Annotated in this window: 55 protein-coding genes (2 of these 55 cut by a window edge); 28 read left to right on the forward strand and 27 right to left on the reverse strand. The window is 59.9% G+C overall.

The features are described from left to right. The 8 genes from BN3544_RS07375 to BN3544_RS07410 all read right to left on the reverse strand — a co-directional run. Positions 1-490: the 5' portion of an enoyl-CoA hydratase gene (locus BN3544_RS07375; RefSeq protein WP_019430776.1), read on the reverse strand. 275 nt of this gene lie to the left of the window's left edge; 490 of the gene's 765 nt are visible here — the first part of the coding sequence; its start codon is at positions 488-490; the stop codon falls past the left edge of the window. Positions 491-538: 48 nt separating this feature from the next. Then, a complete protein-coding gene (locus BN3544_RS07380) occupies positions 539-982 on the reverse strand; it encodes a DUF2147 domain-containing protein (protein WP_026036796.1) in 444 nt (147 codons plus the stop codon). Positions 983-1011: 29 nt separating this feature from the next. Beyond that, positions 1012-2823, reverse strand: coding sequence for an acyl-CoA dehydrogenase C-terminal domain-containing protein (locus tag BN3544_RS07385; RefSeq protein ID WP_019430778.1), 1812 nt, complete (start codon positions 2821-2823; stop codon positions 1012-1014). Between the two features lie 43 nt (positions 2824-2866). Beyond that, positions 2867-3616 carry a TetR/AcrR family transcriptional regulator gene (locus BN3544_RS07390; protein WP_019430779.1) on the reverse strand — a complete coding sequence of 250 codons (750 nt, stop codon included), beginning with the start codon at positions 3614-3616 and terminating at the stop codon, positions 2867-2869. Positions 3617-3978: 362 nt separating this feature from the next. Then, on the reverse strand, positions 3979-4842 hold the full coding sequence (locus BN3544_RS07395) for a fumarylacetoacetate hydrolase family protein (protein WP_019430781.1): 864 nt from the start codon (positions 4840-4842) through the stop codon (positions 3979-3981). 23 nt (positions 4843-4865) lie between these two features. After that, a complete protein-coding gene (locus BN3544_RS07400; protein ID WP_019430782.1) occupies positions 4866-5624 on the reverse strand; it encodes an SDR family NAD(P)-dependent oxidoreductase in 759 nt (252 codons plus the stop codon). Positions 5625-5641: 17 nt separating this feature from the next. Further along, complete coding sequence (locus BN3544_RS07405) at positions 5642-6391, reverse strand: SDR family oxidoreductase (protein ID WP_019430783.1); 750 nt, start codon at positions 6389-6391, stop codon at positions 5642-5644. Continuing rightward, positions 6388-7503 carry a mandelate racemase/muconate lactonizing enzyme family protein gene (locus BN3544_RS07410; protein WP_019430784.1) on the reverse strand — a complete coding sequence of 372 codons (1116 nt, stop codon included), beginning with the start codon at positions 7501-7503 and terminating at the stop codon, positions 6388-6390. Before BN3544_RS07410 ends, BN3544_RS07405 begins: the two co-directional genes overlap by 4 nt. A gap of 197 nt (positions 7504-7700) precedes the next feature. Between BN3544_RS07410 and BN3544_RS07415 the strand changes: the two genes are divergently transcribed. The 8 genes from BN3544_RS07415 (at position 7701) to manD (ending at position 17075) form a co-directional block, all read left to right on the forward strand. Then, positions 7701-8423: a FadR/GntR family transcriptional regulator gene (locus BN3544_RS07415; protein ID WP_019430785.1), complete on the forward strand. Its 723-nt coding sequence runs from the start codon at positions 7701-7703 to the stop codon at positions 8421-8423. A 52-nt stretch (positions 8424-8475) separates the two neighbouring features. Next, entirely contained in the window at positions 8476-9465 is a 990-nt protein-coding gene (locus BN3544_RS07420) for a sialic acid TRAP transporter substrate-binding protein SiaP (RefSeq protein ID WP_019430786.1), read from the forward strand. 87 nt (positions 9466-9552) lie between these two features. Continuing rightward, positions 9553-10128 carry a TRAP transporter small permease gene (locus tag BN3544_RS07425; RefSeq protein ID WP_019430787.1) on the forward strand — a complete coding sequence of 192 codons (576 nt, stop codon included), beginning with the start codon at positions 9553-9555 and terminating at the stop codon, positions 10126-10128. Positions 10129-10153: 25 nt separating this feature from the next. Then, positions 10154-11548, forward strand: a complete 1395-nt coding sequence (locus BN3544_RS07430; RefSeq protein WP_026036797.1) for a TRAP transporter large permease — start codon at positions 10154-10156, stop codon at positions 11546-11548. A 45-nt stretch (positions 11549-11593) separates the two neighbouring features. After that, positions 11594-13123, forward strand: coding sequence for a UxaA family hydrolase (locus BN3544_RS07435; RefSeq protein ID WP_019430789.1), 1530 nt, complete (start codon positions 11594-11596; stop codon positions 13121-13123). A 130-nt stretch (positions 13124-13253) separates the two neighbouring features. Further along, positions 13254-14315, forward strand: a complete 1062-nt coding sequence (locus tag BN3544_RS07440) for a malate/lactate/ureidoglycolate dehydrogenase (protein ID WP_019430790.1) — start codon at positions 13254-13256, stop codon at positions 14313-14315. A 126-nt stretch (positions 14316-14441) separates the two neighbouring features. After that, the gene (locus BN3544_RS07445; protein WP_019430791.1) at positions 14442-15860 is read left to right on the forward strand and encodes a mannitol dehydrogenase family protein; all 1419 of its coding nucleotides are present in this window, start codon (positions 14442-14444) and stop codon (positions 15858-15860) included. 3 nt (positions 15861-15863) lie between these two features. Next, positions 15864-17075, forward strand: coding sequence for a D-mannonate dehydratase ManD (manD, locus tag BN3544_RS07450; RefSeq protein WP_019430792.1), 1212 nt, complete (start codon positions 15864-15866; stop codon positions 17073-17075). Positions 17076-17290: 215 nt separating this feature from the next. On the opposite strand, the gene BN3544_RS07455 is transcribed toward manD, so the two are convergent. From BN3544_RS07455 to BN3544_RS07465, 3 genes are all read right to left on the reverse strand, one after another. Beyond that, positions 17291-18475 (reverse strand): ATP-binding protein, encoded by a 1185-nt coding sequence (locus BN3544_RS07455; RefSeq protein WP_019430793.1) that lies wholly within the window; start codon positions 18473-18475, stop codon positions 17291-17293. Between the two features lie 546 nt (positions 18476-19021). Continuing rightward, entirely contained in the window at positions 19022-19435 is a 414-nt protein-coding gene (locus BN3544_RS07460; RefSeq protein WP_019430794.1) for a dihydroneopterin aldolase, read from the reverse strand. Continuing rightward, positions 19432-19920, reverse strand: coding sequence for a low molecular weight protein-tyrosine-phosphatase (locus BN3544_RS07465; RefSeq protein ID WP_019430795.1), 489 nt, complete (start codon positions 19918-19920; stop codon positions 19432-19434). The genes BN3544_RS07460 and BN3544_RS07465 overlap by 4 nt, the downstream gene beginning before the upstream one ends. A 189-nt stretch (positions 19921-20109) precedes the next feature. Between BN3544_RS07465 and BN3544_RS14435 the strand changes: the two genes are divergently transcribed. Beyond that, the gene (locus BN3544_RS14435) at positions 20110-20397 is read left to right on the forward strand and encodes a TIGR03643 family protein (RefSeq protein ID WP_255356245.1); all 288 of its coding nucleotides are present in this window, start codon (positions 20110-20112) and stop codon (positions 20395-20397) included. A gap of 12 nt (positions 20398-20409) precedes the next feature. On the opposite strand, the gene slmA is transcribed toward BN3544_RS14435, so the two are convergent. The 4 genes from slmA to rfbB form a co-directional block, all read right to left on the reverse strand. Next, positions 20410-21033, reverse strand: a complete 624-nt coding sequence (slmA, locus tag BN3544_RS07475; protein ID WP_019430797.1) for a nucleoid occlusion factor SlmA — start codon at positions 21031-21033, stop codon at positions 20410-20412. A gap of 47 nt (positions 21034-21080) precedes the next feature. Next, positions 21081-21992: an acetylglutamate kinase gene (gene argB / locus BN3544_RS07480; RefSeq protein WP_019430798.1), complete on the reverse strand. Its 912-nt coding sequence runs from the start codon at positions 21990-21992 to the stop codon at positions 21081-21083. 69 nt (positions 21993-22061) lie between these two features. Beyond that, positions 22062-22952, reverse strand: a complete 891-nt coding sequence (rfbD, locus tag BN3544_RS07485; protein WP_019430799.1) for a dTDP-4-dehydrorhamnose reductase — start codon at positions 22950-22952, stop codon at positions 22062-22064. Next, positions 22949-24049 carry a dTDP-glucose 4,6-dehydratase gene (gene rfbB / locus BN3544_RS07490; RefSeq protein WP_019430800.1) on the reverse strand — a complete coding sequence of 367 codons (1101 nt, stop codon included), beginning with the start codon at positions 24047-24049 and terminating at the stop codon, positions 22949-22951. Before rfbB ends, rfbD begins: the two co-directional genes overlap by 4 nt. Positions 24050-24158: 109 nt before the next feature. Between rfbB and BN3544_RS07495 the strand changes: the two genes are divergently transcribed. Both BN3544_RS07495 and BN3544_RS07500 read left to right on the forward strand, forming a co-directional pair. Continuing rightward, entirely contained in the window at positions 24159-24701 is a 543-nt protein-coding gene (locus tag BN3544_RS07495) for a phasin family protein (protein ID WP_019430801.1), read from the forward strand. Between the two features lie 22 nt (positions 24702-24723). Next, the gene (locus BN3544_RS07500) at positions 24724-25389 is read left to right on the forward strand and encodes a TetR/AcrR family transcriptional regulator (protein WP_019430802.1); all 666 of its coding nucleotides are present in this window, start codon (positions 24724-24726) and stop codon (positions 25387-25389) included. A 16-nt stretch (positions 25390-25405) separates the two neighbouring features. Here BN3544_RS07500 and BN3544_RS07505 read toward each other — a convergent pair whose 3' ends face one another. Beyond that, complete coding sequence (locus tag BN3544_RS07505) at positions 25406-26173, reverse strand: type III pantothenate kinase (RefSeq protein ID WP_019430803.1); 768 nt, start codon at positions 26171-26173, stop codon at positions 25406-25408. Positions 26174-26194: 21 nt separating this feature from the next. On the opposite strand from BN3544_RS07505, the gene BN3544_RS07510 reads away from it, so the two are divergent. Next, positions 26195-27640, forward strand: a complete 1446-nt coding sequence (locus BN3544_RS07510; protein ID WP_155820554.1) for an amidase — start codon at positions 26195-26197, stop codon at positions 27638-27640. A 188-nt stretch (positions 27641-27828) separates the two neighbouring features. On the opposite strand, the gene BN3544_RS07515 is transcribed toward BN3544_RS07510, so the two are convergent. Together BN3544_RS07515 and BN3544_RS07520 are read right to left on the reverse strand one after the other, a co-directional pair. Next, entirely contained in the window at positions 27829-29151 is a 1323-nt protein-coding gene (locus BN3544_RS07515; RefSeq protein WP_019430805.1) for an acetylornithine deacetylase/succinyl-diaminopimelate desuccinylase family protein, read from the reverse strand. A gap of 12 nt (positions 29152-29163) precedes the next feature. After that, on the reverse strand, positions 29164-29598 hold the full coding sequence (locus BN3544_RS07520; RefSeq protein WP_019430806.1) for a rhodanese-like domain-containing protein: 435 nt from the start codon (positions 29596-29598) through the stop codon (positions 29164-29166). 159 nt (positions 29599-29757) lie between these two features. Here BN3544_RS07520 and icmF point away from each other — a divergent pair, with 159 nt between their 5' ends. From icmF to gshB, 5 genes are all read left to right on the forward strand, one after another. Beyond that, entirely contained in the window at positions 29758-33048 is a 3291-nt protein-coding gene (gene icmF / locus BN3544_RS07525; RefSeq protein ID WP_019430807.1) for a fused isobutyryl-CoA mutase/GTPase IcmF, read from the forward strand. Positions 33049-33204: 156 nt separating this feature from the next. Next, positions 33205-33441, forward strand: coding sequence for an antitoxin (locus BN3544_RS07530; RefSeq protein WP_019430808.1), 237 nt, complete (start codon positions 33205-33207; stop codon positions 33439-33441). Beyond that, positions 33438-33848, forward strand: coding sequence for a type II toxin-antitoxin system VapC family toxin (locus BN3544_RS07535; protein ID WP_019430809.1), 411 nt, complete (start codon positions 33438-33440; stop codon positions 33846-33848). Before BN3544_RS07530 ends, BN3544_RS07535 begins: the two co-directional genes overlap by 4 nt. 68 nt (positions 33849-33916) lie before the next feature. Then, on the forward strand, positions 33917-35413 hold the full coding sequence (locus BN3544_RS07540; protein ID WP_019430810.1) for an AMP nucleosidase: 1497 nt from the start codon (positions 33917-33919) through the stop codon (positions 35411-35413). 73 nt (positions 35414-35486) lie between these two features. Next, positions 35487-36428, forward strand: a complete 942-nt coding sequence (gene gshB / locus BN3544_RS07545; protein WP_026036800.1) for a glutathione synthase — start codon at positions 35487-35489, stop codon at positions 36426-36428. 31 nt (positions 36429-36459) lie between these two features. Here gshB and BN3544_RS07550 read toward each other — a convergent pair whose 3' ends face one another. The 4 genes from BN3544_RS07550 to BN3544_RS07565 all read right to left on the reverse strand — a co-directional run bounded on the left by BN3544_RS07550 (position 36460) and on the right by BN3544_RS07565 (position 40254). Continuing rightward, on the reverse strand, positions 36460-37230 hold the full coding sequence (locus BN3544_RS07550) for a class II glutamine amidotransferase (protein ID WP_019430812.1): 771 nt from the start codon (positions 37228-37230) through the stop codon (positions 36460-36462). Between the two features lie 89 nt (positions 37231-37319). Beyond that, on the reverse strand, positions 37320-37595 hold the full coding sequence (locus BN3544_RS07555; RefSeq protein ID WP_019430814.1) for a cysteine-rich CWC family protein: 276 nt from the start codon (positions 37593-37595) through the stop codon (positions 37320-37322). 72 nt (positions 37596-37667) lie between these two features. Then, positions 37668-37901 carry a hypothetical protein gene (locus BN3544_RS07560; RefSeq protein ID WP_050999115.1) on the reverse strand — a complete coding sequence of 78 codons (234 nt, stop codon included), beginning with the start codon at positions 37899-37901 and terminating at the stop codon, positions 37668-37670. Between the two features lie 121 nt (positions 37902-38022). Next, the gene (locus BN3544_RS07565; RefSeq protein WP_026036802.1) at positions 38023-40254 is read right to left on the reverse strand and encodes a malate synthase G; all 2232 of its coding nucleotides are present in this window, start codon (positions 40252-40254) and stop codon (positions 38023-38025) included. A gap of 208 nt (positions 40255-40462) precedes the next feature. Between BN3544_RS07565 and BN3544_RS07570 the strand changes: the two genes are divergently transcribed. Next, positions 40463-41392 (forward strand): hydroxymethylglutaryl-CoA lyase, encoded by a 930-nt coding sequence (locus tag BN3544_RS07570; protein ID WP_019430817.1) that lies wholly within the window; start codon positions 40463-40465, stop codon positions 41390-41392. A 71-nt stretch (positions 41393-41463) separates the two neighbouring features. Continuing rightward, positions 41464-42390: a LysR family transcriptional regulator gene (locus tag BN3544_RS07575; protein ID WP_019430818.1), complete on the forward strand. Its 927-nt coding sequence runs from the start codon at positions 41464-41466 to the stop codon at positions 42388-42390. Between the two features lie 105 nt (positions 42391-42495). On the opposite strand, the gene BN3544_RS07580 is transcribed toward BN3544_RS07575, so the two are convergent. Continuing rightward, positions 42496-42870 (reverse strand): PsiF family protein, encoded by a 375-nt coding sequence (locus tag BN3544_RS07580; protein WP_019430819.1) that lies wholly within the window; start codon positions 42868-42870, stop codon positions 42496-42498. Positions 42871-43058: 188 nt separating this feature from the next. Here BN3544_RS07580 and argS point away from each other — a divergent pair, with 188 nt between their 5' ends. The 9 genes from argS (at position 43059) to BN3544_RS07625 (ending at position 51936) form a co-directional block, all read left to right on the forward strand. Continuing rightward, on the forward strand, positions 43059-44756 hold the full coding sequence (gene argS, locus BN3544_RS07585; RefSeq protein ID WP_019430820.1) for an arginine--tRNA ligase: 1698 nt from the start codon (positions 43059-43061) through the stop codon (positions 44754-44756). Positions 44757-44770: 14 nt separating this feature from the next. Continuing rightward, positions 44771-45448: an SPOR domain-containing protein gene (locus BN3544_RS07590; RefSeq protein ID WP_019430821.1), complete on the forward strand. Its 678-nt coding sequence runs from the start codon at positions 44771-44773 to the stop codon at positions 45446-45448. A gap of 37 nt (positions 45449-45485) precedes the next feature. Next, the gene (locus BN3544_RS07595; protein ID WP_019430822.1) at positions 45486-46160 is read left to right on the forward strand and encodes a thiol:disulfide interchange protein DsbA/DsbL; all 675 of its coding nucleotides are present in this window, start codon (positions 45486-45488) and stop codon (positions 46158-46160) included. A 140-nt stretch (positions 46161-46300) separates the two neighbouring features. Next, positions 46301-46930, forward strand: a complete 630-nt coding sequence (gene lptA / locus BN3544_RS07600) for a lipopolysaccharide transport periplasmic protein LptA (protein WP_019430823.1) — start codon at positions 46301-46303, stop codon at positions 46928-46930. Beyond that, on the forward strand, positions 46927-47685 hold the full coding sequence (gene lptB, locus BN3544_RS07605) for an LPS export ABC transporter ATP-binding protein (protein ID WP_019430824.1): 759 nt from the start codon (positions 46927-46929) through the stop codon (positions 47683-47685). Before lptA ends, lptB begins: the two co-directional genes overlap by 4 nt. Positions 47686-47722: 37 nt before the next feature. Then, the gene (locus tag BN3544_RS07610; RefSeq protein WP_019430825.1) at positions 47723-49264 is read left to right on the forward strand and encodes an RNA polymerase factor sigma-54; all 1542 of its coding nucleotides are present in this window, start codon (positions 47723-47725) and stop codon (positions 49262-49264) included. 10 nt (positions 49265-49274) lie between these two features. Continuing rightward, positions 49275-50615, forward strand: coding sequence for a THUMP domain-containing class I SAM-dependent RNA methyltransferase (locus BN3544_RS07615; RefSeq protein WP_026036803.1), 1341 nt, complete (start codon positions 49275-49277; stop codon positions 50613-50615). Then, positions 50612-51103 carry a PIN domain-containing protein gene (locus BN3544_RS07620; protein ID WP_081499403.1) on the forward strand — a complete coding sequence of 164 codons (492 nt, stop codon included), beginning with the start codon at positions 50612-50614 and terminating at the stop codon, positions 51101-51103. Before BN3544_RS07615 ends, BN3544_RS07620 begins: the two co-directional genes overlap by 4 nt. A 56-nt stretch (positions 51104-51159) precedes the next feature. Beyond that, positions 51160-51936, forward strand: a complete 777-nt coding sequence (locus BN3544_RS07625) for a UPF0149 family protein (protein WP_019430828.1) — start codon at positions 51160-51162, stop codon at positions 51934-51936. A gap of 207 nt (positions 51937-52143) precedes the next feature. Here BN3544_RS07625 and BN3544_RS07630 read toward each other — a convergent pair whose 3' ends face one another. The 4 genes from BN3544_RS07630 to BN3544_RS07645 form a co-directional block, all read right to left on the reverse strand. Further along, positions 52144-53115: an alpha/beta fold hydrolase gene (locus tag BN3544_RS07630; protein ID WP_019430829.1), complete on the reverse strand. Its 972-nt coding sequence runs from the start codon at positions 53113-53115 to the stop codon at positions 52144-52146. Continuing rightward, a complete protein-coding gene (locus tag BN3544_RS07635) occupies positions 53115-54080 on the reverse strand; it encodes a Bug family tripartite tricarboxylate transporter substrate binding protein (protein WP_050999118.1) in 966 nt (321 codons plus the stop codon). Before BN3544_RS07635 ends, BN3544_RS07630 begins: the two co-directional genes overlap by 1 nt. Before the next feature lie 140 nt (positions 54081-54220). Then, complete coding sequence (locus tag BN3544_RS07640) at positions 54221-55795, reverse strand: class I adenylate-forming enzyme family protein (protein ID WP_155820555.1); 1575 nt, start codon at positions 55793-55795, stop codon at positions 54221-54223. Beyond that, positions 55795-56658 carry the 3' portion of an acyl-CoA dehydrogenase family protein gene (locus tag BN3544_RS07645; RefSeq protein WP_019430832.1) on the reverse strand. 405 nt of this gene lie beyond the right edge of the window, so only the last 864 of its 1269 coding nucleotides appear in the window; its start codon lies off the right edge, out of view; the stop codon is at positions 55795-55797. Before BN3544_RS07645 ends, BN3544_RS07640 begins: the two co-directional genes overlap by 1 nt.

The raw sequence follows: 56658 nt of genomic DNA on the forward strand, positions 1-56658 counted from the left end.
CAAAGAAGGGGTCACCCATGAGCAACGCCTCGGCCGCCCGGTGATAGCCAAACATGCGCGGAGCCAGCAGGCTTGAGGCCGCTTCGGGGCAAAGACCCAAGTTCACAAAAGGCATGGAAAACGCAGCGTTGTCGCCTGCGTAAACCAGGTCGCAATGAAACAGCAGGGTGGTGCCAATGCCCACGGCAGGCCCGGCCACAGCGGCCATCAGCGGCTTTTCAAATGTCGCAATGCCACGCAAAAAACGGAAAACGGGCGAGTCTTGTGTGCTGGGCGGCTGGTTCAAAAAATCACCGATGTCATTGCCCGCACTGAAGACGCTTTCATGGCCCTGAAACAGCACCACCCGCACACGGGCATCCGCTGCAGCTTGGGCCACGGCGTCGGCCATGGCGGCGTACATGGCCGATGTGATGGAGTTCTTTTTGTCCAGCCGGTTGAAGGTGATGGTCATCACCCCGGCGTCGATGTGGGTCAGGATGTCAGACATGGTGTTCCTTGTGTGTGGCGGTGAGTGTGGGTCCGCGCAAAAACCGGTTTACTGAACCCGAATCCAGGTTTGGGTGCGTCCCAACAGGGGCGTACCGATGTAACCCCGGACCTCGAGCTTTTTGCCACCGTCAATCGGCGTCAAACGCAGGCTGTAGTTTTTGCCGTTCTCGGGATCAAGAATTTTCCCACCTTCCCACACCATTTTGCCGTCGCCTTGTTGACCGCCCCGGATGATTTCCATGCCGATTTTCGGCTTGTCTTTGCGGTCATCGGTGCACAAACTGCAATGGGTCTCAGCGCTGGGCGTGGTCAACAACGATTTTTCGACCACACCCGACAGGCTTCCGGCCGCGTTCTGGCTGATGCGAATCTCTGCTTTGGGCTGCTTGCTCTCGTCGTCAATGCTGCGCCACAGGCCCACCGGGCTCATTTGGGCTTGGGCGGCCAGGGTCAGCAAGCCGAGGCTCAGGGTCAGTGCGGTTTTGATCATGGTGTTCTTTCTGTTCAGATAGCTGGCCTTCATGCCAGTGCCGCGTCGGTGTCCATGAGCACATCGCTGCCCGCACGGATGCGGCGCATCAGGCTCGAGGTCTCGGGCATCAGGCGGGTGAAGTAAAAACGCGCCGTCTGCAATTTAGCTTGGTAGAAGGGGTCTGGGCGTTGGGCTTCTTCTTCGGCTTCGGCCAATTTCTTCAAGGCGATTTGTGCCGAGCGAGCCCAGAAGTAAGCCAGCACCAAGTGCCCCACCACGCGCAAGTAATCCACCGCAGCCGCACCCACTTCATCGGCATTGCTCATGGCTTTCATGCCCACTTCACCCGTGAGCTGCGTGAGCTTTTGGCCCAGATCGGCCAGTGGTTTGATGAACTCGCCCATGGCTTCGTTGGCCATTTCGGCCTTGACCAGTTGCTCGACCAATTTGCCAAACTTTTTGAGCGATGCACCCTGGTTGCCAAGCACCTTGCGACCCAGCAAGTCGAGCGACTGGATCGTGTTGGTGCCCTCATAAATCATGTTGATGCGGGCATCGCGCACAAACTGCTCCATGCCCCATTCCTTGATGTAGCCGTGACCACCAAAGACCTGCTGGCAGGCGGACGTCGCCTCCCAGGCGTTGTCGGTGGTGAAGGCTTTGACGATGGGCGTCAGCAAGGCCACCAGCTCGGCCGCTTCGGCACGTACCGCTTCGTCAGGGTGGTTGATTTCTTTGTCGAGCAGCAAGGCGCAATAGCAAGCCAGAGCGCGGCCACCTTCGGCGTAAGCCTTGGCCGTCAACAGCATGCGGCGCACATCGGGGTGCACGATGATTGGATCGGCCGGCTTGCCTGGCGCTTTAACGCCTGTCAGTGAACGCATCTGCACGCGGTCTTTGGCATAGGCCAAGGCATTTTGATAGGCCACCTCGGTCAGTCCCAGTGACTGGTTGCCCACGCCCAAACGGGCCGCATTCATCATCACAAACATGGCGGCCAGGCCCTTGTTGGGCTGGCCCACCAGAGTGCCCACTGCCTCGTCGAGCACCATCTGGCAAGTGGCGTTGCCATGAATGCCCATCTTGTGCTCAAGGCCACCGCAATAAATGCCGTTGCGCTCACCGATGGCGCCATCTGCGGCCACCTTGAACTTGGGCACCAAGAACAGACTGATGCCTTTGCTGCCGGGCGGCGCATCGGGCAGACGGGCCAACACCAGGTGCACGATGTTGGCGGCCAAATCGTGCTCGCCTGCGCTGATGAAAATCTTTTGACCGGTGATGCGATAGGTGCCATCGGCTTGCGGCTCGGCCTTGCTGCGCAGCAGGCCCAAATCGGTCCCGCAGTGCGGTTCGGTCAGGCACATGGTGCCGGTCCACTCGCCACTGGTCAGCTTGGGCAAATAAAGGGCTTTTTGCTCGGGCGTGCCGTGAGCGTGCAGAGCTTCATAAGCGCCATGCGACAGGCCGGGGTACATGGTCCAAGCCTGGTTGGACGAGTTGAGCATCTCGTAAAAGCACTGGTTGACCACAAACGGCAAGCCTTGCCCGCCAAACTCGGGGTCACAGCTGAGTGCAGGCCAACCGCCGGCGACATATTGCGCGTAAGCCGCTTTGAAACCATCTGGCGCCTTCACGTCATGCGTGTCGCGGTTCAATGTGCAGCCCTGCGTGTCGCCTGAGATATTGATCGGAAACACCACTTCGGCCGCAAACTTGCCGCCTTCTTCGAGCACCGCATTGATGGTGTCGACGTCGGTTTCGGCATGCTTGGGCAAGGCCTTGAATTCGTCGGTGACATTGAGCAACTCATGCAAGACAAACTGCATGTCGCGAAGGGGCGGGTTGTAGACAGGCATGAAGACTCCTTGAAAATGAAGATCGGGGGGGTAAAAGCAAAAATCAGTGGTCGCTGTTCTTGCGCTGCGTCTTGGCCAACGACGCCCATTGAGCGGACGGGGCTGCAACGTCAGGGGTTTTGACTGGCGCCGGTGTTGGCTCTGTGGCGTAGCGCGCCAGAATGTGCGAGAACCCTCGCCTTGCGCGGTCGGTGGCAGCGGGGTTGCGCAAAAAACGCGCCTCGTAGTGCAAGGCCAAAATCAAGCCATGAATTTCGAAGGCAATCTGGTGAGCATCTGACTCTAGGCTCAATTGCCCTTCGGCCTGCGCCAGCTCGACGGCACGGCGCAAGGCCGTTTGCCAAGTGGTCACCGATGAGGCCAAAGCATCGCGAACAGGGCCCATACGGTCGTCAAACTCGACTGCGCCACTGATGTAAATACAACCAGAATCGATTTCAGCGGAGGTCTGCACCATCCAGTTGTCGAACATGGCTTGCAGTCGCGCCACGCCTCGGGGTTTTTGCATGGCGGCGTAAAACACCTCTGCCTCAAAACGGTCGTGGTATTCGCGAATGACCGAAATTTGCAGCTCTTCACGCGAGCCAAAGTGCGCAAAAACGCCCGACTTGCTCATGCCCGTGACCTCAGCCACCGCCCCAATGGACAGCCCTTCAAGCCCAATTTGCGAGGCCAGGCCCAACGCGGCATCGATGATGACGGTCTTGGTTTGCTGACCTTTGATGAGCACTCGCCGACCCGCTTCTGGAACGGGCAAGCTTTCTACTTTTTGGGTTTTTTTGTGATCGGTCATGGTGCATCAAAAAAGAACGGTCGTTCTATTTTGCACCAAAATTTTGCAAAAGACCAAACCACTTGGGCAAGCAAGGGTAAATCAGGGGCAACAACCGCCACAACAAGCCGCGCATGCGGGGGGCGCTATAGACCCCCGATCAGGTCGGGGGTGACAAGCAACGGCCCGAGTGACAAGCAACGGCCCGAGTGACAAGCAACGGCCCGAGTGACAAGCAACGGCCCGAGTGACAAGCAAAAGCCCAAGTGACGAGCAAAAGCCCGAGTGACAAGCAACGGACACGTGCAAATTCAATGTCATACCCGGCTTGACCGGGTATCCATGCTCGCCAAGCAGGATCTCCCAGGTCAAGTCGAAAAACATCAGGCTTTGAAAGCCACCACTTTCTGGCTTTGCTCACCCAGGCCATCAATGCCCAAGCGCATCACGTCGCCACGCTTCAAGAACACAGGTGCGGGCTTGCCGTCTTTTTTGATGCCCATGCCCACGCCCGGAGGGGTGCCGGTTGTGATGATGTCGCCGGCCTCGAGGGTCATGAACTGGCTCACATAGCTGACCAGTTTGGCCACGCCAAAAATCATGGTCTTGGTGGTGCCGGTTTGCATGCGCACGCCGTTCACGTCCAGCCACATGCCCAGGGCTTGCGGGTTAGGCACTTCGTCGCGCGTGACCAACCATGGGCCGACGGGGCCGAAGGTGTCGCAACCCTTGCCCTTGTCCCATGTGGCGCCGCGTTCGAGCTGGTATTCGCGCTCGCTCACGTCGTTGATGACGCAATAACCAGCCACGTGGTTCAAGGCATCTTTTTGCGACACATAGCGTGTGCGCGTGCCAATGACGATGCCCAACTCGACCTCCCAGTCGGTCTTCTTGGAGCCTTTGGGCAGCATGACGTCATCGTCTGCGCCCTGAATGCAAGAAATGGCCTTGGTGAACACAATCGGTTCAGCCGGAATGGGCATGCCGGATTCGGCCGCGTGATCGGCATAGTTCAGGCCAATGGCAATGAATTTGCTGGTGTACGAGATGGGCGTGCCAAAGCGCTTTTTGCCGCGCACCAAAGGCAGCTTGTCGGTCTTGACTTTGGCCAGCTTGGCCAGCGCCTTGTCGTTGAGCAACTCAGGGGAAATGTCTTTCACCACGCCACTCAGGTCGCGCAAGCGGCCATCGACGTCGATCAGACCTGGTTTTTCTTTGCCGGGTTGGCCATAGCGAACGAGTTTCATAAAACCTCTCAGTGTGTAAAAAATCAATAAGTCGAACGGCCACCCGACAAGTCAAAGACCGCGCCGGTGGAAAAGGAACATTCTTCGGTGCTCAACCAGGTCACCATGGCGGCGACTTCTTCGGGCTCGCCAAAGCGGGCCATCGGAATCTTGGACAACATGAACTGGATGTGCTCTGGCGACATTTGATCAAAAATCGCCGTCTTGACAGCCGCCGGGGTGACACAGTTCACCCGCACCCCCGTGTCGGCGAGCTCTTTGCCCAGCGATTTGGTGAGGCCAATGACGGCCGCCTTGCTGGCACTGTAAGCGCTGGCATTGGGGTTGCCGTCCTTGCCCGCAACCGAAGCGATGTTGACGATGCGACCGTAGTTGCGCGCCTTCATCTGGGCGCTGAGTTCGCGGCAGCAATAAAACAAACCATGCACATTCACATCAAACACCTGCTTCCAAGCGTCAACCGGGTAATCCCACACCTTGACATTGGGGCCGGTGATGCCAGCGCTGTTGACCAACACATCCACATCGGCCAAAGCGGTGGTTTGCGCCGTGGCTTGCACCACCGAATCGTGGCTCGTCACATCGACCTGCACCGTGTTGACGACAGCGCCTGGCTGTTGCTTTCGCAGTTGTTCGGCGGCGACGATCATGCCCGCCGCATCGCGATCCCAGACCGTCACTCGGGCCCCCGAAGCCAGCATGCGTTGGGCAATGGCAAAACCCAAGCCAGTGGCTGCGCCCGTGATGACCGCGTGGCGGCCTTTCATGTCCAGCAAATTCATGTCTGTCTTTCTGAAACTCAAATGGTCATGCCACCATCGACCATGTAGGCATTGCCCGTGGCGAAGATGGATTCGTCAGAGGCCAAGAAGGTGACGATGGGCGCGATCTCTGCCGCCTGCGCCAGTCTGCCCATGGGCTGGCGGTTGATGAAGTCCTTGCGCGCCTGCACCGGATCGGCGTAGCTGTTGATGCGGTCTTGCAGCGAAGGGGTGTCCACGGTGCCAGGGCAAATCGCATTGCAACGGATGCCCTGGCGTACAAAGTCAGCCGCCACACTCTTGGTGAGGCCAATCACTGCGGCCTTGCTGGTGCCGTAGATGAAGCGGTTGGGCAAGCCCTTCACGCTGGAACACACGCTGGCCATGTTGATGATGCTGCCGCCACGGCCGTCTTTCTCGAACTGCGCCACCATTTTGGGAATGGCCGCCTGAATCATCCAGAACTGCGAACGCACGTTCAGGTTGAACGCGAATTCCCACTCGTCGTCTTTGGCCTCCACAATGCTGCCGTTGTGCACAAAACCTGCGCAATTGAAGATCACATCGATGCGGTCCATGCTGGCCACCTGGGCGGCAATCGCGGCTTTGTCAAGCACGTTGAGCACGGCGGTGTGCACATTCGCCACGCCTTGGTAAGACTTGAGCAACTCGGCATTCACATCGGTGGCGTAAACGATGGCGCCTTCTGCGGCCATGGCCAGCGCAGCAGCCTGGCCAATGCCTTGCCCAGCGGCGGTCACCAGCGCGGTTTTTCCTTTGAGTCTCATAGTGCCTTGATCTCCAGATAAGTGGTTTGTCTTTGTGTGATGGCGGACCAGTCCCAGGCAATGCCCAGACCTGCGGTGTCGGGTGGATGGGCGAAACCATCAGACACCCGCATGCGCGAAGTGGTGATGTCGTCCAGTTGCGGAATGTATTCGACCCAAGTGGCGTTGGGCACGGCGGCGCAAAGGCTCACATGCAACTCCATCAAGAAGTGAGGACACACCGCCACGTCAAACGTCTCGGCCAAATGCGCCGTCTTGATCCAGGGCGTGATGCCGCCAATGCGGGCTACATCGGGCTGCACGATCGAGCAAGCGCCCTGCTCCAGGTATTCACGGAACTGCATCGGGTGGTACATCGACTCGCCCACCGCCACCGGAATGGTCGTGTGCTCACGCAACTGGCGGTGGCCCGACACGTCTTCGGCAGGCAGCGGCTCTTCCATCCACGCCAGCCCCAAACCATCAAACGCCCGCGCCCGGCGCACGGACTCGGCGCGGTTGAAGCCCTGGTTGGCATCGGTCATCAGCTCAAACGCTGGCCCCACCGCATCGCGCACAGCGCTCAAGCGGGCCACGTCTTCACTGACATGAGGACGGCCGATCTTGATCTTGGCCCCTTTAAAGCCCTGGGCTTGCGCCTCCAGGGTCTGATCCACCAGCGCCTCAGGCGACAAATGCAACCAGCCGCCTTCGGTGGTGTAAAGCGGTACGCGTTTTTGCGCACCACCCAATAACTGCCACAGCGGCAGGCCTTGGCTTTGCGCGCGCCAATCCCACAAGGCGGTGTCGACACAGGCCAACGCCAGACTGGTCATCGCGCCCACGGCCGTGGCGTGGGTATGAAAAAACAAGTCTTTCCAGATGGCCTCGACCATCACCGGATCGCGACCGATCAAACGGGGTGCCAAGTGGTCCTTGAGCAAAGCAAGGACAGAAGAGCCCCCCGTGCCGATGGTGTAGGCGTAGCCCGTGGCCGCAATGCCGTCGCTGCAGTGCAGGGTGAGCAAGATGGTTTCTTGCGTCACGAACGACTGAATCGCGTCGGTGCGAAGCACCTTCGGCGGCAAATTCACTTGCCGTAGGCTGACGCGGTCAATGGTGACTGAGGACATCGGAAAAATGCAGCAAGTTAGAAAAAGTCAAGACCTTGAAGATCGCATCCGGTCCACACCACAAGAGATCGTTTTGCGACCTCTGACATGCGGGTTTGTGCGGAGTTGAAATGGCTTGACGCGGCAAATGTGAACATGTGATGATTGTGCAACTGGTCTGACCACTTGTCCAATTCACGTTATCCCTGATTCGCCAAATGCCCATACAAACCGTTGAACCCCTGCGCCTGTACCGCCAGATTGCCGAGCAACTGAGGCAACTGATGGCGTCTGGCGAATTCGCAGTGGGTTCGCGCTTGCCGGCCGAACGCGATCTGGCGTTACAACTGGGCGTGAGCCGTCCCTCGGTGCGCGAAGCACTCATTGCACTTGAAGTCGAAGGCATGATCGAAGTGCGCATGGGTTCAGGCATTTACGTGCAAAACATCAACTCACCGCACAACAAAAGCAATGGCGCTCAAAGCGATGCCCCGGCCGAGTGGGGCCCCCTGGAAGTGATGAGCGCCCGAATTCTGGTCGAAGCCGAAGTGGCTGCCTTGGCTGCCCAAAACGCCCAAAAGAAAGACTTGCAAGTCATCCGAGCAGGCTTGCAAAAAATGAAACTGGAAGCCGCCCGCGACGAAGTCCCTCGCTGGGGCGATGAAGCCTTCCATGAGGGCATCGCCAAAGCCTGCGGCAACGGCGTGCTGCTCGACACCGTGCAACGTTTTTGGCTCGCCCGCAACGGCCCCTTGTTTGAACGTCTGGGCGACTATTTCGAGCACCCCGCTTCTTGGCAAGCCGCCATTACAGAACACCAGGCCGTGCTGGACGCCATCGAAGCGCGTGACAGCGCAGGTGCACGCAAAGCCATGCAAAAGCACCTGAAACAAGCCCACAAAAGATACAGCGCGAGCTGGCGCCGCGCTCCCGCCCGCTAGGGGTATACCGTTTTTCGCGTCAGCAATTTTCAAAAACCACAAGGAGACAACGATGAGCAAACGATTCACCCTGAAAACCCTGGCCGCATTGGGCGCTGTTGCGGTCGGCTCTGTGCTGATCAGCACAGGTGCGCAAGCGCAACAAAAACTAAAGTGGGCCCACGCCTACGAAACGTCTGAGCCGTACCACATCGACTCGGTCTGGGCCGCAGAAGAAATCAAAAAACGCAGCAACGGCAAGTTCGATATCCAAGTCTTCCCTGCCTCTACTTTGGGCAAAGAAACCGACATCAACCAAGGGCTGACCTTGGGCACGGTGGACATGATCATCAGCGGCACCTCTTTCGCTGCACGCACCTACCCTCGCTTTGGCATTGCTTACTACCCCTTCATCTTCCGTGACGGCGACCACCTGATCGCCTACTCCAAGAGCCCACTTTTCCAAGAGATGGTCAATGACTACCGCGCGAAAACAGGCATCCAGGTCACGGCCTACACCTATTACGGCGCTCGCCACACCACTGCACAAAAAGCCTTCACCACCTGCGAAGGCATGAAAGGCCTGAAGATTCGCGTGCCGGATGTGCCTGCTTACACCGCCACGCCAAAATCTTGCGGCGCCAACCCCACGCCCATCGCATTTGCCGAGGTGTATCTGGCCCTGCAAAACGGCACCGTAGAAGCGCAGGAAAACCCACTGACCACCATCGAGGCCAAGAAGTTCTACGAAGTGCAAAAAGCCATCATGCTGACCGGCCACATCGTGGACGGACTGACTACCCAAGTGGCCCCTCACGTCTGGAACAAACTCAGCGATGCCGAAAAGAAAATGTTCACCGAAGTGACGCAGGAAGCCGCCAACCGATCGACTGGCAAGATCAAAAAACGTGAAGCCGAGTTGGTTGACGAGTTCAAGAAAAAAGGTCTGCAAATCGTTCAAGTGGACCGCAAGTCGTTCCAGGACGCAGTGCTCAAAAACGCACCATTGGAGTCGATGGGCTTCACCCGTGCTGACTTCGACAAGATCCAAGCCGCCAAGTGATCTTTTGTCCGTGCGCCCCGCACGGATTGAGCAGATCAGGCCCACAGGGGTCTGGTCTGCGCCAGTTTTTGAATCCAAGGACCCGCCATGAGTGAACTCCCCGATCTCGACGCCATGCCCAAAGTCATGGGCGACGATGGCCAATTCCACGCCACCGACGATGAAGTGGATCTGTCGGGCACGCCCATTGAAGCCTGGGTGGCATTGGCATTTTTCTGGACCTTGGGTCTGACGGTTTTTTACCAATTTCTGACACGTTACGTGATGAACGATTCGGCTTCATGGACCGAAGAAATTGCCCGCTATTTGCTGATCGCCACCGTCTTTACTGGCGCGACCATTGGCGTGGCCAAGAACAACCACATTCAAGTCGATTTCTTTTACCGCTTCATGCCCACATGGCTGTCGCGCGCCATGGGCACCGTGGTCGACGTGATGCGCATCGCCTTTTTCGCCGCCGCCACCGTCCTGACAGGGCAAATGATGGAGAAACTGGGCAACTACAAGATGACCATCATCGACTTGCCCATGAACCTGATTTATGGCGTGGTGATGGTCGGCTTTGCCACCATGTGCCTGCGCGCCATCTGGGTGGCCCGCGTGCATTGGCAACGCGGCTATACCGTGCTGCAACGCCCCGAGTCTGAAATGACTGACCGTTGAAACCGCCCCTCTAGAAAGTTCTCCCATGCTCAAGATCCTTTTTCTGATTCTTATGAGTGGCGGTATCCCGGTGGCGATTGCCATGGCGGGCGCGTCCTTGCTCTATTTGTTTTTTGTCGAAAGCTCTCCGCCGTTTGTGGTCATCCACCGCATGGTCTCGGGCATCGACAGCTTTCCGCTGCTGGCCGTGCCCTTTTTCATTTTGGCCGGCAACCTGATGAACAACGCGGGCATCACCAACCGCATCTACAACTACGCGCTGGCCCTGGTGGGCTGGCTTAAGGGTGGACTGGGCCACGTCAACGTGGTCGGCTCGGTCGTGTTTGCCGGCATGAGCGGCACAGCCATTGCCGATGCGGCAGGGCTGGGCACCATCGAGATCAAGGCCATGAAAGACCATGGCTACAGCACCGAATTTGCGGTGGGCGTTACGGCCGCATCGGCCACGCTCGGCCCCATCATTCCGCCGAGCTTGCCCTTTGTGATCTACGGCATGATGGCCAACGTTTCCGTCGGTGCCTTGTTTCTTGCAGGCATCCTGCCCGGTATTTTGATGGCCGTGTTGATGATGCTGACTGTGGCTTATTTTGCGCACAAAAACGGCTGGGGTGCGGACGTCAAATTCGAGTGGTCCAAAGTCATCAAAGCACTCATCGAAACTGCTGTGGTGATCGTTTGGCCCCTGTCTATTTGGTGGCTGGTTACGGCCATGGGTGCGCCACCGCAAATCACCGTATTTGCAGCCTTGTTCATCTTGTTCGCCGCCGACAAATTCTTCAACTTCCAGGCAGTCTTGCCCATCATGACGCCGGTACTGTTGATTGGTGGCATGACCACGGGCGTCTTCACCCCCACCGAAGGCGCAATCGCCGCTTGCGTCTGGGCCATTGCATTGGGTTTCTTTTGGTATCGCACGCTCAACTTCAAAATGTTCGTGAAGATTTGCCTCGACACCGTAGAGACCACGGCCACCGTGCTGTTCATCGTGGCTGCGGCCAGCATTTTTGGCTGGATGCTCACGGCCACCGGCGTGACCACCGCCATCAGCGCCTGGGTGCTGGGTTTCACACAAGAGCCATGGATATTTCTGCTGTTGGCCAACTTGCTGATGCTTTTTGTCGGATGCTTTCTGGAACCCACAGCCGCCATCACCATTCTTGTGCCAATCCTGGTGCCCATTTGCCAGAAGCTGGGCATTGACCTGGTGCACTTTGGCCTGGTCATGGTACTGAACCTGATGATTGGTTTGCTGCACCCGCCTATGGGCATGGTGCTGTTTGTGCTGGCCCGCGTGGCGCGCCTGAGCGTCGAAGCCACCACCCGCGCCATCTTGCCTTGGCTGTTCCCCTTGCTGGGCAGCTTGGCCGTCATCACCTACGTCCCCAGCTTGGTGCTGTGGTTGCCCAAACAATTTTATTGACCCTGTGGCACAACGGCTCGGCGCCGTCCCCAACCGATTCAAAACATGTCCCATTCTTTCATCCGTTTACACCCAGCCGATGACGTGGTCATCGCCCGCGCTCAACTCATGAGCGGCAGCGCCGTTGACGGTGTTGCCGTACGTGGGCTCATACCGCCCGGCCACAAAATCGCCACTCGCGCCATTGCTGCAAACGAGCCCGTGCGCCGCTACAACCAGATCATTGGTTTCGCATCGCAAGCCATTGCGCCGGGCGAACATGTGCACACGCACAACCTGAACATGGGCGCCGAAAAAGGCAACTTCGAGCGCGACTACGCCATCGGGCAAGACGTCAAGCCCGAACCCGTGCGCAAACAGGCCACCTTCATGGGCTACCAGCGTGCGGACGGTCGCGTGGCCACGCGCAACTACATTGGTGTGCTGTCCAGCGTCAACTGCTCAGCCACCGCTGCACGCGCCATTGCCGACCATTTCTCCAAGCGCAACAACCCACAAGCGTTGGCCAACTTCCCCCATGTGGATGGCGTGGTCGCCTTGACCCACGGCACTGGCTGCGGCATGGACACCGAAGGGCTGGGCATCCAGCTGCTCGAACGCACTTTGGCCGGTTACGCCACGCACGCCAACTTCTGGGGTGTGGTCGTCGTGGGCTTGGGCTGTGAAGCCAACCAACTCAACACCTGGCTGGCACACAGCAGCCTGCGCGAGGGCGACACACTGAAAGTCTTCAATATCCAGGACACGGGTGGCACACGCCTCACTGTCGAAAAAGGGATCAAGCTGATCGAAGAAATGCTGCCCCGCGCCAATGCCATCACGCGCCAGCCTTGCAGTGCTGAACACATCACAGTGGGTTTGCAGTGCGGTGGATCGGACGGTTATTCGGGCATCAGCGCCAACCCGGCGCTGGGTGCGGCGGTCGACCTGCTGGTCCAGCATGGCGGCACCGCAATCCTGAGCGAAACACCTGAGATTTATGGGGCCGAACATTTGCTCACACGACGTGCCGTCAAGCCCGAAGTGGCGCACAAACTGATCGAGCGCATCAAATGGTGGGAGAACTACACCGCCATCAACGGCGGCGAAATGAACAACAACCCCTCGCCCGGCAACAAGGCCGGCGGCCTGACCACCATCCTTGAAAAGTCGCTCGGCGCCGTGGCCAAAGGCGGCACCAGCAACCTGCAGGCGGTTTACGAATACGCCGAACCGGTGCAAGCCAAGGGATTCGTCTACATGGACACGCCAGGTTACGACCCCGTCAGCGCCACTGGCCAAGTGGCAGGCGGTGCCAACCTGATCTGCTTTACCACCGGTCGCGGCAGCGCGTATGGCTGCGCGCCTTCGCCCAGCCTGAAGTTTTCGACCAACACCGCGCTGTGGAAAAAACAAGAAGAGGACATGGACCTGAACTGCGGTGAGATCGTGGACGGCGGCGTGAGCATCGCAGAAATGGGCCAGTGCATTTTCGAAATGATCCTGGCCACCGCTTCGGGCGAACCCACCAAGAGCGAACGCCACGGCTACGGGCAAAACGAGTTTGTGCCATGGCAAGTGGGCGCGGTGATGTGAGCGCCCCCTCGCTCGTCATCCCGGACTTGATCCGGGATCCATGTGGTCTAGCGCCATGAGCAACCCTCAAGATGGACCCCGGGTCAAGCCCGGGGTGACAAGAGTAAATCAATGACTGATAAGGATCCCCATGAGCCAACGCATCCAGGCCACCGATCTGCGCCAACACATCACCCGCATCATCGCCATGACGGGCAGCACACCGGCTGAAGCCGCGCAGGTGGCCGACAACTTGGTGATGGCCAACCTGAGTGGTCACGACTCGCACGGTGTCGGCATGGTGCCGCGCTATGTGGACGCCGTGCTCGAAGGTGGCTTGAGTCCCAACACCGGCGTCAAGGTCTTGCTTGACACCGGCCCACTGTTGAACCTGGACGGCCAGCGCGGCTATGGCCAGATCACTGGCGTGCAAGCCATGCAAATGGGCATTGATCGTGCCAAGCAACACGGGGTATGCACCGTGGCCCTGAGCCGCTCGCACCACTTGGGGCGCATCGGCCACTTTGCCGAAATGGCCGTGGCACAAGGTCTGGTGTCGGTGCATTTTGTCAACGTGCTTTCGCGCCCCGTGGTCGCGCCTTTTGGCGGTGGCGATGGGCGCTTTGGCACCAACCCCTGCTGCATCGGCGTGCCCATGGGCAGCCGCGCACCCTTTGTGCTGGACTTTGCCACCAGCCGCGTGGCACAGGGCAAGATGCGCGTGGCGCACAACAAGGGCGAGCAAGTGCCACCCGGTTATTTGATTGACGAAAATGGCCACCCCACCACCGACCCGGGCGTGGTGGTGGTACCGCAGACCAACGGTCTGTTTGGCGCACTCATGACCTTTGGCGACCACAAAGGTTTTGGCATGGCCGTGGCCTGCGAACTGCTGGGCGGCGCACTGACCGGCAGTGGCACATGGCATCGCGAAGCCGACCAGCAACGCGCCGTGCTGAATGGCATGCTGACCATGCTGATCGACCCGGTGCGCCTGGGCACACAAGACATGTTCGAGCAAGAAGCCCTGGCCTTTGCCGACTGGCTGCGCCAAAGTCCCGATGCCCCGGGCAGTGACGGCGTGCACATGGCGGGCGAACCCGAACGCACTGCCCGCGCCGAGCGCGAACAAAACGGCATCTGGATCGACGACACCACCTGGGCCGAGATCGAGGCATCCGAACAAAAACTCCAACAGTCGCAAAAGACTTAACCAGACAACGGCGACGCTAGACCCAACTTAACAACTGTCACCTCGACCCCAACTTAACAACAGCCCCCCAGCCTCAACGTATCAACCGTCACCCCGGACTTGATTCGGGGTCCATCCCCACAATTCATGCAACTTTCAGCCCTCACTTTGACATCGCTTCCCGCGACCATCCAGACCCCGACGTATGACCGCAGCACTGTCGCGCCGGGCGTGGTGCATTTGGGCCTGGGTGCTTTCCACCGAGCCCACCAAGCCATAGTGTTTAACCAGTTGCTGACCGGTGGCGACACGCGCTGGGGCATCCACGGCGTGGGCATGACAAGACCCGACCTGGTGAACCAGCTCAAAGCACAAGACGGCCTGTATGCCGTGCGCATCGCCGATGCGAACGGCGTGAAGTGGCAAGTGCCCGGCGCCCTTTGGCGCATGAACGTGGCCGCCACCGAACGCGATGCGGTGGTGCAAGCCATTGCAGCACCCAGCACCCGCTGGGTCACACTCACCGTGACCGAAAAAGGCTACACACCCGCGCTGGGCCAGCTGCTGCTGGACGGCTTGCGCCTGCGCCAACAGGCTGGCCTGCCCGGCCTCACCATCGCCTCATGCGACAACTTGCAAGGCAATGGCCACAAGCTGCAAGCCTTGGTCAAAGCTGCGATCCAAGCAAATGACACTGCACCGCAAAATGCAGCGCTGCTGTGCTGGCTGGACGCGCAATGCGCCTTTCCGTGCAGCATGGTCGACCGCATCGTGCCCGCCGCCACGCCCGAAGTGTTGGTCGCTGCCCAAGAGGCACTGGGCCTGCAGGACACCTGCGCCCTGAGCACCGAAGGGTTTTGGGAATGGGTGATTGAAGACCGGTTTGCCGACCCGCTAGATGCCGCCCTGCTGCAAAACACGGGCGTGCGCGTGACGCGCGATGTGCACAGCTACGAAGAAGCCAAACTGCGCATGCTCAACGGCAGTCACACGGCCATGGCCTTGATGGGTGCCGTGACCGCGCGGCCCTATATTGCCAGCTGCATTGGCGCGGCACACATCAAAACATTTGTTCACCAACTGATGAGCAAGGAAGTCGCGCCGCACCTGAGCCGCAGCGACTGGGCCGAGTATCGCGACGCCCTGATTGCCCGCTTTGCCAACCCGTATCTGAAGCACAGCGTGCACCAGATCGCCACCGACAACTCACAAAAAATTCCACAACGCTGGCCACCCTCGGTGCTGGGGCAAATCGCCAAGGGCGCTTCGTTTGACCACCACGCACTGGCAGCAGCGGTGTTTTTGCGCTACACATTGGGTGTGGACGAAAGCGACCAGACCTATGCGCTGAACGACCCGCAAGCGGCAAGCCTGACCGCCCTGGGTGCCGCCCAGCACAGCGAAAGCGCCGCGTGCGTTCGCGCCTTACTGTCCCGCGAAGACCTGTGGGGCAGCGCCCTGCCCAACAACACCGCATGGATCAACCGCGTCATGCACTGGCACCAACAAGTCCTGCAAAACGGTGTGGACCTCGCCATCCAGCAACTGCTCTCTCTTGAGGCCTGAGCCATGAAAATCACCGCCGCACGCGTCATTGTCTGCAGCCCAGGCCGCAACTTCGTCACCCTTAAAATCGAAACCGACCAGGGCGTCACCGGCATCGGCGATGCCACGCTCAATGGCCGCGAGCTGGCCGTGGTCAGCTACCTCGAAGACCACCTGATTCCCTGCCTAATAGGACGCGACCCGCAGCAGATCGAGGACATCTGGCAATACCTTTACAAGGGCGCCTACTGGCGGCGTGGCCCGGTGACCATGAGCGCGATTGCCGCGGTAGACACTGCGCTGTGGGACATCAAAGCCAAGATGGCGAACATGCCGCTGTACCAACTGTTGGGCGGGCGCAGCCGAACCGGGGTGATGGTCTATGGCCACGCCAACGGCCGCGACACAGCTGAGACGGTCGATGAAGTTTTGCGCCACAAAGAAGAAGGCTACTTGGCCATCCGTGCCCAAAGTGGCGTGCCGGGCCTGAACAAGGTCTATGGCGTCAGCGGTGCCAACAGCATGTACGAACCTGCCGACGGCAACCTGCCCAGCGAGCACGACTGGAGCACCGAAAAATATTTGCGCCACACGCCCGGTCTGTTTGAAGCCGTGCGGGAAGCCATAGGCCCCGACATCCATTTGCTGCACGACGTGCACCACCGACTGACCCCAATTGAAGCAGGCCAGCTGGGCAAAGCGCTGGAGCCTGTGCGCATGTTCTGGATGGAAGACCCGACGCCTGCCGAAAACCAGGACGCGTTTCAGTGGATTCGCCACCACACCACCACGCCGATTGCGGTGGGCGAGATTTTCAACAGCATCTGGGACTGCAAGACGCTGATCGAAAAACAACTGATCGACTACATCCGCACCACCGTGGTCCACGCGGGAGGCATCACGCACCTGCGGCGCATTGCCGACTTGGCCAGCCTCTACCAGGTGCGCACCGGCTGCCACGGCGCGACCGACCTGTCACCGGTTTGCATGGGCGCGGCACTGCACTTTGACACCTGGGTGCCCAACTTTGGCGTGCAAGAGTACATGCCGCACAGCGAAGAAATGCTGTCTGTCTTCCCGCACGACTGGCGCTTTGAGCGCGGCATGATGTATTGCGGCGAATCACCCGGTCACGGCGTGGACATCGACGAAAAGCTGGCCGCCAAGTACCCGTACCAAAGGGCCTATCTGCCGGTGAACCGGCTGCAGCACGATGGGACGTTGTGGAACTGGTGATGTTCGTTGATCTTTCGTGGGCTGCTTTACAGCGGGAGCGGTCATCGGCTCACATAGAAGATTGCCAGCTACCTGCAATGAACTGTCCCTCAAACACACTTTCACCAAGAGGTCATTCGACTTGCATAGCAAGCATAGAAAAGAGCGATTAAGTTTCTTCGAAACCTGCACCACCTTGGGTGGTGAATCACTCCGCTCATTCTCCCTGCGTGCAGCTACGTTTTCCTTGCGCTCTCCACGTAGTTCCGAATAAGGTACTCGTTGAAAAGGGGAACGGTGAAAGCAATGTCTCCGTGAGATGGGCTGTAGATCATGCCCTTGCTGATGATCTGTGCGCGCCGCGGCCCCAGGCTTTTATGGGTTTCTTTTAGTGCGTCTGCGACATCTGATGATCGATACGGCCCTGCACCAAGTTTGGCCATGGCGATAACGTACTCTCGTTCCTTAGGTGTTAAGCGATCAAATCGCACCTTGAAAAAGCCTTCGTCAAGCCGTTTTGTCGCCTCTCCTGCAGCCTTTGATGCATCCTCCAGCTTGATGAGCGGCCCCTCGGCGAGGTTCCAGCACTGATAGCCCCACTCCTGCAAAAAGTAGGGATAGCCTTTGGTCTTTGCAAGTATCTCTCTGATCGCGTTGTCGTCAACTCCCTCACCTTCACCCTCGATTGGCTGCCTAATTGCGATCTCCGCATCTTTATCCTCAAGCGCACCCACCGCAGGGTAGTGAAAGAGCCGTTCAGCATAGGATTTCGCATCGCCCGAAAGAGCCGCAACCTGTGGCAGCCCTGCACCGAAGAATAAAACCGGCAGGTCTTTCTGGTTAACCTTGTGTAGCGCAACTATCAGAGCTGCCAGATCTTTAGGGCGCAGGTACTGAACTTCGTCTATGAGAAGCGTCCAAGCCTTACCAGCGGCCTTTGCAGCCTCGCCTACGCGTACGAACAATTCGGGTAGATCAGCCTCCATATCGCCGCTATCTGCGACGCCTACTTCCGGATCAACTGAAATTGAAGCATCACCGTACGCGAGCTTGAACGTAGATGCGAACGAGCGAAGTGCCCGAAGAGCCTGATGGGCTTTGGCCTTCGCGTTCTCGGAAGTCGAGAGTTTTCGCAAGGCTTGATTGATCCGTGGCACCAGTAACTCACTGAGCGCCTTTCCCTCTGGCGCTTCGATTGAGGATGTAACGTGCCCCGCTGCTTCGGCTATCTCTTCGATTTTGTTCAGCAGCACCGTCTTCCCTACACCACGCAGGCCAAGCAGCATCTGTGAGCGACTAGGCTTACCTAAAAGCGCCCTTTGTATAGCTATCTGCGCGTCCTGAAGGATGGCTTCCCGTCCGGCAAGCTCTGGCGGTCTACTTCCAGCGCCCGGGGCAAATGGGTTTCGTACGGCGTCCATGGGATCTCCTGTGGAGTGAAGTCTATAAATTGCTATGCAAGTATATCTATATTACGTTAGACAAGCATAGAAATAGATAGAAGATTGGGTTCCTCACCCGTCCTGGATTGCTGTCTGGTCCCTCCATTAAGCGAATGTTTTTGGACTTGCACCGCAAGCATTAAGACGCCATTTATGTGAGACGTTGAAAGTCTGCATTCTCCACTTGCGACCGTCCGCTTTGGGTCGAGCACCGCCTAACGAATGGAAACGGCTGTGACCGCTCCCAGCCTCTAGCGGCCACCCCCCCCACGCACTGCGATGTCCAAACAACCCCAGCACCAAGCCGATTCATGGCACCAACCACTCCAATAAGCCAGCGGGCGTGAGTTTGGCCCTGCGATGTCCGTCTGGGCTCAATTCCAACCAGTCCATCGAGGACACTTTAAAGTTCAAGATCGCCAAATGGTCGGGCGTTACTTCTAAGTTGTCTTGCGGCATAAAAAATATAAGTCGACGTTGGAGGTCGCGGGAACAAGCAAGCCAGCACGACTTGATCAGATGCGTCTAAACAGTGGGCCGGGTTCGATCGGGTCGCAGTGCATCGGTTGCGATTTCATCAAGCGACAGGCGAACGCCCAGCGATCCGTTGCCCGATCGCACGGGTGATTTTTTCAGGCTGATCTCCATGTGCTTGATGGCTGGGTAGGCCGCACATGCACTTGCAATGCGCGTGATGAGCCGCTCCTGCGTTTCATAGTGACCGTCTGCTGCGAGTCGGTCGATTTCTAGCACCAGCGGGTCGTAGTCGAATACATGCGCCATGCCATCTTGGGAAATGACCACTTGATTGACCGCAATCCCAAGTGTCAAATCGAGCAGATGGACATCTGGCCTGGTGTCGTTGGCGCCATAAGTTCCGATGTCTGTTTTGAGCTGTAGATCTCTCAACTCAATGACCGCTGAGCTCGTGGGCTTCATGACTGAACCTTGTGAATGATGAATTTCATAAGGCCGTCGCTGGCTTCTTCGATCAAATCCAATACATGTTCAAACCCCTGCGCCCCACCGTAGTAGGGATCAGGTATGACCGAGGCCTGTGTTGTTTGTAAAAATTCAGCCAAACCTCGGATCTTGTGAAGATGCTGTGCGGGGCATCTTTCCTCCAAGAGCGCACGGTTGTCCCAATCCATCGTCAAAAGCAAATCAAACTCTTCAAAGTCACTTTCAACAACCGATCTCGCCCGCAAGTTGGACAGGTCATAACCTCTTTTGAGCGCATGCGTCTGGCTGCGTTCATCGGGTGGAGCGTTGGGATGGAAGTTGTGCGTTCCTGCTGAATCAATTTTGACCTTGTGCAAGACGTCTCGATCAGACAGTCTCTTGAAAAAAACAGCTTCTGCTGTGGGGCTTCGACAGATATTGCCCATGCAGACAAACAGAATTTTGAAATCAGCTTCGTTCATTTCTTGCTTTGTGTAGTGGCTGCCGTCTGCATTCAATCAATACAGCTTATGGCAAGCGACCACAACGTGACCTTCAGATCGGTGCTTTACCCCATTCAACACTGGGGCATTGGTGTTTGCAGGCACACTGCCTGCAAAGTTACACACCCCGTGTTTTTAAAAAACGTTTTTTCATCATGGAGCATCGCCGTGGAGACCAAATTCTCTCAACGACTTTCAAGCCTTTCCGATGGGGATATTTCGGCCATTATTCAGATGGCTTGGGAAGATCGGACGGCCTTTGAGACCATTCAGGAGCGCATGGGATGGTCAGAAGCGGATGTCATTCGCCTCATGCGGCACGAGCTTCAGCCCAACTCTTTTCGCTTGTGGCGCAAGCGCATGAAAGGGCGAACCACCAAGCATCGGGCCCTGAGAAGCCCGGAAATGAACTTCGATGACCGCTTGGTGGCAGATCATCGACGGGCCAATTGTTGAGGCAAGGCGCTTTTACAACATTTTGGTCAACGCCGCCTGCAGATGCTCAGAGGGCAAGCGTTTGAAGCCCGAACGCGCAAAGCGCTGCAAGCGCCCTTGCATGAAAGCCACCAGCAAAGAGGCGGCAACTTGTGCATCGGCTGTCGGCGTGGGCGAATCACTGGTTTTAAGCGATTGACGCAGCTGCGCTTCGATCTTGTCAAACAGCAAGTTGATGCGCTCTTGCAAGCGCTCATGCTCCAGCACCAGGGCATCGCCAATCATCACGCGGCTCATGCCCGGATTTTTTTCGGCAAACTGCAACAACAAGGCCACGATGCGGCTCGCTTGCAAAGGGCCTGCGGCCTCGCGATCTGTCACCTGCCGAATCAGGCCGATCACCGACTGGTCGACAAAATCAATCAAGCCTTCGAACATCTGCGCTTTGCTGGCAAAGTGCCGGTACAAAGCCGCTTCGCTCACGCCAATCTTGGCGGCCAGGCTGGCCGTGGTCACGCGTTCGGCCCCGGGTTGCTCCAGCATGGATGCCAGCGTTTGCAAAATTTGCAAGCGCCTCTCGCCCGGACGTGGGCGCTTGCGTGCAGGCGTGGCGTCGTCTTCTGAATAACGCTCGCCCGCTGTGTCTGGCTCACCCATGTCTGCCCCTTTATTCAAGCCTGTAGCTGCTGCGCTGTGTGTCGACATCAGCGGCTGCGGATCATGGTGCCGAACGCTTGTTCAGACAGCACTTCCAGCAGCATGGCGTGGGGCACACGGCCGTCGATGATGTGCACCGCGTTCACACCGCTCTTGGCGGCATCGAGCGCGCCCGCGATCTTGGGAATCATGCCGCCGCTGATGGTGCCGTCGGCGCACAACTCGTCGATGCGGCTGGGCGTCAGTTCGGTTAACAGTTCACCCTGCTTGTCCAGCACGCCACGGATGTTGGTGAGCATGAGCAACTTTTCGGCTTGCAGCACGGTGGCTAGCTTGGCAGCCACCACATCGGCGTTGATGTTGTAGCTTTCATTATTGACACCAAAACCGATGGGGCTGACCACGGGAATGAAAGCATCGTCTTGCAAGCAAGTGAGGATCGAGGGGTCGATGCTTTCGATCTCGCCGACCTGACCCACATCGTGCTCTTTGGTTGGGTCTTGGCTGTCCACCAAGCGCAGTTTTTTGGCACGAATCAAGCCCCCATCACGGCCTGTCAGGCCCACCGCTTTGCCGCCTGCGCGGTTGATCATGCCCACGATGTCTTGCTGCACCTCGCCGCCCAAGACCCATTCGACCACTTCCATTGTCTCTGCATCGGTCACGCGCATGCCTTGAATGAACTCGCCCTTTTTGCCCAAACGCTTCAAGGCCGTTTCAATTTGCGGGCCACCACCGTGCACCACCACCGGGTTCATGCCCACCAGCTTGAGCAGCACCACGTCTTCGGCAAATGCTTGCTGCAAAGCCGGGTCGGTCATGGCATTGCCGCCATATTTGATGACCAACGTTTTGCCATGGAACTTGCGGATGTAAGGCATGGCCTGCGCCAGGATCTGGGCTTGGTCATGCGGAGCAACAGTGGGGGCGACGGTAGGGGCTGCAGTGTGGTCGGTCATGGTGCGTAACGAAGTTTCAAAAATATGGTTCAACAGTCCGAAGGGATTGTGCCGCAAGCCCGTGACGATTCAGAGTATCTCGGCCAGCATGCGGTCAACGCCTTGCTGCCAAGGGGGCAGCACCAAACCAAAGGCATGTTGCAGTTTGTGGGTGTTCAAACGTGAGTTCAATGGGCGCTTGGCGGGTGTGGGGAAAGCCGTGGTGGGCACGGGTGCGATCTCGCTGACTTTCAAGCCACCATCGGGCTCAAGCTTTCGGGCTTGCGCGATCACATGACTGGCGTAGCCGTGCCAGGTGGTTTCGCCAGCGGCCACCAAATGGTAAATACCCGCCAGCGCGGTCTGCTGAAGGGCACTGCGGATCGCGTGTGCCGTCACATCGGCAATCAAATCAGCCCCCGTGGGTGCGCCGTATTGGTCGTCAATCACCGTCAGGCGTTCGCGTTCACCGGCCAGGCGCAACATGGTTTTGGCAAAGTTACCGCCCCGCGCGGCATAGACCCAGCTGGTGCGAAAAATCAAATGCTTGCAGCCAGTGGCGACGATGGCTTGCTCGCCTTCCAGCTTGGTCTGGCCATACACGCTCAGCGGGCCGGTGGTATCGCCTTCTTGCCAGGGCTGATCGCCCTGACCGTTGAACACATAGTCGGTCGAGTAATGCACCAGCCAGGCACCGACTTGGGCCGCCGCTTGCGCCAATGCGGCGGGCGCGGTGGCATTGAGGCCTCTGGCCAGTTCAGGTTCACCCTCGGCTTTGTCCACCGCGGTGTGCGCGGCGGCATTGACGATCACGTCGGGGCGGTAAGCCAAAACAGTTTGAGCCAAGCGCGCTGGCTGGCTCAAATCGCCGCAAAAATCGGTGCTGTGTCGGTCCAGCGCCAGCACCTCGCCCAGCGGGGCCAGGCTGCGTTGCAGCTCCCAGCCCACCTGGCCGTTTTTGCCCAGCAGCAAGATTTTCATGAGGCGCTGTATTGTTTTTGCACCCACTCGCGGTAGGCTCCGCTTTGCACATGGGCCACCCATTCGGGGTTGGCCAAGTACCACTCCACCGTCTTGCGGATGCCGCTCTCAAAGGTCTCGGCAGGCTTCCAGCCCAGCTCGGCTTCGAGTTTGCGGGCGTCGATCGCGTAGCGGCGGTCATGGCCAGGGCGGTCGGTGACGTAGGTGATCTGGCTGGCGTAGCTGCCATCGGCTTTGGGGCGCATTTCGTCGAGCAGCTTGCAGATGGTTTGCACGATCTCGATGTTGGGCTTCTCGTTCCAACCGCCCACGTTATAAACCTCCCCCAAGCGCCCGGCTTCGAGCACGCGGCGGATGGCGCTGCAGTGGTCTTTGACGTAAAGCCAGTCGCGAATTTGCATGCCGTCGCCATACACCGGCAAGGGCTTGCCTGCCAGGGCATTGACGATCATCAGCGGGATGAGTTTTTCTGGAAAGTGATACGGGCCGTAGTTGTTGCTGCAGTTGGTGGTGAGCACCGGCAGGCCGTAGGTGTGGTGCCAGGCGCGGACCAAATGGTCGGATGCGGCTTTGCTGGCGCTGTAAGGGCTGTTGGGCTCGTAGCGGTGCGTTTCGGCAAAAGCAGGGTCGCCTTTGGCCAGCGAGCCATACACCTCGTCGGTAGAGACGTGCAAAAAGCGGAACGCTGTTTGTGTCAGCGCTTTGTCATCCCCGCAAACGCGGGGATCCATCTCCCCTTTGGGCAAAGCCTGCCAATACCCACGCACCGACTCCAGCAAATTGAAGGTGCCCACGATGTTGGTCTCGATGAATTCGCCCGGGCCATGGATGGAGCGGTCCACATGGCTTTCGGCGGCAAAGTTGACCACGGCACGCGGCCTGTGCTCGACCAGCAAGCGGCTGACCAAGGCCGCATCGCCAATGTCGCCCTGCACCCACTGGTGGCGGGCATCGCCTTGCAGGCTTGCCAGGGTTTCGGGGTTGCCCGCGTAGGTGAGCTTGTCGAGGTTGATCACAGGCTCATCGCAAGCGGCCAGCCAGTCAAGGACAAAGTTGGCACCAATGAAGCCGGCACCGCCGGTGACGAGAATGGTCATGAGGATGAGGGAAAGTGGGCACTACGGGACGTTGCGCCTCAATTTCGTGATTCTAGAAGCATTGCACAGGCACGCAGGTTAAAGTGGCAGCCTGTTCAGGAAGTTCACCATGGCCAAATCAGACGACTCTTCACGCGACAAAGCAACAACCAAGTCTCAACCAGACAGTCAAACCCCGCCAGCCCAGCATGTGTGGCTTGCGGGCTTGGGGGCCATGGCCAAAGCCCAAGAGCAAGGCAGCAAAGCCATTGAAGCGCTGGTGAACGACGGTCTGGCTTTTCAGCGCAAAAGCCAGGCAGAAGCGCAGCAACGTCTGCATGAAGCCACCGAACGTTTGAGCCACATGGCGAGTGATTTTGGCCAGCAAGCCTCGGGGCGTGTGGACAAACTGGAGCACTTGTTTGAAGACCGCGTGGCCAAGGCCTTGCACCGTTTGGGCATGCCCACCTTGCTGGACATTCAGATTCTGAACGACCGCGTTGCACAACTCGAAGCGCAGCTTGCGGCATTGTCCGGCGCCGAGACACGCAAGCCCGCTTCGGCCCCAGCCAAGGCCAAAGCGGCAGCGCCCCGAAAATCGGCCACGGCCACAGCACCGACCAAGGGCGCCAAGACGACCAAGTCTGCGAAGACGGCCAAAAAATCGGCTTGACTGACCCGAACAGCCCTCCGTCATGGCCAAAAAAGCACCCCGCCGCACCGCCGAGCGCATTGCCGAGGTCACGCTGGAACTGTTCAACCGGTTTGGCGAGCCCAATGTCTCAACGACGCTGATCTCGGCTGAACTCAACATCAGTCCTGGCAATTTGTACTACCACTTCGCGTCCAAAGACGCCCTGGTCAACCGCTTGTTTGACCAGTACGAAGTGGCCATGCTGGGGCTACTGGATGCGGCACCCGATGTGCAAGACATCGAAGACGCCTGGTTTTTTCTGCACTCGCTGTTTGAGCAGGTCTGGAACCACCGTTTTTTGTACCGCGACCTGAACAACCTGTTGTCGGGCAATCGTCACCTCGAAACGCATTTTCACGCGGTGCTGGAACGCAAAACCCATGCTTTCAGATTGATGCTGGAGTCGTTGGCCGCCGCGGAACTGATGCGCATCGACCCGGACAGCATCGAAACCCTCTCGGCCAGCATGTCGGTGATGGTCACGTATTGGCTGAGCTATGAATATGTGCGCAACCCACGACAAGCCTTGGAGCCCGCCAGCGCCGGGCTGGCCCTGACCCGTGGCGCACAGCATGTGCTGGCACTGTTAACACCTTACATGGCAAGCCCCGATTTGCAAAGCCATCTGCAAGGTTTGACAGCCGCTTACAGCGCAGCTGAACGCTGAACGACACACGCCGCTGTCAAGCGTAACGCTGGGCAGCCATGGCCAGCAGGCCGTCAAAAATCAGGTTGTCCACCAATTCAAATTGCAGCGACATGCTGGGCGCCATTTTCCAGCCCGCACCACCCGTCATGATGCACACGGGCTCTTGCCTGGTGTGTTCGCGCAGGTGCTGCACCATGCGCTCGCATGCCCCGGCAATGGCGTAAGTGCCACCGCTGGTCAGGGCATCGCTGGTGTTGGTCGGGAAAGGTGTCACCTCTCCGGTCGGCACATGCAAGCCGGCCGTGCCGGACTCGAGCGCCCGCAGCATGATGCCGTGGCCCGGCAAGATCAAGCCCCCCAAGAATCGGCCCTCGGCATCGATCGCCTCGACCGTCACAGCCGTGCCCACCATGACCACCACCAAGGGGCTCGGCTCGCCACCGACTGCCAACATGCGCTGGCGAGCGCCGATCATGGCCACCCAGCGGTCAGCCCCCAAGCGGCTAGGGTGGTCGTAACCATTCGTCAGGCCGGCCTCGGCAACGCTGGGCACCACCCAATTGGGGGTGATGTCCCAAATCTCCAACTGCTCTTGCACCCGACGCTTGATGGCATCGCCCGCCACCACGCAGCCCAGCATCTGATCCGGCTCGGCCAAACCAGCCCAAGGGCCTTCGGCCAAGCGGTCGATGTTTTCCAGAAACTCCGCGCCATGGGCCAGCAAAGCGGCATCTGGGTGGGGCCGCTCGTAGAGCGCCCATTTGAGCCGGGTGTTGCCGACGTCAAGTGCTAAAAAAGTCATGGCAGCATGATAATGACTTTCATGCCCTCCCGACCTCATGACATTCCCCACCTGAGCGCTCAGGCGCTGTCCCAAGCCATCCACCAAAAACAGGTGTCCTGCCGCGAGGTCATGACCGCCACGCTGACGCAGATTGACCGGCTCAACCCGGACAGCAACGCGATTGTCAGCCGCGTTCCGCACGACCTGCTGCTGCAACAAGCCGACGAACGCGATGCGCAATTGGCGCGTGACCAATCGATGGGCTGGATGCACGGCATGCCACAGGCCATCAAAGATCTGAGCCATGCACAAGGCCTGCGGACCACACTGGGCTCGCCGCTGATGAAAGACTTTGTGGCCAGCGAAGACGGCCTGATGGCGCAGCGCATGAAAGCCGCAGGCGCCATCGTGATTGGCAAAACCAACACCCCCGAGTTTGGCCTGGGCTCGCACACCTTCAACGAAGTGTTTGGCCCCACCCGCAACGCTTGGGACCCGAGCAAATCAGCGGGTGGCAGCAGTGGCGGTGCAGCCGTTGCACTGGCGCAGCGCATGTTGCCCGTGGCCGATGGTTCTGACTTCATGGGCAGCTTGCGCAACCCCGCAGGCTGGAACCACGTGTTTGGCCTGCGCCCCTCTCAAGGCCGCGTGCCCATGTGGCCCGCGCAAGATGTTTTCTTGGCCCAACTGGGCACCGAAGGCCCGATGGCGCGGCATGTGCGCGACCTGGCCCTGTTGCTGTCAACGCAAGCGGGGCCGCACGCTAAAAACCCCTTGAGCTTGACGCAAGACCCCGCCGTTTTTGCAGGCCCATTGAACAGCGACTCGACAGACCAGCGCATCGGTTGGCTGGGCAACCTGCAGGGCTATTTGCCCATGGAAGAAGGCATTCTAGAGCTGTGCCAATCGGCCCTGAACCGTTTTTCGGGCATGGGCTGCACCGTAGACGAAGCGGTGTTGGGCATGCCGCCCGAGCAGATTTGGCAGGCCTGGCTGGTGTGGCGTCAGGCCCTGGTCGGACCGCGTGTCGCGCCCTTTTTAGTCAAGCCTGCCAACCGCGCCCACATCAAACCCGAAGCCCTTTGGGAGCACGACCAGTCGCTCACCCTGAACGGCGCGCAGCTCATGTCGGCCAGTGCCAGCCGCACGCGCTTTTACCAAAGCATGTTGCAACTGTTTGAAAAGTTTGATGTGCTGGCCATTCCGGTGGCGCAGGTTTGGCCATTTGATGTGCACATGCGCTGGCCACAAAACATAGCAGGCCAAGCCATGGACACTTACCACCGCTGGATGGAAGTGGTGATTTACGCCACCTTTGCGGGCTTGCCGTCGATCAGCGTGCCTGCAGGCTTTGGGGCCAATGGCTTGCCCATGGGTTTGGCCCTGATCGGCAAACCGCAAGGGGATCTTGACTTGCTGAAACTGGCCCACGCCTACGAAATGGCCAATCAGGACATGATCGCCATGCGCCCCGAAGGCACTTAAGACATGGATCCCGGGTCTTCGCCCGGGATGACAAACCCCTTCAGGCCACGCCCGTACAGTCACCCAGAACGTGATCCGTCTTTGTCATCCCAGCTGGCTTTCTTTTGCCACCCACGCACCTTTTTTTGTCACCCCCGCACCCCTTTTTTGTCACCCCCGACCAGATCGGGGGTCCATCTCCCCGACTTTCAGGTGGCGGCCATGCGGGTCCAGCCCGTCAAGTCCAGCGAAGCCAGCGCCATGATCTTGGCCGAATCGACCAGCTCCTGAATGCCCACGTATTCGTCGGGCTGGTGCGCCAGGTCGAGGATGCCGGGGCCGTAAGCGATGCAGTCTTGCAGCTTGCCTGTGCGCACGATGTGCTTTTGGTCATAGGTGCCGGGGCTGGCAATGTAGCTCGGCTCTCGCCCCAACACCCGCGCAATGGCACGGGCTGTGGCATCCACCACGGGCGCGTCTTTGGGCGTGGCGGTGGGCACAAAACTCATGATGTCGCGAATGCCGTACTCAAAGCCTGGCCGCGTGCGCTTGAGCTCGTCAAGCATGTCGATGATTTCCTGCTTGACGGCTTCGAGGTTTTCTTCGGCGATGAACCGGCGGTCCAGCACCGTGCGGCAGCTGTGTGCCACCACCGGTGCGGGCGTTTGCGCCGTAGGCCAGCCACGCGCGTCGTTGGCATAGTGCTGCTCCACCTGACCGCCGTGGATGCTGTTGATGTTGAGGGTGCTCACACGTGCGCCCGGTGGCTCCACCGGTTCGGCAGTGTGGCGGCCTTGCAGGCGTGGCTGCAACTGCGTCTCCAGCAAATGGATGAAGGCACTCATGTGGTTGATGGCACTGTCGCCCAAAAACGGCATGGAGCCATGCGCGATGCGCCCCCGCGTCTCCACCTCGCCCCACCACACACCCCGGTGCCCTAAGCAAATGCGGTCCACCCCCAAAGGCTCGGGAATGATCACATGGTGCACACGCGGTTTGCTGAAGTAACCGCGCTCGGCCAAATAGCCCACGCCCGCAAAGCCGCCAGATTCTTCGTCCACGGTGCCGCTGATCTCCAGCGCTCCGGGAATCGGCAGCCCAGACTCGATCAAGGCTTCGCAGGCGATGATGCTGGCCGCCAAGCCGCCCTTCATGTCGCAGCTGCCACGGCCATACACGCGCCCGTGGGCCACTTGCCCACCAAAGGGCTCATAGGTCCAGCCCGGCCCGGCCTCCACCACGTCGATGTGGCTGTTGAAATGCACGCACTCGCCCGGCGCCCGCCCTTGCCAGCGCGCCACCACATTGGTGCGCGGGTGGCTGTCGCTGTCGCCCGGCGCGCCTATGGCCCGAACATATTCGACCGCAAAGCCTTTTTTGGCCAGCCGTTCTCCGATGAAATGGGCACACGCTTCATAAGCGTCACCCGGCGGGTTGACGGTGGGGATGCGCACCAGGTCTTGCGTGAGGGCGGTCACCTCTTCGCGTTTGGCTTCGATGCGGTCCAACAGCTTTTGCACAGGTGAATTCATGGCGGCGGTCGATCAATTTTGCTGCCAAGGCAAGCCGCGAAAGCGCCAACCGCCCGTCAAACCACGGTGCGCATTGCCGTCCGGATCGCCCTCAAAACCTTCCAAAATGTTGTAAGCCTCTAGCCCCAGCTCGTTGGCCCGCTGCGCCGCAGCAATCGAACGCACGCCGCTTCGGCACAGCAGCACCAGCTTTTTACCGCCAGCGCCCAGGGCCTGCACGCCCGCGTCAAACGCCGGGTTCATCGCCATGCCGGGCCACTGCTTCCAGGCCAACGCATGGGCACCGGGCACAAAGCCCACCCAGGCACGCTCAGCATCGCTGCGCACATCCACCAGTTCGGCCTCGCCCGACTGGACCCAGGCCCAGGCCAAATCGGGGCTGATGTCACCGGCATAGCCAGTCGCAGGCTGCACGCCGGACGGGGATGGGGTTTGAGGCGCATTCATGGGCTGGTCCTGTCGGTTTGAATCGGGCTTGAATGATAGCTTTTTAGGTCTCTTCGCCCTGACAAGGGGCCGTCAGTGACAGGAAAGCCGCTACCGGATAAGATGCGGGTCTTGATTGACGTTTACGTCAACGTCAACCGTACAAACCAAGAGACAACCATGACCGACCTGTCTGCTGAATTCAAAGCCCTGGCCGAATACCGCCCCACCAACAAAGTGCGTTTTGTCACCGCCGCCAGCCTGTTTGACGGGCACGACGCGGCCATCAACATCATGCGGCGCATCCTGCAAAGCATGGGCACCGAAGTCATCCACCTGGGCCACAACCGATCGGTCGACGAAGTGGTGACCGCCGCACTGCAAGAAGACGCGCAAGGCATCGCCATCAGCTCTTACCAGGGCGGGCACAACGAATACTTCAGCTACATGGTGGATTTGCTGAAGGCGCGAGGCGGTGAGCACATCAAGGTGTTTGGCGGCGGCGGGGGCGTGATCGTGCCGTCTGAAATTCGCGCACTGGCAGAAAAAGGCGTGCGCATTTTCAGCCCCGAAGACGGCCAGAAGATGGGCCTGGCCGGGATGATCGGCGAGATGGTGATGCGTTGCGACCAAGACGTGAGCCCGCTGGCACCGAAAGACGTGAGCGCCATTCAGGGTCACGGCGAGATGAACTGGCATGCCCTGGCGCAGCTGATCACCGCTTTGGAGAACGACAAGGCCGCCGCCAGCGTGGTCCAAGCGGTGCGCGAACAAGCGGCACAAAAGCAGGTGCCTGTGCTGGGCATCACCGGCACTGGCGGTGCGGGCAAGTCTTCGCTGACCGACGAGCTGATCCGCCGTCTGCGCTTGGACCAGAACGACGCGCTGCGCGTGGCCGTGATCTCTATCGACCCATCCCGCCGCAAGAGCGGTGGCGCGTTGCTGGGCGACCGCATCCGCATGAACGCCATCAGCCCTTGGTCTCAAGGCCCACGCGTGTTCATGCGCTCACTGGCCACGCGAGACTTTGGCAGCGAAATCTCAGCCGCCCTGCCCGATGTGATCGCGGCTTGCAAGGTGGCCGGCTTTGATGTGATCGTGGTCGAAACCTCGGGCATTGGCCAAGGCGACGCGGCCATCGTGCCGCACGTTGATGTGCCCATGTATGTGATGACGCCCGAGTTTGGCGCGGCCAGCCAGCTCGAAAAAATCGACATGCTGGATTTTGCCGAGTTTGTTGCCATCAACAAGTTCGACCGCAAAGGGGCCAGCGATGCCCTGCGCGATGTGGCCAAGCAGGTGCAGCGCAACAAAGAAGCCTGGACCGTGCCGACCGAGCAGATGCCGGTGTTTGGCACCATGGCCGCCCGCTTCAACGACGACGGCGTAACGGCGCTTTATCAGGCTCTCAAAACACGTCTGGCCGAACTGGGCATGCCGACCACCGAAGGTCGTTTGCCCGTGGTGAGTGTGCGTCACAGCACCCACCAAAACCCGGTCGTGCCTTCAGCGCGGACACGCTATCTGGCCGAGATCAGCGACACGGTGCGTGGCTACAAAAAACGCGCCATCGACCAGTCGCGTCTGGCCCGTGAGATTCAGCAACTGCGTGCTGCAGCCCGCATGCTCGAAGTGGGTAAGGCCGGTCGCGCCAAGGCCGCCGAAGCCGCGCTGGACTTGGCCGTGAGCCGCGAACAAACCCAAGACCCGACCGCACGCAAACTGCTGGCCCAATGGCCCGACATGCAAAAAGCCTACGCGGGCGACGAGTATGTAGTGAAGATTCGCGACAAAGAAATTCGCACCGCGCTCACCACCAAGAGCTTGAGCGGCACCACCATCCGCAAGGTCGCACTGCCTCAGTACGAAGACGACGGTGAAGTGCTCAAGTGGCTGATGCTGGACAACGTGCCCGGCAGCTACCCTTACACCGCAGGCACCTTTGCCTTCAAGCGCGAGGGCGAAGACCCCACCCGCATGTTCGCGGGTGAAGGCGACCCCTTCCGCACCAACCGCCGCTTCAAACTGGTGAGCGAAGGCTTGCCCGCAAAACGCCTGTCAACCGCCTTCGACTCGGTCACGCTTTACGGCAACGACCCCGACCTGCGCCCCGACATCTACGGCAAGATCGGCAACTCGGGCGTGAACGTGGCCACGCTGGACGACATGAAGGTGCTCTATTCGGGCTTTGACCTGTGCAACCCGACGACCAGCGTGTCGATGACGATCAATGGCCCTGCGCCGTCCATCTTGGCCATGTTCATGAACACGGCGATCGACCAGAACATCGACAAGTTCAAAACTGAAAATGGCCGCGAGCCCACCGACACCGAGACCGCCAAGATCAAGGAATGGGTGCTGGCCAATGTGCGCGGCACGGTGCAGGCCGACATTTTGAAAGAAGACCAGGGCCAAAACACCTGCATCTTCTCGACCGAGTTTTCGCTCAAGGTCATGGGCGACATCGCGCAGTATTTTGTGCACCACGACGTGCGCAACTTTTACTCGGTGTCCATCAGCGGTTACCACATCGCTGAAGCCGGGGCCAACCCGATCAGCCAACTGGCCTTCACGCTGTCCAACGGCTTCACTTTTGTGGAAGCGTATCTGGCGCGTGGCATGCACATCGACGACTTCGCGCCCAACTTGAGCTTCTTCTTCAGCAACGGCATGGACCCGGAATACACCGTGCTCGGCCGCGTGGCGCGCCGCATCTGGGCCGTGGCCATGAAGGAGAAATACGGCGCGAACGAACGCAGCCAAAAGCTCAAGTACCACATCCAAACCTCGGGCCGAAGCTTGCACGCGCAAGAGATCCAGTTCAACGACATCCGCACCACGCTGCAAGCGCTGATCGCGATCTACGACAACTGCAACAGCTTGCACACCAATGCTTTTGACGAAGCCATCACCACGCCCACCGAAGACTCGGTGCGCCGCGCGATGGCGATCCAGATGATCATCAACCGCGAATGGGGCCTGGCCAAAAACGAGAACCCGAGCCAAGGCGCTTTCATCATCGAAGAGCTGACCGAGTTGCTCGAAGAAGCCGTGCTGGCCGAGTTTGAAAAAATCGCCGAGCGTGGCGGTGTGCTGGGTGCGATGGAAACCGGCTACCAGCGTGGCAAGATCCAAGACGAATCGATGCATTACGAAATGCTCAAGCACACAGGCGAACTGCCCATCATCGGTGTCAACACCTTCCGCAACCCCAAGGGCGACGAAGTGATGGAAACGCTGGAACTGGCCCGCTCGACCGAAGAAGAAAAGCAGTCGCAGTTGCAACGATTGACGGACTTCCACACACTGCACGCCAAAGAATCCCCGGCGATGCTCAAACGCCTGCAACAAGCCGTGATCGACAACGGCAATGTGTTCGAGGTGCTGATGGATGCGGTGCGGGTGTGCTCGCTGGGTCAGATCACCAATGCCTTGTTCGAGGTGGGTGGACAGTACCGGCGCAACATGTGAACGCCCCGTGTCAGGGCTGAAGCCACCCACCTCTCAAGGTGTCTTGTGGGTCGGCGGCTTTGGCCCCAACGAGCCGAGATTTGTAGATCCATGTATTTACAAGTCACCGGGCATTTGCTAGGATGTACATGTACATCCAGCAATGAAAGGTCTGACATGGCCAACACCAAACTGTTCAAAAACGGCAACTCGCAAGCCGTACGTATTCCGGCCGAGCTGGCTTACGGCAGCTGGGACATCGAGCTCGACATCGAACGCATCGGTGACGAGTTGCGCATTCGACCAGCCCGTAAGCGCATGGGCGATGTCATGGGCAAGCTGGCTCAGTTCTCGCCTGACTTCATGAGCGAAGGTCGGGCACTCAACATCGAAGGCGAGCGCGAGGCCTTATGAAAGCCAAGTACATGCTGGACACCAATATCTGCATTTACCTGATGAAGCATCAGCCGCCGCAAGTTCAAGCGCGTTTTGCAGACTGTTTTGTCGGGGATGTGGTGATGTCGGCCATCACATTGGCCGAACTGGAGTTCGGCGTGGCTTGCTCGGGGGAGGCGCAAGCCCGAAACCAGGCGTTGCTTGACAGCTTGCTTGAGGACATCTTGGCAGTCCCTTTTGATGCCCGTGCGGCGCGCAGCTACGGCCCGATGCGTGCAGCCCACCGCGAGCGCAACAAAGATGCCCTGGACAAGCTGATCGCCTCTCACGCTTTGTCGCTGGGGGTGACGCTGGTCACCAACAACGAAGCCGACTTCCGTGACTTTGCCGGACTGACCGTCGAAAACTGGGTCAACAACCACTGATTATCCGAAGGCTGATGCACCCGGCCATAACCGGAAAAACCGTCATGCGGCTTGTGCACAATGGGGTCATGCAAAGACCCACTCCTTTCATCGCCCCCGAAGTGTTTGACAACGCCGATGCCGCCCTGGCGCGGGTTCAGGCCATTTATGACCAAAGCCTGAGCCACCTGCGCGATGCGATGCGCCGCTATGTGGCCGGTGAACCGATGGCCGACAAGGTGCGCGCCTGCTACCCTTTTGTGCGGCTGCAGACCACCACCGGCTGGGTGCCCCCCAAGAGCCTAGAGGCCGAATGGCTGAGTTATGGTTTTGTGGCGACCGCTGGGCGTTACGAAACCACGCTGACGCGCCCTGACCTTTTTGCCGTGTACCTGCGCCAGCAGTTCGCCCTGTTGCTGGCCAACCATGGCGTAGCGCTTGAAGTGGGCACCAGTCAGTTGCCGATACCGGTGCATTTTTCATTTGCCGAAAACGACCACATTGAGGGCGAGATGAACGCCGAGCGCCGCAGCCAAATGCGCGAGGTGTTTGACCTGCCCGATCTGACGGCCATGGACGATGGCATTGCCAACGGCACCTACGAGCCTGCGCCCGGCCAGCCCGCGCCGCTGTCGCTGTTCACCGCACCGCGCATCGACTATTCCTTGCACCGGCTGCGCCACTACTGCGGCACCAACCCGGTGCACTTTCAAAACTTTGTGCTGTTCACCAACTACCAGTTTTACATCGACGAATTCATTGCGCTGGGCCATGCCGAAATGGCCAAAGCCGACAGCCCTTATGTGGCGTTTGTGGAGCCGGGCAATGTGGTCACGCGGCGAGTGGGCCTGTATGCCGAACCTGAGGATGCGCTGGGCCAAACGCCACCACGCCTGCCGCAGATGCCGGGCTACCACCTGGTGCGCGAAGACCACAGCGGCATCACCATGGTCAACATCGGCGTGGGGCCGGCCAATGCCAAAACCATCACCGACCACATCGCGGTGCTGCGCCCACACAGTTGGCTGATGCTGGGCCATTGCGCCGGGCTGCGCACCACGCAAGAGCTGGGCGACTATGTGCTGGCCCACGCCTATGTGCGCGAAGACCATGTGCTGGACGAAGAACTGCCCTTGTGGGTGCCGATTCCAGCGCTGGCCGAAATTCAGGTGGCGCTCGAACGTGCCGTGTCCGAAGTCACGGGTTGCCATGGGGCGGACCTCAAACGCCTGATGCGTACCGGCACGGTGGCCAGCACCGACAACCGCAACTGGGAGCTGCTGCCCGACAACACGCCCCAACGCCGCTTCAGCCAGAGCCGTGCCGTCGCGCTCGACATGGAAAGCGCCACCATCGCGGCCAATGGCTTCCGGTTTCGAGTGCCCTACGGCACCTTGCTGTGCGTGAGCGACAAGCCGCTGCACGGCGAGATCAAGCTGCCCGGCATGGCCAACCACTTTTACCGCGAGCGGGTGAATCAGCACCTGCAAATCGGCATCCGCGCCCTCGAATTGCTGCGTGCGGCAGGTCCGGCCCAACTGCACAGCCGCAAACTGCGCAGCTTTGCTGAAGTGGCGTTCCAGTAAAACGTGCCCATTTACGCCTGCATCAGACACCTGAAAGACCGCAGGGACAAAGCCTCAACCCTAAAATGACATGATGAAAATACTGTTCGTCGCCGATCCCCTTGAGTCTTTCAAAATCTACAAGGACACCACGTTCTCCATGATGCGCGAGGCGCAAAAGCGTGGCCACCAAGTCGCGGCCTGCGAGATGACCGATGTGCGTTGGCAACAAGGGGAAGTGGTATCAGCCCGGGTGCGTGAGATCCACCTGACAGGCGAGCCCACAGCCTGGTTTAACGAAACAGGCACAGGCCGCGCCGCACTCAAAGACTTTGACGCCGTGGTCATGCGCAAGGACCCGCCTTTTGACAGTGAATACTTTTACGCCACCCATTTGCTGAGTCAGGCCGAGCGCGAAGGGGCCAAGGTCTTCAACAGCCCGGCGGCGCTGCGCAACCACCCCGAGAAGCTGGCGATATTGGAGTTCCCTCAGTTCATTGCGCCCACGCTGGTCACCCGCAACGAGGCCGACATCCGCGCATTCCACGCCAGCCACGGCGACATCATCTTGAAGCCCTTGGACGGCATGGGCGGCATGGGCATCTTCAAGGTCGGCGCAGACGGTTTGAACCTGGGCGCGATCATCGAAACGCTCAATCGCGATGGCCAGCAAACCGTGATGGTGCAAAAGTTTTTGCCCGGCATCGCCCAAGGCGACAAGCGGGTGTTGCTGATCGGTGGCAAGCCGGTGCCGTTTTGCTTGGCCCGGATTCCCCAAGGCGGTGAAGTGCGCGGCAATTTGGCCGCTGGTGGCAAGGGCGTGGCCCAGCCCATCTCTGCGCGCGACCGTGAAATTGCTGAGGCCTTGGGGCCGATCTTGTTCGCACGGGGCTTGATGCTGGTGGGCTTGGACATCATCGGCGACAGCCTGACCGAGATCAACGTGACCAGCCCGACTTGCTTTCAGGAAATCACCGACCAGATGGGCTGCGATGTGGCGGCCCTGTTCATGGACGCGGTGGAAGCCGCGCTGTAAGCGCTGCGCCTTGAAGCCCACACACTTTGTTTTAGACCTGCGCTTTCAGATCCCCGTCTTCAAAGGTGTAAACCCGGCCCGGCTCAAACGCGACCCAGGCTTCATCGGTGGTCAGCGGGGCGGTCACCACCACAGCCACCCGATCGCTGTCACGGGTGTGGTCGGCAAAGTTCACACTCAGGTCCTCATCACTCAAAGTCGCTTGCGTGAAAGGGTGACGGCGCAGCACGTAATGCAGCTGGGTGCTGGCATGCGCCCACAGCGCTTGGCCGTTCGACAACAAAAAGTTGAAGGTGCCAAACCGGGCGATTTGTGGCACAAGTTCGCGCAAAGTCAATGTCAACTCTGTCACGCTGGGTACGCTGGCGTGTGACTTGGCCAGCTCTTGCATGAGCCAGCAAAACGCGCGTTCGCTGTCGGTCTGACCCACCGGCTTGAAGCTGCCATGCAAATGCGGCGCGTAGTCCACCAAATTGCCGTTGTGTGCAAAGACCCAATAACGGCCCCACAGCTCACGCACAAACGGGTGGCAGTTTTCCAGGCTCACCTCGCCTTGCGTGGCTTTGCGGATGTGGGCAATGACGTTGCGGCTTTGGATGGGATAACGGCGAATCAACTCGGCAATGGGTGAGCTGCTGGCGCTTTGGTGGTCCACAAAGTGGCGCACGCCCTGCCCTTCAAAAAAGGCGATGCCCCAGCCGTCCCCGTGGTGGTCGGTGATGCCGCCGCGCTGCGCAAACCCGCTGAAGCTGAAGGTCACGTCGGTGGGGGTGTTGCAGTTCATGCCGAGCAGTTGGCACATGGTTCAGTCTTTCTTGAGGGCTGTGCTGGACTCGCCCATTTTCCGGGCGACCAACGGGGCACACAGCTTGCAAAGGCCTTGGAGCAAGGTCATGTGTTGTCACCATCCAATTTACCTTTTGACGCCCTAGCACACGCCGCGCAAATGCAGGCCTTGTTGCGCGCAGCTTCGGGCACCTGCTTCAGCAACTCGGCACTGAAGTGCCCACGCGTGCACCAGCACGGCCCGGGCGCTGCAGCAACGGCAACGGCAACGGCAACGGCAACGGCACCGGCTGTGGTCGCAGGCGTGGCCATGACGCAGGCATTGGACTGTCCGCACAAAGGGCAGAGGCAAGGGTCAACGGCAGGCAAGGAAAAGTTCATGGGATGGGGTCAGCATTTTGGGTCAAATGAGGGCTGATGCAAGGATTCATAGCCGGACGGCAAAGGGAGGGCTCAGTCTGGGCGCTGCCTGCGACGCTGCGCATCACGCCACAGGCGAATGGCCAGCACCCCCATGGGCGCGTTGTGCAAGAAAAAATCAAAGATGTCGATGGGCTTGCTCAAATGACCCTCGGTGAGCATGCGCCACTTTTCGACCAAGTGCGGCTCGGGCACAAAAGGTGCGCCCGCCAGATAAACGGCGATGGCCACCAACCAAAGCATGGGAATTCGGTCTATCCAGCGCATCGCACTCTCCAAAAAACCCTATTTTCAGGCATGCCCGGCACAGCAAGGCATGACCCACAGCAAAACGGCTCCCGAAGGAGCCGTTTTTTCAAGTGTTAGACCGTGTCCGGTCTGGCCCATTTCAGGCGGCCTTGACCTTCAAGCGCCAGGCGTGCAGCAGTGGCTCTGTGTAACCGCTCGGTTGCGCTTTGCCTTTGAAGACCAGATCGCAAGCGGCTTTGTAGGCGGCCGACTTGGCAAAGTTGCCTGCCATGGGCTGGTAAGCCGCATCACCGGCGTTTTGTGCGTCCACCACGGCGGCCATGCGCTCCATGGTTTGTTTGACTTGCTTTTCGCTCACCACGCCATGGTGCATCCAGTTGGCCATGTGCTGGCTCGAAATGCGCAAGGTGGCGCGGTCTTCCATCAGGCCCACGCCATTGATGTCGGGCACCTTCGAGCAACCGACGCCTTGGTCAACCCAGCGCACCACATAACCCAAGATGCCTTGGGCGTTGTTGTCGAGCTCCTTTTGCTTGTCTTCTTCAGACCAGTTGGCGGCGTCTTTGGCCACCACAGGGAACTGCAGCAACTGGTTCAGGGTTTCGTCGCGCAGCACTTTGGCGTCTTGCTTGGCCACCGCCTTTTCCATTTGCTTTTGCAGCGCGGGCACGTCGACCTGGTGGTAGTGCATGGCGTGCAGTGTGGCGGCCGTCGGGCTTGGCACCCAAGCGGTGTTGGCACCGGCCAAGGGGTGACCAATCTTGGCCTTGAGCATGTCGGCCATCAGGTCGGGCATGGCCCACATGCCTTTGCCAATCTGGGCGCGTCCGCGCAGACCGCAAGCCAGGCCCACGTTGACGTTGTTCTTTTCATAGGCGCCCAGCCACACGCTGTTTTTGATGTCGCCCTTGCGCATGACGGGGCCGGCCAGCATGCAGGTGTGCATTTCGTCGCCGGTGCGGTCGAGGAAGCCGGTGTTGATGAAGGCAACGCGGCTCTTGGCGGCGGCAATGCAGGCCTTGAGGTTGGCGCTGGTGCGGCGCTCTTCGTCCATGATGCCCAGCTTGACGGTGGACGGCTTCATGCCAATCACCTTTTCGACACGGCCAAACAACTCGTCGGCAAAGGCCACTTCGGCGGGGCCGTGCATTTTGGGCTTGACGATGTAGACGCTGCCTGTGCGGCTATTGCGCAGCGGGTGCGACGATTTTTTCTGCAAGTCGACCAAGGCGCAGGTCACAGTGACCATGGCGTCGAGGATGCCCTCGGGGATCTCTTTCATGCTGCCGTCAGCGGCTTTGTAGAGGATGGCGGGGTTGGTCATCAAGTGACCGACGTTGCGCACAAACATGAGCGAGCGGCCATGCAAAGACACCGTGCCTTTGCCTGCGGGCTTGGTGTACTCGCGGTCAGCATTCATGGTGCGGGTGAAGGTCTTGCCGCCCTTTTGCACTTCTTCGCTCAAGGTGCCTTGCAAGATGCCCAGCCAGTTGGCGTAGGCCAGCACTTTGTCGTCGGCATCCACAGCGGCCACAGAATCTTCCAAATCCAAGATGGTGGACAAGGCGCTTTCGGCAATCAGATCGGACACGCCCGCCGGATCGGTCTTGCCGATGGCGGTGGACTTGTTGATTTGCAAGTCGAGGTGAATGCCGTTGTGCACGAACAGCACCGAAGCGGGGGCCTTGGCATCGCCGGTGTAACCCACAAATTGCTTGGCATCGGCCAAGGTGGTGTTCTTGCCGTTGGCCAGCGTCACCACCAGTTTGCCGGCCTTGACCGCGTAGCCTTGGCTGCCCACGTGCGAGCCGGTCTTCAGGGGGGCGGTGCGGTCGAGCACGTTGCGGCAATAGTCGATGACTTTGGCGCCGCGCTTGGGGTTGTAGCCCGAGCCTTTTTCGCAACCATCGGCCTCAGAAATGGCGTCGGTGCCGTACAGCGCGTCGTACAAGCTGCCCCAACGGGCGTTGGCGGCGTTCAGAGCGTAGCGGGCGTTCAAAATCGGCACCACCAGCTGAGGGCCAGCCAGCTTGGCCAGCTCGGCGTCCACATTGGCGGTGGTGGCCTGCGCGTTCTTGGGCTCGGGCACCAAATAGCCGATTTGGCTCAGGTATTTGCGGTAGGCCTTCATGGCCTTGCCTTCGCTGACCGGGCCGGGGTTGGCGCTGTGCCATTCGTCCATGGCGGTCTGGATGCGGTCACGCTCGGCCAGCAACGCGATGTTTTTCGGTGCCAGATCGGCCACGATGTCGTTGAAGCCTTTCCAGAACTTGTCTTGGTCCACGCCTGTGGCGGGCAGCATTTGGTCGTTGATAAAACTCAGCAAGGGATTGGCCACTTGCAGGTGATGGATCGCGGTGCGTGCAGTCATGAAAACCTCTGGGGTCTGGTCAAAAAATTCGGGGCTGGCCGTTTGCAAAACCGTCAAGCTGCAGATTGGCCAAAGTAAGAAAGCACTCTATTCTAAATTTAGACACCGATAAACCCGTCCAAACTTCATAGACCCATGACTTTTAGACACAAATGCGCCCACGCAGCGCGTGGTTTGGCACCTTGCCGCACTGCGGTTTAATTCAGGCATGACACGCCCCAACACCCCGCAAGTTCTGATCAGCGAAGTCGGCCCACGCGATGGCCTGCAATCGGTCAAAGCCACCATGCCCACGGCCGATAAGCTGCGTTGGATCGACGCGCTGGCGGCAGCGGGCCTGCGCGAGATCGAAGTGGCCTCGTTCGTGCCCGCCAAGCTGCTGCCTCAAATGGCCGATGCCGCGCAAGTGGTGCAGCACGCGCTGCGCCACAGCCGTGTGCGGGTGATGGCGCTGGTGCCCAATCTGCGCGGCGCACAAGCGGCCTTGCAAGCGGGCGCACAAAAGCTCACTTTGCCGGTTTCGGCCAGCCCAGCCCATTCGATGGCCAATGTGCGCAAAACGCCCACGGCCATGGTGGAAGAAGTGCGAGCCGTATTGCAGCTGCGTGACGACATCGCGCCCAAGGTGCCCGTCGAAATCGGCATGTCCACCGCCTTTGGCTGCACCTTGCAAGGGGCGGTCCCAGAGGACGATGTGGTGCGCCTGGCGCTGCTGCTGGCCGAAGCGGGCGTGGACGAGATCGGCCTGTCGGACACCACCGGCATGGGCAACCCGGCGCAAGTGAGCCGCTTGTTCAAGCGCTTGTTTCAAGAAATTGGCCCGCTCACCGGCTCGGCCCACATGCACAACACCCGAGGCCTGGGCTTGGCCAATTGCCTGGCCGCTTACGAGGCCGGTGTGCGCACCTTTGACAGCTCGCTGGGTGGTTTGGGGGGCTGCCCTTATGCCCCGGGCGCTTCGGGCAATGTGGTCACCGAAGACCTTGTCTTCATGCTCGAGGCCATGGGTGTATCGACAGGCATCGACCTGCCCCAACTCATGGCGGCTCGCCTGCCGCTGCAAGCCGGGCTGCCCGGCGAGCCTATTTACGGCATGACGCCTGAGGCGGGTTTGCCCAAGGGCTGGCTCGGCCATTGACCACCTCTTTGAGCACCAATCACCCGCAACCACACCCGCATTGCAACCCTGAACCCGCATAATCGGGCCGCATGGACAAGTTCAAAGCCTTCGAAACCTTTGTCGCGGTTGCCACCAAAGGCAGCCTGACTGCTGCAGCCCGGGCTGAGGGCGTGGCCCCGGCCATCATTGGCAGGCGACTCGATGCGCTGGAAGAAAACCTGGGCGTGAAGCTGCTGGTGCGCACCACGCGCCGCATCACGCTCACCCACGAAGGCAGTGCTTTTCTAGAAGATTGTCAGCGCCTGCTCTCTGAAGTGGCCAATGCCGAGGCCAGTGTCTCGGCTGGCGGCGTGAAGGCCAGCGGGCATTTGCGCATCACCGCACCGGCCGGGTTTGGTCGTCGCCATGTGGCCCCGCTGGTGCCGCGTTTTCGCGAACTGCATCCCGATGTGTCGATCTCGCTGAACCTGAGCGACCGGGTGGTGGACTTGGCCGCCGAGGGCTTTGATTGCGCGGTGCGGGTGGGCGACCTGCCCGACTCGTCGCTGGTGAGCGTGCGCATGGCCGACAACCGCCGCCTGTGCGTGGCCACCCCGGCCTATTTGGCGCGGCGCGGCACGCCTTTGCAGCCGTCAGACTTGCTGCAACACGACTGCCTGACATTGTCGAGCGACGCCTCACAAACCCGGGGTTGGGCTTTTCGCACCCCAGCCGACAGCGGCCACGACGTGGTGCACCTGCGCCCTGGCGGGCCACTGGACTGCTCAGATGGGCAGGTGTTACACGACTGGTGCCTGGCAGGTTATGGCATAGCGTGGCGCAGCACCTGGGAAGTCGAAAGCGAAATCCAGTCGGGCCAGTTGGTGGCTGTGCTGGAAGACTTTGCCGCGTCCCCGAACGGAATTTTTGTGGTGTTTCCCCAGCGCAAGCACCTGCCATTGCGGGTGCGGCTGTGGATTGACTACCTGAAACGCCACTACGCGCAACCCGGCTATTGGCAAACCGCGTCAGACTGAGTCGCTCGGCGACTTGAGCACCTCAGGACCACAAAAAAGCCCGGGCATGCCCGGGCTTTTTACTGTCTGAACGGGTGAACCGCTAGGTTCACCGAACCAGTGACATCACTTCTTCAGGCATTCAGACATGAAGGCCTTGCGTTCGTCGCCTTTTTTACCCGAGGCTTCGGTGTTGCAGGTTTTCATCTTGCTTTGCTGGGTAGCAGGCTTTTTGGCGCTCAAGCAAGTCTTCATGAAGGCTTTGCGCTCATCGCCCTTTTTGCCATCGGCGTCTTTGTTGCACATGGCCATTTTGCTTTGTTGTGGGGTTTTATCAGCCGCAGGAGCGGCTGGCGTCGCAGGCATGGCAGCAGCGGCCGCAGGAGCGGCAACAGCAGCCACGGGCGCAGCAGCGGCCGCTGGCTTGACAGGGTCAGCCGCAAAAGCCACGCCAGAAATCAAGGCAAAACCGAGTGCAGCGATAGAGATGGAATGACGCATGAATGAACTCCCAAAAAAATGATCAACAGTCAAAAAAGCCTACACAGAGGTGCAGGTCTTTAATTAACGCTCAAAAGCCCACCACTGTTGACGCCAGTTGTGACCAACTGTAATTTGCTGCACTTAAATACGCCCCGCAAGCTTGTCCTCCGCGTGATCCCTGGCCCAGCCCCGTAAAATCGTGCCCTATGCTCTTAGCCAAACAACATTTGCTCACGGCCCTGGCCACCGAGCTTGAAAAACTCCAAACCGGCGCGGGTGCGCGTGCGGCCTTTGAATCGCCCAAAGTGGCCGCCCACGGCGACCTGGCCTGCACAGCCGCCATGCAGCTGGCCAAAGCCCTCAAGCAAAACCCACGTCAACTGTCCGAAACTCTGCGCACCGCCTTGTTGAGCACACCTGCTTTCGAGCGTTGGGTCGAGGCCATCGAGATCGCTGGCCCGGGTTTCATCAACATTCGCCTGAAAGACGCGGCCAAACAAGCGGTGGTGCACGAGGTTTTGCAAGCGGCCGAATGCTTTGGCGACCAAGCTGCCCAGCCCAACAAGGTGCTGGTCGAATTCGTCTCGGCCAACCCCACTGGCCCGCTGCACGTGGGCCACGGCCGCCAAGCGGCTTTGGGCGACGCTATTTGCAATTTGCTCGCCACACAAGGCCAACAGGTCTACCGCGAGTTTTATTACAACGACGCGGGTGTGCAAATTGGCACCCTGGCCAACTCCACCCAATTGCGCGCCAAGGGCTTCAAGCCAGGCGATGCCGAGTGGCCCAGTGGCGAAAATGCACCGGCTTACAACGGCGACTACATCCAAGACATCGCCAACGATTTTCTGGCCCAAAAGACCGTCAAGTCCGATGACCGTGAGTTCACGGGCAGCGGCGATGTGAATGACCTGGACGGCATGCGCCAGTTCGCCGTGGCCTACCTGCGCCACGAACAAGACCTGGACTTGAAGGCCTTTGACGTCAAGTTCGACAACTACTATTTGGAGTCGAGCCTGTACACCAGCGGCAAGGTCGACGCTGCCGTGCAAAAACTGCGCGATGCGGGCAAGACCTACGAACAAGATGGCGCGCTGTGGCTCAAATCCACCGATTACGGCGACGACAAAGACCGCGTCATGCGCAAAGGCGACGGCAGTTACACCTACTTTGTGCCCGATGTGGCCTACCACATCACCAAGTGGGAGCGCGGTTTTGGCCGTGTAGTCAACATTCAAGGCACCGACCACCACGGCACCATTGCCCGCGTACGTGCAGGCTTGCAAGCGGCCGATGTGGGCATCCCCGAGGGCTATCCTGACTACGTGCTGCACACCATGGTGCGCGTGATGCGCGGCGGCGAAGAGGTCAAGATCTCCAAGCGTGCGGGCAGCTACGTTACGCTGCGCGACCTGATCGAGTGGACCAGCAAAGACGCTGTGCGTTTCTTCTTGCTGTCACGCAAGCCCGACACCGAATACATCTTCGACATCGACCTGGCCCTGGCGCAAAACAACGACAACCCGGTGTACTACGTGCAATATGCCCACGCCCGCATCTGCTCGGTTCTGGCCGCATGGAAAGACAAAGACGGTGGCGACCCCGCCACACTGGCCAAGGTCGATTTGTCGCCACTGCAAAGCCCGCAGGCCCACGCGCTGATGCTGGCCTTGGCCAAATACCCCGAAATGCTGACGGCGGCCGCCAACGACTTTGCGCCGCACGATGTGACGTTTTATCTGCGCGATTTGGCCTCGCTGTACCACAGCTACTACGACGCCGAACGCATTTTGGTGGACGACGAAGCCGTCAAAAAAGCCCGCTTGGCGCTGGTAGCGGCTACGGCACAGGTGCTGCGCAATGGCCTCAAAGTGCTGGGCGTATCGGCTCCGCAAAAAATGTAAACAGGGATCACAACATGCAACTCCACCCCCAACGCGGCGGTACTTTCCTCGGTTTCATCATTGGACTGGTGCTGGGCTTGGGCGTGGCATTGGCCGTGGCCATTTACGTGACCAAAGTGCCGACCCCTTTTTCCAACAAAAACCAGACTCGCACCAACGACCAGGACGTGCAGGAGACCGCGAAAAACAAGGACTGGAATCCGAACGGTGTGTTGCAGCCCAAAGCACCTGCTGAAGTCCCTACACCACCCGCAACGCCTGCTGCGCCACAGTCACCGTCTGTGCCAGCCGCCAACACGGCCGCAGACAAAGCCAACCCCGTCGGAACCGGCAAAAGCGCGACAGAAGCGCCCAAGACCGAGCAACGCCAAGCGGTCACGGCCGACCCTTTGGGGGATTTGGCCAAAACCAAATCCGGCCTGTCTACCCCTGCGGCTGCCAGCACCAGCGCCGATCCGTTTGATTACGTCATTCAGGTGGGCGCTTACCGAACCAGCAACGATGCCGACGCCCAAAAAGCCAAACTGGCCATGATGGGCCTGGACGCGAAGGTCTCTGAACGGGATCAAGCCGGGCGCACCGTGTTCCGTGTACGCTTGGGGCCCTTTGCAGACAAAACTGCCGCTGAAAAAATTCGCACCCGCCTGGAAAGCGGTGGCATTGACAACACGCTGGTGCGTGTTCAGCGCTGAACCCACACCTTACTTAAGAGTCATGAGGAACCCACACATGGACCGCCGTTTCTTCTCTACTGCCTTGGTCACTGCCGCTGCCTGGCTCGGCACCTCTGCCGCTTGGGCTCAAGCCGCCCTGTTCAAGTCAGGCAAAGACTTCCTGACGCTGGACCGCCCTGTGGCCACTGAAACAGGCACAGGCAAGGTCGAAGTCATCGAGTTCTTCTGGTACAGCTGCTCGCACTGCAACGCGTTTGAACCGACATTTGCCCAATGGGTCAAAAATGCCCCGAAAGACGTGGTGGTGCGCCGCATTCCCGTCTCGTTCCGCGAAGACTTTGCGCCGCAGCAGCGCCTGTTTTTCACCATCGAAGCCATGAATTTGCTGGACACGCTCCACCCCAAGGTGTTTGCGGCGATCCATGTGGGCAAGTTGGCCCTGAACACCGATGCCAGCGTGCTGGCCTGGGCAGAACAGCAGGGCGTGGACAAAGTCAAATTCAACGAAATCTACAAGTCATTTGGCGTGGCCAGCAAGCTCAAGCGTGCCGTCCAGTTGCAAAACGACTTCAAGGTGGAAGGTGTGCCGTCATTGGGCGTGGCGGGTCGTTATTACATTGACGGCAGCCTGGCTGGCGGCATGGACCGCGCCTTGAAAATCACCGAATCCTTGATCGCCCAATCGCGCCCTGCCCAAACCAGCACGCCAGCCGCCAAGCCCAAAAGCTGAATCTGCGCCAACAMCCCCAACCCAAGCCCGCCGGTGAGCCACCAGAGCGGGCTTTTTTATGCCTTGGCGTGCTCTGCAAGGCCGATCTGCCCACTCTTGCAACTACAATCAAAATTCGTCACCAGCAAGATTCATGCCCCATGACAATTCTCCGTGCCATCAGCCTCGTCGCCGCAGCGCTCTGTGTGTTTTGCACGCCTGTGTGGGCCGAAAAAGCCGACCGCGACAAGCCCATGCTGATTGAGGCGGATGCCATGCGCCACGACGAAATCAAACTGCTCACCCATTTCACAGGCAAGGTGGTGGCGTTCAAAGGCACCATGGTTTTGCGCGGCGATCGCATGGACGTGCAGCAAGACAAAAACGGCCAGCAAGTGGCGCACGTTTGGGCCGCACCGAACGAACGCGTCTTCTTTCGGCAAAAACGCGAAGGCGTCGACGAATTCACCGAAGGTGAAGGCGAAATGGCCATCTATGACAGCCAGGCCGATGAGGTGACGCTGATTCAGCGGGCAGAGGTCCGGATTTTGCGCGGCACCGTTTTGGCCGACCAACTCAATGGTCAAAAAATCATTTTTAACAACATCACCGAAGTCATGACTGTGGACGGTCTGCCCAAAAGCACCCCAACCTCGGACCCGCGCGATCAGCGCGTACGCGCCGTGCTGACGCCCAGAAAAACAAGCCCTGCAACAACGCCTCTCGCTCCGACAACGGCCATCCCTGCTTTGCGGATCAGCCCCAACACAGGCGAAAGTAAAAAACCATGAGTGAACCACTCGTGCCCAGCCGACTGGAAGCGCACCACCTGAAAAAGGCTTATGGCAGCCGCAAAGTGGTGCACGACGTGTCAGTGCAAGTAGACAAGGGCGAAGTGGTGGGTTTGCTCGGCCCCAACGGCGCAGGCAAAACCACCTCCTTTTACATGATCGTGGGCTTGGTGCGTGGTGATGGCGGCCAAATCATGATCGATGGGCAAGACGTCACGCGCATGCCCATTCACAAGCGCTCGCGAATGGGCCTGTCGTATCTGCCGCAAGAGGCCTCGATTTTTCGCAAACTGTCGGTGGCTGACAACGTGCGCGCCATTCTGGAGCTGCAAACCGACGCGCAGGGTCATGCACTCTCATCGACCGACATTGAACAACGCCTGAGCGAGCTGCTGGCCGACCTGCGCGTCGATCACCTGCGCGATTCCCCTGCTGTCGCGCTGTCAGGGGGCGAACGCCGCCGCGTCGAAATTGCCCGCGCCTTGGCCACCGACCCGCGTTTCATCTTGTTGGACGAGCCCTTTGCCGGCATTGACCCGATCGCCGTGATCGAGATCCAGCGCATCATCGCCTTCCTCAAGCAACGCGGCATCGGAGTGCTGATCACCGACCACAACGTGCGCGAAACCTTGGGCATTTGCGACCACGCCTACATCATCAGCGAGGGCCGTGTGCTAGCGGCGGGCACCCCTGACGAGATCGTGTCCAACGCCGAGGTGCGACGCGTGTACCTGGGCGAACACTTCCGGATGTGATGAGCAAACCCAAGGTCCACGCCATGAAAGCACAGCCATGAAACCCGGTCTGTCGCTGCGCATGTCCCAGCACCTGGCGCTCACGCCCCAGTTGCAACAATCGATCCGCCTGCTGCAACTGTCCACACTGGAGCTGTCGCAAGAAGTCGACCAGATGCTGGACGAAAACCCATTTCTTGAGCGCAGCGAAGAAGAAGCGGCCTCCGAGGCCTTTGGCCTGGACCAAACCGACACCCGCGTCAGCCTGGGCGACCGGGTGAGCGAAAGCGCCAGCACGTCCAGCAGCAGCGACGACAGCGCCAGCGAAAGCAGCGACGAAGCAGTGACCGATGTGGCCGAAAGCTGGGACGGCGACGGCAGCGTGGACATGCGCCCCGACGACAGCGAATGGGGCGGCGATGCCGGACCGCGCCAAAACAATGGCGAAGAAACCGCCGACGCCATCGACCTGGCCCGCAGCAGCGGCTCACTCACCGACTTTTTGCACCGCCAGGCCTTGTCGCTGCGCCTGTCCGAGATCGACCGTGCGGCCCTGCGCTTTTTGATCGAGTCGCTCAACGACGATGGCTACCTGACCGACGCCCTGCCTGAATTGGCCGCCAGCTTGGCGGGCAGCGACGACTTTGAACAACTGGACGAACTGGTCCACCGCTTCACCGTGGCGCTGGGTTTGCTGCAATCGCTCGAGCCCGTGGGTGTGGGCGCGCGCGATCTGGCCGAGTGCATGCGCATCCAGATCAAGGCATGGCTCAAGGACGCGCCAGACGACGAGGTCGCCCAAGCCGCTCTGGCCGTATGCGCGCAACCGCTGGAGATGCTGGCCAAGCGCGACTACAAACGCCTGGCCGTGGCCTGTGGTCTGGACGAGGCCGTGGTCAAAGCCGCCATCCCCTTCATCGCCCGACTTGAACCCAAACCGGGCCGCCCCTTCGCCCAAGCCGAACAGAACATCATCATCCCCGACGTGCTGGTGGTGAACACCAGCAAAACGGCCACGCCCAAATTCCGCATCCAACTCAACCCCGATGTGATGCCCAAGCTGCGCGTGCACGACATTTATGCCAACGCCTTGCGCGGCAGCAAGGGTTCATCGCATGCCGGTTTGCAGCAGCGCCTGCAAGAAGCGCGCTGGTTCATCAAAAACATCCAGCAGCGTTTTGACACCATCTTGCGCGTGTCAACTGCCATCGTGGAGCGGCAAAAGAACTTCCTCACGCACGGCGAGCTGGCCATGCGCCCGCTGGTGCTGCGCGAGATCGCCGACGAGTTGGGCATGCACGAGTCCACCATCAGCCGCGTGACCACGGCCAAATACATGTCCACGCCGCAAGGCACATTTGAGCTGAAGTATTTCTTTGGCTCGGGCCTGGGCACCGACAGTGGCAGCGCGGCATCGAGCACGGCTGTGCGCGCGCTGATCAAGCAGTTTGTGGCGGCCGAAAAACCCGCCAAGCCCCTGTCGGACAACCAAATTTCAGAAATGCTGAAAGAGCAAGGCATCGACTGCGCACGCCGCACGGTGGCCAAATACCGCGAAGCCCTGAAGATCGCGCCTGCGAACCTGCGCAAAACCCTTTGAGAGTATTCGAGTGAATTCATTGAACCTGTTCATGCCTTGCGCCGCTGGCGTTGAGGGCTTTTTAGCCGACGAGGTGCACGCCATCACGGGCCTGACCGGCAACGACCTGATGACCGGACGCGGCGGTGTGATGGCCCGCGCCTCTTGGCGCGACGCGATGCGCATCAACCTGCACAGTCGCTTGACCCAGCGCGTGCTGGTTCAGCTGTCAGTCACCGACTACCGCAACGAAAACGACCTGTACCAAGCCGCCAGCGAAGTGGCCTGGGAAATCTGGTTCACGCCCAAGCAAACCTTCAAGATCGACATCACCGCGCAACACAGCCCGCTGACCAGCCTGAACTTTGCCGCCCTCAAAATCAAAGACGCGGTGGCCGACCGCTTTCGCGCCAAGCGCGGCGAGCGCCCGAACGTGGACACCAGCTGGCCCGATGTGCGCATTTATGCCCACGTCACGCCCGAAACCCTCACGCTCTACATCGACACCTCGGGCGAACCGCTGTTCAAGCGCGGCTGGCGCACCGACAAGGGCGATGCCCCGCTGAAGGAAACCCTGGCTGCGGCCATGATTGCGGCCAGTGGCTGGGACGCCACCGTGCCTTTGTACGACCCCTGCTGCGGCAGCGGCACGATCCCGATTGAGGCGGCGCAAATCGCCTGCGGCATCGCCCCTGGTTTGCAACGCCGCTTTGGCTTCGAGAAATTGCTGCCCTTCCAAAACCATGTCTGGCAAGGCTTGATCGAAGAAGCCCGCGACCACGAGCACGAACCCACTGCGCCCATTTTTGGCAGCGACGTGGCTTTCCGAATGGTCGACTTTGCCGAGCGCAATGCCGAGCGCGCAGGCGTGTCGGGCGTGATCGAGTTCCGGGGTGGTGACGCGCTGCAACGCATGCCGCCCAGCGAGACCCCGGGCGTCATGCTGCTCAACCCGCCCTATGGCGAGCGCATTGCAGCTGCCGGTGTGGCCGGTCGTGGGCGTGACAGCTTCCAGCCCGGGGCCTTGGCCGATGCGCGTTCAAGCACCCGAGCAGCCGACCAAAGCCACCACCGCGAAACCGCGCAGACCAATGACGGCGACGACAGCGTCGACTTCTTCGCCCAACTGGCCAGCCACTGGAAGAAAAACTACAGCGGCTGGAGCGCCTGGATGCTCACGCCCGACCTGAAGCTGCCCAGCAAAATGCGCCTGAAAGAATCGCGCCGCGTGCCCATGTGGAACGGCCCCATCGAATGCCGCCTGTTCCGCTTTGACATGATCAAAGGCAGCTTGAAGCGCACACCAAGCGATGGCAGCAACAGCCCAACGCTCACCTCAGGCCCCGACACATCGGAAACGTCTACGTCATGAATTTGGAGCGGGGCGCTGTATTGAACCTTGAGGTCGGCACAATTCTGAGTGAGGGTCCGAGCGCAGAGGGGGTTCAAACCCCGTCACGCCGCGTGCTGGACACCAACATCGTGCTCGACCTGTGGGTGTTTGACGAACCCAAGGCCGAAGCGCTGCGCGTGAGCGTCGAGACAGGCCGCACACACTGGCTGGCCACCGCCGCCATGCGCGAGGAACTGGCCCGCGTGCTGGCTTACCCGCAAATCGTCAAACGCCTCACGCACCGCCAAATCCCCGCTGACACCGTGCTCGGCCACTTTGACCGCTGGGCGCAGCTGCACCCCGATGCGCCCAAAGCAGAGTACGTCTGCAAAGACCCCGACGACCAAATGTTCATCGACCTGGCCGTGACCCACACCGCCGCCTTGCACAGCAAAGACGCACAAGTGCTCTGCATGAAAAAACGCCTTGAACGCTGCGGTGTGGTGATGAACCCGGCCACGCCCTGAACCCGTCGCCAGCCAACGCGCCTCCTACAATCCTTGCATTGCAAAAGGAACACACCATGAACACGACCGCTGGCTTGGAAGCCGAAGACTTTGACACCCTGGACAACATCTTGGACGACCTGCGCGAGCGTTTTGAAGAAACACCGCAGTGGGAATTTTGTGAGGGCTTCATGGCCGCCTTGGTCTGTAGCCGACGCGCCATTCCCGAAGACGAGTGGCTGCCCATGCTGTTGGGCATTGACCCAGACGATGCAGAAGGCGGCAGCTTTGCTGACGACGTCCAGCGCCAGCAGTTCATGGCTTTGTGGCAGCGCCGTTTTGACGAGATCAAGCTGGCTCTCGACACCCCGGTCGAAGCACTGGACGACGACAAGGCCTATGCGCCTGAGGTGATGGACGTGCGTGGCGCGATCGCTTCGCTGCCCCCCGAAGAGCGTGAAGAAATCGAAGACGGCGAGATCCCCTCATTTGCCCAGGTGTGGGCGCTGGGATTCATGTTCGCGGTGGAAAACTGGGCCGATGAATGGGCCACCCCCAAAGACAAAGACGCCGCCAAGTGGCACGACTTGTCGCTCGAAGCCATCGTGGCCTTGACCGAAGACGACACCGATGTACCCACCTTGTCGGCCCTGTCAGAAGACGGCCCACCCAGCGTGAGCGAAAACCGCCTGAACGCCTATGGCGAAGCGCTGTGGGCGGTGTATGACCTGCGTGAGATCTGGCGCAACATCGGCCCGCGTGTGACACAGGTCATCAAAGCCGCCACGCCCGGCCGCAACGATGCGTGCTCGTGCGGCAGCGGCAAAAAATACAAAAAGTGCTGCGGGGCTTGAGTCAGAAGCAACGCTAGATCCCGGATCAAGTCCGGGATGACAGAAGCTCAGTCGGGATGACAGAAGCTTAGTCGAGATGACAGATGCTTAGTTGGGGGGCAGATGCTTAGTTGGGGGGACAAAAGACAGATGTCATACCCGCGAAGGCGGGTATCCATGACCGACGAAGGCATGGACCCCCGAGCAAGTCAGGGATGGCGAATGAGCTCAAACCATCCACTGCGCCAGCGCGTCGCTGGTCGCCTCGGGCAGCTCTTCGGGAATGAAGTGCCCCGAAGGCATGATCTGGCCACTGACACGCCCAACACATTGCGCTTGCCACAGCGCAACCGGCTTGAACATGCGGTTGACCACGCCCCGCTCGCCCCACAAGACCAAGGTGTCGCAAGCGATTTTGTCGCCGTGCTCGCGGCCCTCGCGGTCGTGCTGCAAGTCAATGCCTGCGCTGGCTCGGTAGTCTTCGGCGGCACTGTGGATGGCGGCTGACCAGCCTTGGTCGTTCAGCGCCGGGTTGCAAAAAGCGCGCTCGTATTCGGCCAGCGCTTCGGGCTCTATATAGCCCAGCCCTTGACTGCCCCAGCCGCCCAGCTTGGCGTGCAGATAAGCCTTGGGGTTGCCACCGATCATGAACTCGGGCAAGGGCGCGGGCTGCGTCAGATGAAACCAGTGGTAATAGGCCTGCGCAAAAGTAAAGTAGGGGTCGGCCACCGGGCCTGCGACTTCAGGCGTTTTTCCCCAATGGCCGCTGTACATGTCGAAAGTGGGCGCGATGTCGATCACGCACAACTTTTTCACGCGGTCGGCATGGTCCAGCGCCAAGCGGTGCGCCACGCGACCGCCCCGGTCGTGGCCGCACAAGAAAAAGTCGACCACACCCAAAGCGTCGAGCAAGCCCACCACTTCTTGCGCCATGGCACGTTTGCTGTAGTGCAGGTGCTGCGCATCGCCCACAGCGTGTGACGAATCGCCATAACCGCGCAGGTCGGGCATCACCAGTCGATAGCGACCGCCCAAACGCTGCGCGACGCGGTGCCACATGACATGGGTTTGCGGAAAGCCGTGCAACAAAATCAGCACGGGCAAGTGCGCTTGCGCTGCCCAATCGGCCGTGCGCCGAAAACACACAGGCAAGCCCGCCACCGTGAGCGTTTGCCGCTCGAAGCCGTCAAACCAGTTCATCAGTCGACCTTGGCACCCGAGGCCTTAACCACTTCGGCCCATTTCATGTGCTCTGCGGCAATCAGCGCCGCAAACTGCGCAGGCGTGTTGCCGCTGGGGATGGCACCCAGGGTGGTCAGGCGCTCTTTCATGGCGGGGCTGGCCAATGACTTGGCCACTTCTTGCTGGATGCGGTTGACCACATCAGGGGGCGTGCCTGCGGGGGCCAGCAAGCCAAACCAGCTGCTGGCTTCAAAGCCTTTGAGGCCCGCCGCTTCTTCCACGGTGGGCAAGTCAGGCATGGCCGCTGATCGCTGGCCACTGGTCACGGCCAGCGCTTTGATTTTGCCCGCCTTGATGAGTGCCATGGCCGAGGGCAAGTTGTCGAACATGACGTCCATGCTGCCGCCCGCCAAATCGAGCAAGGCCGGGCCGGAGCCCCGGTAAGGAATGTGCGCCATGAAGGTGCCGGTTTGCGACTTGAACAGCTCACCCGCCAAATGGATCGAGGTGCCATTGCCGCTAGAGGCCATGTTCAGTTTGCCGGGGTTGGCGCGGGCGTACTTGATGAAATCGTTGACGCTGTTGATCTTGTTGGCCGCCGCCTTATCGGCGTTGACCACCATGACATTGGGCACGCCAGCGACCAAGGTGATGGGCGCGAAGTCTTTGATGGGGTCATAGGGCAGCTTGTTGTAAAGGGCGCGGTTGATGCCGTGCGTGCCCACGGTGCCCATGAGCAGCGTGTAGCCGTCGCCAGCCGATTTGGCCACTTGATCGGCGCCCAGATTGCCACCCGCACCGCCTTTGTTCTCGATCACAAAGGACTGGCCAAAGACTTTGCTCAGGTCGGGCGCGATGGCTCGGGCCAAGATGTCTGTGGTGCCGCCGGGTGCGAAGGGCACAACGATCTTGACGGGCTTGTTGGGCCAGGCGGTTTGCGCCCAAGCCATCGAGGTGGTTGACAACAACACCGCAGCGGCCATGCCCAAGACGGGGCGGCGGGTGAGGGAATTTGAGAGCTTGCTTGAAAAATGAACCATGTTTGTCTCCTGGCAATGTGTGCAAAACATGATGCCACTCACCCTCTGATACACTGTCGCACAGGCGAAGAAAAGGGCCTGTTTTAAGGGTTTGTCCCGGTCAAAAGGGCCTGCAGGGCGGGCTTTAGCACTTTGCCCAAAGCGCTTTTGGGCAAGCTGGCCATGAAGACCACTCGCCGTGGCAACTTGAAGCGGGCGATGCGGCTTTGCAAGTGCAACAGCACCGCTTCGGGCGTGAGCCCTTGCCCCAACGCATCGGCGCTGCGCACCAACACAGCCACCGGCACCTCGCCCCAACGGACATCGGCCAGGCCGACCACGGCGCATTCGGCGACGCCCGGCAGGGTCACGAGCTGGTTTTCGATTTCTGCAGGGTAGATGTTTTCGCCGCCCGAAATCACCATGTCTTTGCTGCGCCCCACGATGGTGATGCAGCCGTCCGGCGCACGCTGACCGAGGTCGCCGGAGTGGAACCAGCCGTCTTGCAGACCCACGCCGCTTTGCCCTTTCAGATGCCAGTAGCCGCGCATGAGGTTAGGAGCGCGGACGCAGACTTCACCCGTCTCACCGGGGCCGACTTCTTGGCACCGTGTGTCGATCAGTTTGACCTGCGCCTCGGGCTGCGGCCAACCCGAAGCACCCACGCGGGCCACAGCGTCTGGCAGTCGCAGCACGATGGACACAGGGCCCGTCTCTGTGGTGCCATACACCTGACCCACCGGCACACCGCGTGCGTGCAGCGTTTCGAGGTAGGCCACAGGCACAGTGGACGAACCGGTCATGATGCCGCGCAAACAGGCCAGCGATGTGCTGGCCCAGCGCGGGTGATCAAACAGCGCACGCATGGTGGCGGGCACCAACAGCGACAACGTGGGTTGGCTGATGGCCATTTCATCCAGCCAGGCCGAGGGGTCAAAGCGCGTGTGCAGCACCACCTCCACGCCCGACAGCAAGGCGGGCAAGGTCTGGATGCACAGCCCCCCCACATGGAACATGGGCAGCGTGGACAGCAACTTGTCGCCGGGCACATTGGGGTTCGCCCCCGCACGGCGAAAGTCATGCGCCCATGCACTGGCACGGGCATTGGCCATCAGAGCGGCTTGCGTGTGCACGGCCCCTTTGGGTTCGCCCGTGGTACCCGAGGTGTAGACCAAGAGCAAGGGCATGTCACTGTGCACTTCGTGTCGTGGCAGTGCGCGTGGCAGTGCGCGTGGCGATGCGGTGGCAATCAGCGTGTCATGCTGGGTGTGCTGTAAAGCAGGGGCTTGCAAGGCCTGGGCCGTGTCGGCATGGTGGGTGTCGTGCACCAACAGGCGCGGCTGGGCGTCCTGCATGACTTGCTGCAACTCGGGCACCGCCAAGCGAAAATTGAGCGGCAAAAAAATCGCCCCCAATCGGGCACAGGCCACCAACGTGACCAGTTGCAACTCGTGGTTAAAGCCCAACCAAGCCACTCGCTCACCGCTTTGCACGCCCCAGGTGGACTGCAAGTGCGCGGTGACGCGTTCGACACGACGCCAGAACTTGGCGAAGTCATAGGCCAAAGTGCCGTCAGGCTTGCGCGCGTCACCCCGAAAAGTCATGGCCGCCTGTGCGCCATGCGTTTGCGCCAGTTGCGCAAATCGGGCCGCGATGGGGCTGGTCTCGTGGCCCGACATCATTCGTCTTTTTCGCCAGCTTCGTACAAGGCTTCACGGCCGATGCGGTCCAGGCACAGCTCGGCCGTCCAGGGCAGCATGAGCGAGCCGCAGCGTGCATCGCGGTACAGGCGCTCCAGCGGCAGGCTTTTGAGCATGGACTGACCGCCGCAGGTGCGGATGGCCAAGCGGGCGATGTCTTGCGCGTTTTCCATGATGGTGTACTGGGCCGCATAAGCCCGCAGTCGGGCGGATTTGCTGGGCTCGACCTTGGCATCTTCGATGGCGCGCAAAAACAGGTTGCGGGTTTGTTCGAGCTTGATGAACATCTCGGCCACGGCGATCTGCTTGGTCGCAAACTGGCGGCGCTTGATGGGGCCAGTGCCCGCAATCTCGCCTCGCAAATAGGCCACCGTGAAGTCGTATGCGGCCTGCGCAATGCCCATGTAAGTGGGCGAGAGGGTCATGAACATGTGCGGCCAACGGCTGGCGGCCTGGAAGTACAGGCCCTGCGGCATGAGCGCCGCGTCGTCGGGCACGAACACGTCTTTGAACAGCAGGTTGCGCGACACCGTGGCACGCATGCCCAGCGGGTCCCAGTCGCCCTCCACCGTGAGGCCCGGCGCGGTGCGCGGCACGGCCAGGTACAAGGTGTCGCGGCGCGAGAGGTCGGTGCCCTCTTTCTTCTCGGTGCACAGCACGCCAAAAAAGTCAGCCGCATCCGACAGCGAGGCGAAGATTTTTTTGCCATTGATCTTCCAGCCGCCCTCGACCTTGACGGCGATGGTGCCAAAAGGCTGAGCACCAGACGCTGCTGCACCGCCCTCTGAGAAAGGCTGCGCATAAATCGCCCCATCTTTCACCACGCGGGCAAAGTGTGTGGC

The organism is Limnohabitans sp. Rim47, assembly GCF_001517545.1.
Classification (GTDB): Bacteria; Pseudomonadota; Gammaproteobacteria; order Burkholderiales; family Burkholderiaceae_C; genus Limnohabitans_A.

Bases quoted from the DNA above. Each gene is read 5' to 3' on its own strand.
- BN3544_RS07380 (WP_026036796.1), bottom strand. From the start codon at position 982: ATGATCAAAACCGCACTGACCCTGAGCCTCGGCTTGCTGACCCTGGCC.
- BN3544_RS07385 (WP_019430778.1), bottom strand. From the start codon at position 2,823: ATGCCTGTCTACAACCCGCCCCTTCGCGACATGCAGTTTGTCTTGCAT.
- BN3544_RS07390 (WP_019430779.1), bottom strand. From the start codon at position 3,616: ATGACCGATCACAAAAAAACCCAAAAAGTAGAAAGCTTGCCCGTTCCA.
- BN3544_RS07395 (WP_019430781.1), bottom strand. From the start codon at position 4,842: ATGAAACTCGTTCGCTATGGCCAACCCGGCAAAGAAAAACCAGGTCTG.
- BN3544_RS07400 (WP_019430782.1), bottom strand. From the start codon at position 5,624: ATGAATTTGCTGGACATGAAAGGCCGCCACGCGGTCATCACGGGCGCA.
- BN3544_RS07405 (WP_019430783.1), bottom strand. From the start codon at position 6,391: ATGAGACTCAAAGGAAAAACCGCGCTGGTGACCGCCGCTGGGCAAGGC.
- BN3544_RS07410 (WP_019430784.1), bottom strand. From the start codon at position 7,503: ATGTCCTCAGTCACCATTGACCGCGTCAGCCTACGGCAAGTGAATTTG.
- BN3544_RS07415 (WP_019430785.1), top strand. From the start codon at position 7,701: ATGCCCATACAAACCGTTGAACCCCTGCGCCTGTACCGCCAGATTGCC.
- BN3544_RS07420 (WP_019430786.1), top strand. From the start codon at position 8,476: ATGAGCAAACGATTCACCCTGAAAACCCTGGCCGCATTGGGCGCTGTT.
- BN3544_RS07425 (WP_019430787.1), top strand. From the start codon at position 9,553: ATGAGTGAACTCCCCGATCTCGACGCCATGCCCAAAGTCATGGGCGAC.
- BN3544_RS07430 (WP_026036797.1), top strand. From the start codon at position 10,154: ATGCTCAAGATCCTTTTTCTGATTCTTATGAGTGGCGGTATCCCGGTG.
- BN3544_RS07435 (WP_019430789.1), top strand. From the start codon at position 11,594: ATGTCCCATTCTTTCATCCGTTTACACCCAGCCGATGACGTGGTCATC.
- BN3544_RS07440 (WP_019430790.1), top strand. From the start codon at position 13,254: ATGAGCCAACGCATCCAGGCCACCGATCTGCGCCAACACATCACCCGC.
- BN3544_RS07445 (WP_019430791.1), top strand. From the start codon at position 14,442: ATGCAACTTTCAGCCCTCACTTTGACATCGCTTCCCGCGACCATCCAG.
- manD (WP_019430792.1), top strand. From the start codon at position 15,864: ATGAAAATCACCGCCGCACGCGTCATTGTCTGCAGCCCAGGCCGCAAC.
- BN3544_RS07455 (WP_019430793.1), bottom strand. From the start codon at position 18,475: ATGGACGCCGTACGAAACCCATTTGCCCCGGGCGCTGGAAGTAGACCG.
- BN3544_RS07460 (WP_019430794.1), bottom strand. From the start codon at position 19,435: ATGAAGCCCACGAGCTCAGCGGTCATTGAGTTGAGAGATCTACAGCTC.
- BN3544_RS07465 (WP_019430795.1), bottom strand. From the start codon at position 19,920: ATGAACGAAGCTGATTTCAAAATTCTGTTTGTCTGCATGGGCAATATC.
- slmA (WP_019430797.1), bottom strand. From the start codon at position 21,033: ATGGGTGAGCCAGACACAGCGGGCGAGCGTTATTCAGAAGACGACGCC.
- argB (WP_019430798.1), bottom strand. From the start codon at position 21,992: ATGACCGACCACACTGCAGCCCCTACCGTCGCCCCCACTGTTGCTCCG.
- rfbD (WP_019430799.1), bottom strand. From the start codon at position 22,952: ATGAAAATCTTGCTGCTGGGCAAAAACGGCCAGGTGGGCTGGGAGCTG.
- rfbB (WP_019430800.1), bottom strand. From the start codon at position 24,049: ATGACCATTCTCGTCACCGGCGGTGCCGGCTTCATTGGTGCCAACTTT.
- BN3544_RS07495 (WP_019430801.1), top strand. From the start codon at position 24,159: ATGGCCAAATCAGACGACTCTTCACGCGACAAAGCAACAACCAAGTCT.
- BN3544_RS07500 (WP_019430802.1), top strand. From the start codon at position 24,724: ATGGCCAAAAAAGCACCCCGCCGCACCGCCGAGCGCATTGCCGAGGTC.
- BN3544_RS07505 (WP_019430803.1), bottom strand. From the start codon at position 26,173: ATGACTTTTTTAGCACTTGACGTCGGCAACACCCGGCTCAAATGGGCG.
- BN3544_RS07510 (WP_155820554.1), top strand. From the start codon at position 26,195: ATGCCCTCCCGACCTCATGACATTCCCCACCTGAGCGCTCAGGCGCTG.
- BN3544_RS07515 (WP_019430805.1), bottom strand. From the start codon at position 29,151: ATGAATTCACCTGTGCAAAAGCTGTTGGACCGCATCGAAGCCAAACGC.
- BN3544_RS07520 (WP_019430806.1), bottom strand. From the start codon at position 29,598: ATGAATGCGCCTCAAACCCCATCCCCGTCCGGCGTGCAGCCTGCGACT.
- icmF (WP_019430807.1), top strand. From the start codon at position 29,758: ATGACCGACCTGTCTGCTGAATTCAAAGCCCTGGCCGAATACCGCCCC.
- BN3544_RS07530 (WP_019430808.1), top strand. From the start codon at position 33,205: ATGGCCAACACCAAACTGTTCAAAAACGGCAACTCGCAAGCCGTACGT.
- BN3544_RS07535 (WP_019430809.1), top strand. From the start codon at position 33,438: ATGAAAGCCAAGTACATGCTGGACACCAATATCTGCATTTACCTGATG.
- BN3544_RS07540 (WP_019430810.1), top strand. From the start codon at position 33,917: ATGCAAAGACCCACTCCTTTCATCGCCCCCGAAGTGTTTGACAACGCC.
- gshB (WP_026036800.1), top strand. From the start codon at position 35,487: ATGAAAATACTGTTCGTCGCCGATCCCCTTGAGTCTTTCAAAATCTAC.
- BN3544_RS07550 (WP_019430812.1), bottom strand. From the start codon at position 37,230: ATGTGCCAACTGCTCGGCATGAACTGCAACACCCCCACCGACGTGACC.
- BN3544_RS07555 (WP_019430814.1), bottom strand. From the start codon at position 37,595: ATGAACTTTTCCTTGCCTGCCGTTGACCCTTGCCTCTGCCCTTTGTGC.
- BN3544_RS07560 (WP_050999115.1), bottom strand. From the start codon at position 37,901: ATGCGCTGGATAGACCGAATTCCCATGCTTTGGTTGGTGGCCATCGCC.
- BN3544_RS07565 (WP_026036802.1), bottom strand. From the start codon at position 40,254: ATGACTGCACGCACCGCGATCCATCACCTGCAAGTGGCCAATCCCTTG.
- BN3544_RS07570 (WP_019430817.1), top strand. From the start codon at position 40,463: ATGACACGCCCCAACACCCCGCAAGTTCTGATCAGCGAAGTCGGCCCA.
- BN3544_RS07575 (WP_019430818.1), top strand. From the start codon at position 41,464: ATGGACAAGTTCAAAGCCTTCGAAACCTTTGTCGCGGTTGCCACCAAA.
- BN3544_RS07580 (WP_019430819.1), bottom strand. From the start codon at position 42,870: ATGCGTCATTCCATCTCTATCGCTGCACTCGGTTTTGCCTTGATTTCT.
- argS (WP_019430820.1), top strand. From the start codon at position 43,059: ATGCTCTTAGCCAAACAACATTTGCTCACGGCCCTGGCCACCGAGCTT.
- BN3544_RS07590 (WP_019430821.1), top strand. From the start codon at position 44,771: ATGCAACTCCACCCCCAACGCGGCGGTACTTTCCTCGGTTTCATCATT.
- BN3544_RS07595 (WP_019430822.1), top strand. From the start codon at position 45,486: ATGGACCGCCGTTTCTTCTCTACTGCCTTGGTCACTGCCGCTGCCTGG.
- lptA (WP_019430823.1), top strand. From the start codon at position 46,301: ATGACAATTCTCCGTGCCATCAGCCTCGTCGCCGCAGCGCTCTGTGTG.
- lptB (WP_019430824.1), top strand. From the start codon at position 46,927: ATGAGTGAACCACTCGTGCCCAGCCGACTGGAAGCGCACCACCTGAAA.
- BN3544_RS07610 (WP_019430825.1), top strand. From the start codon at position 47,723: ATGAAACCCGGTCTGTCGCTGCGCATGTCCCAGCACCTGGCGCTCACG.
- BN3544_RS07620 (WP_081499403.1), top strand. From the start codon at position 50,612: ATGAATTTGGAGCGGGGCGCTGTATTGAACCTTGAGGTCGGCACAATT.
- BN3544_RS07625 (WP_019430828.1), top strand. From the start codon at position 51,160: ATGAACACGACCGCTGGCTTGGAAGCCGAAGACTTTGACACCCTGGAC.
- BN3544_RS07630 (WP_019430829.1), bottom strand. From the start codon at position 53,115: ATGAACTGGTTTGACGGCTTCGAGCGGCAAACGCTCACGGTGGCGGGC.
- BN3544_RS07635 (WP_050999118.1), bottom strand. From the start codon at position 54,080: ATGGCCGCTGCGGTGTTGTTGTCAACCACCTCGATGGCTTGGGCGCAA.
- BN3544_RS07640 (WP_155820555.1), bottom strand. From the start codon at position 55,795: ATGTCGGGCCACGAGACCAGCCCCATCGCGGCCCGATTTGCGCAACTG.